Here is a 54,607-nt window from a genome sequence, read left to right on the forward strand (position 1 = left end):
CCGCATCGGGGTGGACGATCAGGATCCGGCCGTCAGCCTGTTCGCGACGGTGGACGCCTCGGCGGCCGTCGGGGTGACGACCTTCATCGTCCATGCGCGCAAGGCCTGGCTGAGCGGCCTGTCGCCCAAGGAGAACCGGGACGTGCCGCCCCTGGACTACGGGCTGGTTCGGCGGCTGAAGCGGGAGCGGCCCCATCTGATCATCTGCATCAACGGCGGCATCGGCTCGCTGGACGAGGTCGAGGCGCATCTGGATGGGAGCGACGGGGTCCAGCTGGACGGGGTCATGCTGGGACGGGCCGCCTATCACGAGCCGGCCCTGCTGGGTCAGGTGGATCGGCGGCTGTTCGGTGCGACGGGCACCGATGTCGACCCGTTCGAGGCCATCGAGCGGTACAAGCCCTATCTGGCCGCGCGGCTGACGGAGGGCTGGGGCCTGCATGCCATGACGCGGCATATGCTGGGTCTGATGCACGGGCGGCCGGGCGCGCGAGCCTTCCGCCGCATCCTGACGGTCGAGGCGATCCGGCCCGGCGCGGGTCTGGATGTGGTCGATCGCGCGGTCGAGGCGGTGCGCGAGGCAGAGGCGCGGCGCGACCGGGTCGGGGAAGCCGCCTGACACGGTCAACGGTTCGTTAAGCCTGGCCGCGACAAGGCTGCGGGATGACCCGCATCACCCTGATCGCCCTGTCCCTGCTGGCCGTTTCGGCGGGTACCGCCGAGGCGCAGAGCCGTCATCCGCGCTCGCCGATCACGGCCGCCCTCAACGCCGGGACGACCGGCGTCGGCGCCGAGGTGCAGCTGTCGCTCGGGCCGGTGTTCGTGCTGCGGGGCGGGATCGATACGCTGGGGTACGATTTCGACGAGACCTACAGCGACGTCGACTATGAGGGCCGGTTCGACTTCGACACGGTGTCGGGGTTCGTCGATTTGCATCCGTTCCTGAATGGCTTCCTCATCTCCGGCGGGGCCTATGTGGGAAACCGGACGATCAATCTCAACGGGCGGCCCACCGCGCCGGTGAACATCGGCGGGGCGACCTTCACGCCGGCCGAGGTCGGGACCCTGAGCGGACGGATCAAACTGTCGGAGACCGCGCCCTTCGTCGGCATCGGCTATGACGACAGCTTCTATCGCGAGGGGACCTGGGGCTTCCGCGGCATGGTCGGAGTGGCCTGGAGCCAGGAGCCGGAGGTGGGGCTGTCGTCCAGCGGCGGGACCCTGTCGAACGATCCGATCTTCCGCGCCCGGCTGGAACAGGAAGCGCGCGAGATCCAGGAGGACGCCAAGGACAAGGCCTTCTTCCCGATCGTCCAGCTGGGCGTTACGGCGCGCTTCTGAGGCGGACAGGCGCCGCGCCGCGCGCTAGACCGCCCGGGTGACCTCCCTTCCCCTGAATGAACTGGTTCTGCTGGCCGCTGCGGTGCTCGCGGCGGGGCTGGCGGGCGGACTGATCGCGGGCCTGTTCGGAGTCGGCGGCGGGACGGTGCTGGTTCCGGCGCTGTTCTACGCCTTTTCGGTGTTGGGGCTGGGCGGCGAGAGCAACCTGCATGTCGCCATCGGCACCTCCCTGCTGACCATCGTCGCGACGTCCTGGCGGTCGCTGGGGGCGCATCGGGCGCACGGGGCGGTGGACGAAGAGGTGCTGAAGACCTGGACGCCCTGGGTCGGGGCGGGGGCCCTGGTCGGTGCGGCCATCGCCGGCCTGACTTCGATGGAGGGGCTGGCGGTCGTCTACGGCGTCTGTCTGGCGGTCGTCGCGGCGCAGATGGGGCTGCTGCCCGAGACCGTACATGTCCGGAAGGACCTGCCGACGGGCTGGTGGCGGCGCGGGATCGGCGGGCTGATCGGCCTGCTGTCCGCGATGATGGGGGTCGGGGGCGGCAGTTTCGGCGGGATGCTGATGACCCTGTGCGGACGGCCGATCCATCAGGCGGTGGCGACGGCCTCGGGCTTCGGCATCGCCATCGGGGCGGCGGCGACCGTCGGCTTCATCGTGTTCGGATTTGGCGCAGATGGCAGGCCGCCGCTGAGCCTGGGCTATGTCAACGTCCCGGCGGCCGTGGCCATGGGGGTGCTGACGACCCTGGTCGCTCCTTATGGCGCAAAGCTGGCGCACAGGCTGGATCGCAAGGTGTTGAGGAAGGCCTTCGCCATCTACCTGTTGCTCACCGCGATCTCGGTGGTGGTGAAGGCGCTGTAGCGTCGAAATGCAGTCTTTGCGGCCGCCGGTGAGTTCGTGGCGATTTCGGCCAGTCAGATCCTGCAAAATCCGACGATTTCGGTCAGGGTGGTTACGGCAATTTCTGCAGAAAAACTGCAAAGACTGCCGTTTGCGCTATGGCCGCAGGGTCAGCCCGGTCGGGCGGGCCTCGAACGATGAGAGGCGGCCGAGGTAGCTCATGCCCAGCAGGGAGTGGGGCAGGCCGTCCTCGACGACGAGGGCGCGGACCTTGTCGACGCGGGCGCCGGCGACGGCGACGTGATCCAGTTCGACCGCTGCGGCCTTGGCCGGGCCGGAGGCGGTTTCGATCGTCTGTGTGAAGTCGGCGGGGGTCAGGCGCAGGCCGAGACGCAGGGCATCCTGACGGGTCAGGGCGACGACGCTGGCGCCGGTGTCGACGAGGACGCGGATGGCGCGGCCGTCGATGTCGGCCTCGGCCCAGTAGTGGCCGTCGGCGGAGCGGGCGATCTGGGCGGGTTGGCCGGCCGCAGCGCGGACCGTGGCGGTCGTCTCGGCGGGAACGACCATGACGGCGGCCTCGGCGGCGCGAGGCTCCTGGTGCGTCAGCCACCAGGCGACGCTCAGCGAGGAGACGGTCGCGATGGCCATGACGATCGCGGACTGGATATCAAGACGCAACGCGGGACACCTTCGCGACGAACCGCTTCTGCGGCTGACCACACTGTGCCTGCGCCGGGTTGGGATGGGGTGAAGCGACGTAGCTGACGAAGGGTTAAGGCTCAGAGCCCGAGTTTGGCGGGGTCGATCTTCGCTTCGCGGACCGGAAGTTCGGCCATGATTTCAGCCCTTTGCTCGTCGGTCAGTCGGGACCAGCCGCCGATCTCCTGTAGGGTCCGGTAGCAGCCCAGGCACAGGCCTGAAGGGCCATCGACGATACAGACCTGGATGCAGGGCGTGGCGATCGGGCGTGGCGGCGGCGTAGCGTTTGAAGACATGATTACGAAAATTGATCCGGTAGCGGACTAAAAACTTGCAATTCGACGCGTATCGGGCGATATCGATTTCGACGCGAAACGACTGAGAGGGTGAAAACCCCTGGGAGCACGACGCGTCTCTTTTCATCGTTCAGCGAAAGGAGACGCCAGGATGAACGACAAGGAGAAGAACCTCCAGCACGCCATGATGTCCTTCGCCCTGTGGGGCGGGATGCTGGTGAACTCTCGCCCACCTCGGGCCAACGAGAGGGTGGTCAGCCACCCGTCGAACTTCGTGCCCTTCCGGTACGGGAAGAAAGACTGAATACGAAAAAGCCCCGGCCGATGGCCGGGGCTTTTGTCTTTCTGGTCTCCTCCCTGTCGCGCAGCGATGGGGAGGTGGCTCGAAGCGCAGCGGAGAGACGGAGAGACGGAGGGGGCGAGGCGGCGTTGCAGGCCGGACTCCCTCGTGGTCGAAATCGTGTCGCCCCCTCCGTCAGCTCGCGAAGGGCTCGCTGCCACCTCCCCATTCGCCAAGTGGCGAACAGGGAGGAGACGGAAAGGTTCAGCTCGCCGCCCGGGCTTCGGGCGTCTGCATCGAGCGGGTGGCGGGCACGCCGACGGTGGGCGTCCGGGCGGCGCCGGCGGCCTGGCCGGGCTTCATGAACTTCACCAGCACGCGCTGACCGATGAGCAGGGGAGCGTCGCCGGCGGTCACGACCACCTCAACGACGCGCTCGTCGGACCGCTGCGAGGGGTCGTCGGAGGCCAGTTTGCGGGCGCCGAAGACGGCGGCGCGACGCAGGACCGTGCCGACATAGACCTTGGACGGATCACCCTCGGGCGTGATCTCGACGGCCTGACCGGTGGCGACGTTGGGGATGTCCGACTCGACGATCTCGGCGCGCGCGATGCGCGGGACGTTCGGCTCCAGATCGAACATGTTGGACACGTTCAGGGTCGAGGCGCCGGCCCCCGGGTTGGCGTAGCGGCGCACGATACGGCCGTCAGCCGGCGAGCGGATCACCGTCAGTTCGACATTGTAGGCGGCCTGGTCGCGGCGGGCGCGGGCGGTCTGGACCGCCGCCTGCTGCGAGCCGAGACGGGCCTGGGCCTGGGCGATCTGGTCGCGGGCCTGGTCGAGACGCTGGGCGGCGACGAAATTGGTGGCGACGAGCCGCTCCAGCCGGTCGAACTCGCGCTGGGCGGTGCGGATATCGACCTGGATCAGGTTGAGCTGGCTCTGGGCCGAGGCCAGATCGGCTTCGGAGGTCTGGAGCGCCAGACGGGCCTCATCGTCCTCCTGACGCGCCAGGATCTGGCCGGCGACGACGGTGTCGCCCTCCTGGACCAGGACTTCGCGGACGATGCCGCCGCGACGGGCCGCGATCTGGATGATGCCGCCCTCGATATCGACCTTGCCGTTGGCGATGGCCGCATAGGGGCTCTCGACCTTTTCGGCCTCGGCCTTCTCGGCCTCGGCCTGTTTGGCCTTGTTGCCGCTCTGCACCGTGGTGAAGCCCACCACGACGAGGATGATCAGCACGATGCCGATCCAGAGCCATTTGTTCTTCAGGAAGGCGGGCATGAGAGAGGTCCTCGGGACGAAGTCTTAGTGATGGGACGCCAGGGTGGCGTTCGGATTGGGCGTGCGGCGCTCGTCGGAGATGATGATGCCGTCCTCGATCTTGATAACGCGGTCGGCCCATTCCTCGAGTCGCGGGTCGTGGGTGACGCAGATGACGGCCGCGCCGTAATCGTCCGCTGCGCGACGCAGCAGCCGGATCACGATCTGGCCGTTCTCGCCGTCGAGGGCGGAGGTGGGTTCGTCGGCGAACAGGATCTTGGGATCCTTGGCCAGGGCGCGGGCGATGGCGACGCGCTGCTTCTCGCCGCCGGAAAGGGCGGATGGGCGCTGGTGCAGGCGCGGGCCCAGGCCCACCTCTTCCAGTGCCTGGGTGGCGCGCTTCTTCGCCTGGCCGGGCGTCAGACCCTGGAACTTCAACACCACCTCGACCTGCTGCAGGGCGGTCAGGGCCGGGAACAGGTTGAAGCCCTGGAAGATGAAGCCGCAGTGATCCAGGCGGAACTTGTCGATCTTGCCCGCCGACAGCTTCCACAGGTCATCGACGTCGAGCGCGTCGACGCGGCCTTCTTCAGGACGCAGGAGGCCGGACAGGGCGGCGATCAGGGTCGACTTGCCGGAGCCGGAGGGGCCCATGACCATGGTCAGGTCGCCGTGACGGGCGTCGAAGTCGACGCCTTTCAGGACTTCGACGAAGGCCTTGCCGGACTTGAACCGCTTGACCAGTCCCCTGGCCTCGATGGCGAAATCGCCATGCTTGCCGTGAACCTTGGTGTGCTGGACGAAGTCGGTCATCGCAGCAGGTCCGCCGGTTGGCTGTTCTTGAGGATGCCGAGGGACAGCAGGCCCGACAGCATGGCGATGACGATCAGGCCGCCGCCGACGACAATCAGCAAGACCGGCGGCAGGGCGATGATCACGGCGTTGGCCAGGGCGAAAGCCTGAATGCCCATCGTCAGCAGGATCGCGGCCAGAACCCCCACGCAGCCGACCCAGAAGCTGAGCTCCATGACGATCCGGTTCAGCGAGCCCATGCCGACGCCGAGCGCCCGCAGGGAGGCGAACTCCTTGATGTTGGCCATGATCGCGCCCCGCAGGGTCTGCCAGGTGATGGCGATGCCTATGACGGTGCCCAGGAAGACGCAGCCGCCGATGATGATGACGAGGATGCCCTCCTCGAACATGGCGCCGGCGTTGGCGTCGGCCAGTTCCTGACGCGTCCAGGCCTTCCACTGGCCATTGCCGGAGGCGTTGAGCTCGGCGGCGACGCGGATCGCCTGGGTCGGGTCGCGCAGCTTGACCATCAGGGGGCCGACGCGGGGCCCGGTGTCGGCCTGGCCCACCATGCGCAGGGTATCGCGCGACATGATGACGGTGGCCTGCATCATGTTGGGATAGCCGCGGGTGACCCCGACCACGGTGACCGTCTGGCCGTTGTAGAGGGCGCGGTCGCCCAGTTTTACGCCAAGCTTGCTGATGGCCGTCTCATCGATGGCGACCGTGTAGGGCTGGCGCAGGGCGTCGACCAGTTCCTGGGAGTAGTCGGTCGGAATGGTCACCGAGCCCGGCGTGGTGTCGATGATCGAGGCCTGGACGAACTCCTGGCGCGGCGCACCCTGTTTGGCCCGGTCGGCCTGGGACATGGTGGGATCAATGTCCTTGACCGACTGGAAGCTGCCGCCGGCACCGTCCAGGGGCTGGACCTCGACCACCTGCGGGTTGTTGTAGACGAGGGGAATGAAACGACGCGGCACGCCCGACGGGCCGCCGATCAGCGACGTGGCGCCCGGCTGCATGACGATGATGTCGGCGCTGGAGCGTTCGATGGTCGCGGTGAACCCCTTGCCGATGCCGATGAAGACACCGGTCATGGCGAGAACGAGCAGACCCGACAGGGCCAGGGCCATGACGGCGGCCATGTATCGGCGCCACTCGAAGAGCAGCGTGGAAAGCGCGAGCGACATTGTCTGTGAAACACCCCTGACTTGCGGTGTTATCTGACCTGCTGCCGGGTTCCCTCCAAGTTAAATCGGGTTAAGGGGAGCCGCCTTGATGTGGCCACGCTTGACGCGGTCCGGCGGAGGGCGTGGAGATGCCGCTCTTGCAGGGGCCGCAAGGCTCAAGCTAGTTATAAAGTAACATCGGCGCTCAGGCCGGGTACAGGAGAGAAAATTCATGTCGTCACGGTCCCTGATTGCCGCCGCCTCGGTGCTGGCCCTCGCCTGCGCGGCAATGCCGGCAACTCCCGCCAAGGCCGAAGAGGGGATGTGGACCTTCGATAACTTCCCGATCCAGACGGTGAACAGCCTGTATGGCACGCAGATCGACCAGGCCTGGCTGGACAAGGTCCGCGGCGCGGCGGTGCGGATCAACGGCTGCTCCGCCTCGCTGGTGTCGGGCCAGGGTCTGGTCCTGACCAACCACCACTGCGTCATCTCCTGCGTGCAGGACCTGTCGGATGCCCAGAACGACTATGTGAAGAACGGCTGGATGCCGGCGACCCGCGAGGAGGAGCGCCAGTGCCCCGGCCAGACCGCAGAGATCCTGACCGACATCACTGACGTGACCGAGCGGGTGCTGGGCGCCGGCGCAGGTCTGGAGGGGGCGGCCTTCGTGCAGGCGCGCGGCGCGGTGCAGCAAGCGATCCAGACCGAAGAGTGCAACAACGATCCGAAACTGACCTGCCAGGTCATCAGCTTCTATCGTGGCGGCCGCTATGCCCTCTACAAGTTCCGCAAATATGATGACGTGCGTCTGGCCTTCGCGCCGGAGTTCCAGGCGGCCTTCTTCGGCGGCGACCCGGATAACTTCAACTTCCCGCGCTATGCGCTCGATGCAGGCTTCCTGCGCCTGTACGAGAACGGCCAGCCGGTCGCGACGCCGAACCACCTGACCTGGAACGCCAGCGCTCCGACCGAGGGCGAACCGGTGTTCGTGGCGGGCAATCCGGGCTCGACCTCGCGCCTCCTGACCGTGTCGCAGCTGGAGCGGCTGCGCGACCAGACCCTGCCGATCAACCTGATCCAGTCGTCGGAGCTGCGCGGCCGCCTGCAGCAGTATTCGTTCACGGGCGAAGAAGCCGCGCGCGTCTCGGTCGACCCGATCTTCGGCCTGGAGAACAGCTTCAAGGCATCCTATGGCCAGGAGCAGACCCTGATCGACGCTGACTTCATGGCCGCCAAGCGCGAGCAGGAGGCCGAACTTCGTGCCCTCATCGCCGCCGATCCGGCCCTGGCCGAGCGCATCGGCGATCCTTGGGCTGACCTGACCCGGATCGAGACCCGGGCCGCCGATCTGTTCCTGCCCTACCGCCAGCTGGAGGCGAACGCGGGCCAGCGGTCGATGCTGTACGGCTTCGCCCGGGCGATCGTTCGGGCGTCCAAGGAGCGGGCCAGGCCGGTCGCCGAGCGTCGCGCTGGCTATTCGGACGCCGACCTGGCGAACCTTGGGCGTCGTCTGGCGACCGTGGCTCCGATCGAGGCGGATCTGGAAGAAATCTACCTGACCTTCTGGCTGTCCAAGACGCGCGAGTACCTGACGGTCGACAATGCCGACGTCCAGCGCCTGCTGGGCCGCGAGAGCCCCGAAGCCCTGGGCGCGCGTCTGGTCGAGGGCTCGCGCCTGGCCGATCCGGCCCGGCGTGCCGAACTGCTGGCCATGACGCCGGAGCAGCTGGCCGCCTCGGGCGATCCTCTGATCGAGTTCGTGTTGCGGAACGACGAAGCGGCCCAGGCCGTGCGCGCCCAGTGGGAATCGACCGTCTCGGGCCCGACCGCACGGGCGGCCGAGAAGGTGGCCCAGGCCCGGTTCGCGGCCTTTGGCGACAACCAGTATCCGGATGCGACCTTCTCGCTGCGTCTGTCCTACGGTCAGGTGAAGGGCTGGACCTATCGCGGGACGGAGGTTCCGGCCTTCACCTATATGGGCGGCCTCTATGAGCGGGCGACGGGCTCGCAGCCCTTCCTGCTGGCCGAACAGTTCGCGGCGCGCGAAGCCGATGTGAACAAGGCGACGGTGTATGACTTCGTCTCGACCAACGACATCATCGGCGGCAACTCGGGCTCGCCCGTGATCAATTCCCGCGGAGAGGTGATCGGTGCCGCCTTCGACGGCAACATCCACTCCCTTGGCGGGGCGTACTGGTACGATGGGGAGTTGAACCGGACGGTGACGGTCTCGACGGCGGCGATCACGGAAGCCCTGCGCAACGTGTACCGCCAGCCGCGCCTGCTGGAAGAACTGGGCGTGGAGTAACGCACCTGTCCCTCCCCCTCGGGGGAGGGGCGTCTTGCAGCGACGGGGTGGGGCGGCCGCGCGATCAGGCGACGGAACGGTGAGGCCTTGCCTTGTCGCCTCCATCCGGCTTCGCTGCGCCCAGCTATCCTTCCCCGTGGGGGAGGGCGACGTTTCCCGGAGTCTGTTCATGCGCCTGTTCCTCACCGCTTCCGTCCTCGCCCTCACCGTCGCCGCCACAGGTGCGCGGGCTGAGGAAGGGATGTGGACGTTCGACAACTTCCCCATCGCGCGGGCCAACGCGACGCTGGGTACCTCGATCGATCAGGCATGGCTGGATCGGGTCCGGCTGAACTCGGTGAAGTTCGGCGGCTGTTCGGCGGGGATCGTGTCAGGCGAAGGCCTGGTCATGACCAACAACCACTGTGTCGCGACCTGTGTGGCCAACCTGTCGACCCAGGCCGTCAACTACGCCGAGACCGGCTTCGCCCCGCGCACCCGCGAGGACGAGCTGACATGCCCGGGCGGCACGGCCGAGATCCTGACCGACATTTCGGACGTCACAGTGCGTGTGAAGGCGGCGGCTGAGGGGCTGACCGGCCAGGCGTTCAACCGTGCGCGCGACGCCGAGATCGGGCGGATCGAGACCGAGGCCTGTGGTGACGCGACCGACAGGCGCTGCCAGGTCGTGACCCTGTACCGGGGCGGCCAGTTCAAGCTCTACACCTACAAGAAATACACGGACGTCCGGCTGGCCTTCGCGCCGGAGGACCGGGCGGCGACCTTCGGCGGCGACCTGGACAATTTCTCGTTCCCGCGCTTCGCCATCGATGCGGCCTTCATCCGGCTCTACGAGAACGGTGCCCCGGCGGTGACCGCGACCCACTTCGTCTGGAACGCCGACAAGCCGGTGGAGGGCACGCCCGTGTTCGTGACCGGTAGTCCGGGCGCGACCCAGCGCCTGCTGACCCAGGACCAGCTGTTCACCGTGCGCGACGTCGTCCTGCCGCTGGACCAGCTGATCGCCTCGGAGCTGCGCGGGCGGCTGATCCGGTTCTCGGAGGAGTCGGAGGAGAACGCCTTCATCGCCATGGATCCGATCGTGGGGCTGGAGAACACCTACAAGCGCGGTCTCGGCCGGATGCGCGCCCTGACCGATCCGGCCTTCCTGGCCACACGGGCCGCAGGCGAAGTCGATTTCCGCAGTCGGGTCGCGGCCGACACCGCCCTGACCGAACGCGCCGCCGATCCGTGGGGCGCGCTGGCGACCGTTCAGCCCATCGCCCGCGAACTCTATCCGGCCTACGCGCTGCTGGAAGGTGGAACGGGGATCGGGACGACGCCGGTGGCCGGCGGATCGCAGCTGTTCCTGTGGGCGCGGACCCTTGTGCGCGGCGCCCAGGAGCGTGCCAAACCCTCGGCCGAGCGGCTGCCGGAGTTCGGCGATGCGCGCCTGTCGAGTGTGCAATCGGCCCTGTTCGCCGCGCGCCCGACCTATCCAGCGCTCGAACAGGTGCGGATGGAGTGGTGGCTCAGCAAGACCCGCGAATGGCTGACCGTCGACCATCCGGCGGTGCGGGGCCTGCTGGGACGGGAGTCTCCGGAAGATCTGTCGGCGCGTCTGGTCGAAGGCACGACCCTGGCCGATCCGGCGGTTCGGAGAGCCTTGTGGGAGGGCGGCCTGGCGGCGGTCGAGGCGTCAGACGATCCGATGATCAAATACCTGCTGTCGATCCAGGACGAGAGCCGCGCCGTGCGTGCCGACTGGGAAACGCGGGTTCAGGCCCCGACCGATCAGGCGGCCGAGCGGCTGGCCGCCGCAAGGTTCGCTGCCTACGGCGACACCGTCTATCCGGATGCGACGGGTACGCTTCGTCTGACCTACGGCAAGATCGAGGGTTCGGACGTTCCGGGCCAGCGCTGGGGTCCGTTCACGACCTTCGGCGGCCTGTGGGACCGGGCGACCGGTGCGGCCCCGTTCGACGTGGCGCCGAAGCTTCTGGCCGCGCGTGACCGGATCGACGCTGACACCGTGCTGAACATGACGCTGTCGTCGGACACGATCGGCGGCTCGTCGGGCTCACCCGTGGTCAATGCGGCAGGCGAGATGTTGGGGGCGAATTTCGACTCCACCGTCCTGACCCAGCGCAACGCCTACGGCTACGACCGAAACACCAATCGCAGCGTGATCGTCACGACGGGCGCGGTGACCGTGGCCCTGCGCGACGTCTATGACATGGGCCGGCTGGTGGAAGAGCTGGGGGTCCGCTGAGACCCCGTCAGTCCCGGCGGTCGTCGGGCGAAGGCAGGTCGAGCGAGTGATCGTCCCCTTCCGGGGCCGGGTCGGCATGGATCGTCCGCCCGACCACCGGCGTCGCGGCCCGGCTGACCGGCGCTTGTGACGTTTCCGGCCTGGCCAGCGAGCGACGGGCCGTGTCGAAATACTGCCAGCCCGTCCAGACGGTCGCGATGGCGGCGAACCAGATCAGGCTGTCGGCGAACAGCTGGAAATACGGCAGGTATTCGAAATCCAGCCCGAAGCCGTCCCAGTTGCGTGCGAACAGCTGGGCCCCCAGCGCGACCAGCTGAACCGTCGTCTTCCATTTGGCCAGGGTGGTGACCTCCAGGGTCACGCGCCCGGCAATGGTCTCGCGCAGGGCCGAGACGGCGAATTCGCGGAACAGGATCAGGCCGCAGGGAATGGCGATCTGGGGCACGCTTCCGCTCGTCAGAACGCCCAGAATGGCACCGGTGACCAGGATCTTGTCGGCGATGGGGTCCAGGATCGCACCCCAGCGGGTCGTCGCGTTCCAGCGCCGGGCCAGATAGCCGTCAACCCAGTCGGTCGAGGCCGCCACCACGAAGATGTAGAAGGCGGCGCGATAGAGGCCGAACTGGTCCTCCGGGCTGAGATAGGAGGACAGGACCGGCACCCCCCCGGTGGCCCCCGCCAGGATCAGGAACATCACGACGCCCGCGACCAGCCGCAGGCCGGTCAGGATGTTGGGGATCGGATTGACGTGATGCTTGGGGGACATGGGGCTCTCCGATAGCTCAAACGCGATCTGCCACGCTTCGGTCCCTGAAGCGAGACGTCTGGCCCGGCAGACCTAATCCATGGCCTTGAACCGACCCGGACCCTCAAGGGACCGCAGAACTCCGTCGGCGATCCCGAAATGAAGACCGCTGAGGGCCAGTGTCCCCGCTGCCTCACGTTCGGCGATCCAGGGAAAGGTGCGCAGATTCTGCAGCGACAGGCGGACCACGGCCTCTTCCGAAACCTGTTCCATGTCTTCGGGCAGGCAGTCCTCACAGACGCGACGAACGACCGGCGCACCCTGTTGCACCCAGGGCGCGACAAAGTCCTGGCAGTCGGCCGGGGCTCCGGTGCGCATGGCGGCGACGCCGCCACAGCGGGCGTGACCCATAACCATGATGCGTCGGACGTTCAGCACCTTCACGCCGAACTCCAGCGCCGCCGAGACGCCGTGCAGAAGGCCATCGGGCTCATAGGGGGGGACCAGGTTGGCGACGTTGCGGACGACGAACAACTGGCCGGGGGCGGTGTCGAAGATCAGGGCCGGGTCGGCGCGACTGTCGGAACAGGCGACGACGAGGGTGTGGGGCTTCTGGCCGTCAGCGGCGAGCGCCTCGTACTGGGCTTTCGCCTCGGGCCAGTGGCTGTCGCGAAAACGATGATAGCCGGAGACCAGGGCTGCGTGGGAATGTTGAGGCATGGTGTCAGTATAGGCAGTCTGCCCGCCTCGGGGGAGAGGGAGACGCTCCGCACGAGCGGATTGAATGGAGGGCCAGACCCCCGCGAATCGCCGGCGTTCGGCCCCGGACAGCCTGACCCTACATCCGGGCCAGTTCCTCGGCCATGATCGCCTGAACCAGGCGGATGCGAGGGCTGGATTGCAGTTCCTGATGGGTGACCAGCCAGATCGGCACCGGAATTGGCACCATGTCCGGCAAGAGATTGACCACGCCGGGCGTCCGCTCAGCCACTTCGCACATCATCACGGCCACACCCATCCCGCGTTTGACCATTTCCCAGATCGCAACCGACGACTCCGACACGATCCGGAGATCCTCGGTGGCGATCGGGATGCCGATCTCCTGCAGAAAACCAGAGAAGCGGGGGTCTTCGAAGCCCATCAGGCCCGCGCCGGCCAGATCGGCAGGACCCTTGGGCAGGTCATTGCGGGCAACCCAATCCTCGGATGCAAAGAAGCCGGCTTCGGTATCGCGGATATATTGGCCGACCAGACCGGGACGATCAGGACGGACATGGCGTATGGCAATGTCCGCTTCCCCCCGATGCAGATCGCTGATCTCGTTGGACGCAACGATCGCGACCGTGATCTGCGGAGCTTCTGATCTGATGCGCGCCACGATCTCGGGAAGGATATAGGCCGCGTAGGTATCTGTGGCAGAGATACAGACCCGCCCGCCAATATCCTGCGCTCGTCCACTGGCGGCGAGAATGAGCGCGTCCGCAGCATCTCCCATGATGCGAATGTGATCGAGCAGTTCCATTCCGGTCTGGGTCAACACCAGCTTGCGGCCCCGCCGTTCGAACAGGGTCACACCCAGATCGGCCTCAAGCGCCAGAACCTGCCTCGACAGTGTGGGTTGGGTCAGCCCGAGCCGGCGTGCCGCAGCCGAGAGCGACCCGGCGGCGGCGGTTGCGTGAAATGCGCGGATATGGTTCCAGTCCATCGGCTTCATGCGTTTACGTATACCACAGCTGCATATTTCGGCAATTTACCCCTTCTGTGCATATGCTATCTGCCGTTGCACAGGAGATCTCCACCATGAGTACAGCGAGTGACGCCCGTTTTTGGGACCGAATTTCACGCAAATATGCTGCGGACGCCATTGCCGATCAGGCCGGCTATGAGCGCACCCTGGACCGGACCCGGGCCCTGCTGAAGCCGGACGACCGGGTGCTGGAACTGGGCTGCGGGACCGGAAGCACGGCACTGCGACTGGCAGGCGATGTGCAGAGCTATCTGGCGACGGATATCTCCGCCGGAATGATCGCGATCGCCGAAGAGAAGCGTTCGGCCAGCCCGATCCCGGGGCTTTCTTTCGACATCGGAACGGCAGAGACGCCGATGCTTGAAGCAGGGCAGTTCAACGCCGTGCTTGGGTTCAACTATCTCCACATGGTCCGCGACGTGCCGGGCACGCTGCGTCGCATCCACACCCTGCTTGCCGCGGAGGGCCTGTTCATATCCAAGACGCCCTGCCTCGGGGATATGAACCCGCTTATCAGCCTTGTCCTGCTGCCGGGGATGCGCGCGATCGGCAAGGCTCCCTATGTCAGCGTCTTCCGGCAGGCCGGGTTTTGCCAGCTTGTAGGCGCCGCCGGCTTCGAGATCCTCGCCACAGAAAACCACGCGACCAAGGGAAACGACCACCGTCCCTTCGTCGTCGCGCGCAAGCAGTGACCTGCGCCGCCGGGAGCGTGCGGTCGGCATTCTCTGACAAATTCGTGGTTCGCCGGGCACCTCGGTTCAATGCGCCGTCAGCCAGGTCGAAAACTGGAGACTTCCCATGATCAAGACCTTCAGCGCGATCGCGCCTGTCCTCGCCGCGATCAGTCTGGCGGCCTGTCAAACGACGCCGGCACCGGACTCCGGATTCCTCCTGAGCTACGCCAGCATGGAGGTACCCGACGGGTTGGGGAGCGCATCCATCCGACAGCGCCGCGACGACGTCGCCTCGGACGCCGTCCGGAGCGTATTTCTCGAACCGGCGCTCTTCGCGCCCCGGGTCGGGGATGAGTTGAGCCCGGTGGAGCGCTCCATGGTGTTGCGCGAGGTAGACCGTCAGATCTGTTTCGAGGTCAGCGAGCGCTTCGCCCTTGCGCCCGCCCCAACGCCGGAGGCCGCCAGGGTGCGGACGGCTGTCGTGCGCCTGCACCCGACCGGTCGCGCGGGCTCCGCGTTCAGCGCCGCCGCAGGTTTTGTCGTGCCGGTCGTCAACCTTCGGGTCCCCGGTACGACCGGCGGGATCGCCGTCGAGTCCGAAATGCTCGAGGCCGGAACCGGCCGCCAGATCGCAGCCATCTCCTGGGCGCGCAATGCGCAGGTGGTTGGCATGGATACACCCTCGCTGTCCCGCGTCGGCGACGCGCTCCAGATGGCCGAACCGATGGGCGACGCGGTCGGCGACGCCTTCGCGACCAAGGCCCGCGAAGTGACCGAGGCCCCGGCGCCCGACCCCTGCGCCGTCTTCGGGCCGCGCCTGGACATCGGCCGTGCCGCGGCGGGCTTCGCAGTCAGCGCAGTGACCGGGCTCTATTCACCCGAAGTGTCGGGGACCGGCACCCGGGCACCCGTGCCCGGGGAGTGACGGATCAGTCGGCCGGCCCTCCCTCTCGCGTCTCAAGTCAGGATCTGCTGATGTCCTTCAATCTCCTGACGACGGCGCATGGGTCATCGTCTCGCCGGCGCACGCCCACGAGTGCCGAAACGCGGCGTGCCGGTCTCTATCGGAACCTGTTTCTCTGGGTGCTGCAGACCTGGCTCGCCCTGTTCTACATCGGCAGCGGCTATGCGAAGCTCAGCCAGTCCCAGGCCATGTTGGCCGTGCTCATGACCTGGCCGGCCCAGGTCGACGTCAGCCTGCTGCACGCGATCGGCTGGATGGAGATCGGCCTCGCCGCGAGTGTCGTCACGCCTCTGATCTCGTGGTGGGCCTTTCGCCCCGTCCTCCTGACCGGTGCCGTGGGTCTTCTGATCGACGCAGGCTTCATGGCGGGGTTCCACGCCCTTGAGCGCGACGGCTTCCTCGCGGTCGTCAACGCCCTGCTCGTGCTGATGGCGCTGACGGTGATCGTCGGCCGGTGGACATGGCGGACCCCAAACGACGGTGCTCCATCCCACGTCCGCTAGGGCCGCGATCATGCTCCAGTATTCAAGCGTGAATCATGCTCTAACGCTGCGCCGGATGGAAAAACCCGTGGATGCGCTCGGCCAGCGCGCGGTTGATACCCGCGACCTTTTCCAGATCGACGACGGCGGCGCGCCCCACGCCTTTTGCCGAGCCGAAGGCGTGCAGCAGGGCCTTCTTGCGGCCGGGGCCGACGCCCTCGATCTCGTCGAGCGGGTTCTTCTTGATGTCCATCGAGCGGCGTGTGCGGTGGGCCCCGTTGGCGAACCGGTGGGCCTCGTCGCGTAGCCGCTGGACGTAATAGAGGGCGGGCGATTTCAGCGGCAGCATGAAGGGCGGTTTGCCCGGGATGAAGAAATGCTCCTTGCCCGCGTCCCTGTCCGGCCCCTTGGCCACCCCGACGGCGAGGATATCATCCAGACCCAGGTCGGCCAGTACCGCCCGCACCTCGGCCAGCTGGCCGGCGCCGCCGTCGATCAGCAGCAGGTCGGGACGGACCACCTCCTCGGCCCCTTCCTCCTCATCCTTGACCAGACGGCTGAAGCGACGCCGCATGACCTCGCGCATCATGCCGTAGTCATCGCCGGGGGTCAGGTCCGTGCCGCGGATGTTGAACTTGCGATACTGCGACTTCTGGAAGCCTTCGGGTCCGGCGACGATCATGCCGCCCACCGCATTCGTCCCCTGAATATGAGCATTGTCGTAGACCTCGATCCGCTCGGGAGCGACGTCCAGACCGAAGGCCTCGCACACCTCGGCGAGGATCTTCCCTTGCGCCGACCCCTCGGCCATCTTGCGGCCAAGGGCCTCGCGGGCATTGGTGTGGGCGTGGTCGACCAGGGCATGCTTGTCGCCGCGCAGCGGCCGTTCGATCGAGACGACGCGGCGACCGTCCGTCTCCTTCGCCTTCATCGAGAAGGCCTCTTCCAGCAGTTCCTTCTCGAACGGGACGACGTTGGACAGGATCAGGCGCGCAACCGGCTTGTCCTCGTAGAACTGGCCGAGGAAGGCCGACAGGATCTCGGGGTCGGTGTCCGACTTGTCGACGCGCGGGAAATAGGCCCGGCCACCCCAGTTCTGGCCGCCGCGATAGAAGAAGACCTGGACGCAGGCCTGACCGCCTTCGGAGAACAGGGCGAAGACGTCGGCCTCGGCGACGCTGTCGGCGCTGACCGAGTTCTCCATCGTGATGGCCGACAGGGCGCGGATACGATCGCGGACGCGGGCGGCCTGTTCGAAGTCCAGGCCTTCCGCGGCCACAGTCATCTCCTGCGACAGGCGGCCGATCACGGCGCGCGACTTGCCGCGCAGGAACAGGGAGGCCTCCTCGACCAGGTCGCCGTAGTCCTCGAGCGAGATCAGGCCGGTGCAGGGGGCCGAACAGCGCTTGATCTGGTGCAGCATGCAGGGGCGGGTGCGGGTCTCGTAGACGCTGTCCGAGCAGGACCGCAGCAGGAAGGCCTTCTGCAGGGTGTTCAGCGTGCGGTTGACCGCCCAGGTCGAGGCGAACGGGCCGAAATACTCGCCGTCAGTGGTGTGGGCGCCGCGATGCTTGCGGACCTGGGGCGCGCGGTGGTCCTTGCGGATCATCAGTTCGGCGAAGGACTTGTCGTCGCGCAGGACGACGTTGAAACGGGGCTTCAGCTTCTTGATGAAACTTGATTCCAGTATCAGGGCCTCGGTCTCCGACGCCGTGACCACCAGCTCCATCGAGCGGGTCAGGGAGACCATCAGGCCGATGCGCTGGGTGTGGAACCGGCCCTGGGCATACTGGAGGATGCGCTTCTTGATGGAGCGCGCCTTGCCGACATAGAGGCAGGTCCCGTCCTCGCCATACATGCGATAGACGCCCGGCTTGTCGGGCGCGCGGCGCGCCTCGTCGCGGATCAGTTCGGCGGCGACGAGAGGCGTCGAATCAGGGGCGGGGGTCTCCACGGTCATCGGGGCGAATATAGGCGTTGCACCGGGATCTGTCAGAGCGGCTTGATCGGCTTCGGAGAATGGCGGAGGATTCCGGCGGCCGGCGGCATGTCTCCGGTTTCGTGGGCTCCATCATGCAACGCATCGCCATCTCGATCGTCCTTGCAGGCCTTCTGGCCGCGTGCGGACAACAGTCTCCAGCCTCCGGTGACGCCGGGGCCCCGGCCGCCGAACTCGATTTCATCGAGGCCGTGCCGATCGACAAGGATGAGGTCCCGCCTGTGGCCCGGTCCCAGCCCGCCGCCACGAAGGAGGCGCCGAAGACGGAGGCCGCCACGGAGGACAAGGCACCTGAAGCCGAGGCCCCTAGCGCGCTCGCGCCGTCGGCCGAACCGGAAAAGGCCGAGGATGCGGCGACCGCCACGCGGAGCGCCAACGAAACAACCGTGACGTCCGATGCCGGCGCGCCGACAGAGACGCCTTCCCGGCCGGACTAGGCGTTCAGCCGGCCCTTGATGTGGGAGGCGTCGAAGACGACGTCCTTGTCCACATGACCGATCTTTGCGCCCGGACGATCGAGGCGGTGCAGGATGTGCCGGATGATGTTCAGGCGGGCGGATTTCTTGTCGTCGGTCGCAACGATGGTCCAGGGCGCGTCGCGATGGTGGGTCTCGGCCAGCATGCGATCGCGGGCGGCGGTGTAGGCGTCCCAGCGGATCTGGGCCTCGGCGTCCAGGGACGAGACCTTGAATTTCTTCAGTGGGTCTTCCATCCGCTCGGCGAGGCGTTTCGCCTGCTCGTCCTTCGAGATATCGAGCCAGAGCTTGATCAGGATGACGCCTGACCCGGTCAGCAGCCGCTCGAACCGCGGCGCGTCGTCGAGGAAGGCCTCGTGTTGCTCCGGGGTGCAGAAGCCCATGACCGGCTCGACGCCGCCCCGATTGTACCAGGACCGGTTCAGGAGGACGAGTTCAGCCGCCGACGGCAGATGCGGCACATACCGCTGGAAATACCACTGGCCGGTCTCGCGCTCCGTCGGCTTGGGCAGGGCGACGACCCGGGTCTGGCGCGGGGAGGCGTACTCGGTGATCCGCTTGATGGCCCCGTCCTTGCCGGCTGTGTCGCGACCCTCGAACACGACCAGCACCTTCAGGCCCTGTTCGATCGCCCAGTGCTGCGTCTCGACCAGCTCGATCTGAAGCGCCTCCAGCGTCTTGTCGTAGTCCTTGGTCCTGGCCATGAATCCCGTCTCCGTTTGCCTCTTACGTTGCGATTAATTCACTGGCGCGTCGAGGGACCCGAACTAGTCTTCGGCGAATGAAGATGACCCGCAGACAGATGATGGCTGCCGTGACAGCCGCCGGTTTGACCACAGCTTCTGGCGCGAGGGCCGGCGACGCGGCCGGTTTCGACGCCGCCCTTCAGGCCGTGTTCGACGGTGCCGGGCCCCCTGCTCTCGGCGGCATGGTGGTGGGAGCGGACGGTACGATCTGGTCCGGCGCGCGCGGGATGAGGCACGCGGGCGGCGCGGCTGTGACGGCGGACGACCTGTGGCACCTGGGGTCGAACACCAAGGCGATGACGGCCGCTGTGTTCGGGCGACTGGTCGATCAGGGCCGGGCGTCGTGGACCGACACCCTGACGACCCTTCTGCCCGATGTGACGATGGCCGAGGCCTGGCGCGACGTGCCCCTGACCCGGATCATGGCTCACCGCGCGGGTCTGACGGACGCGGCGGCCCTGGGGCGGGAATGGCTCATGACCGCGCGAGCCGATCCGCGTTCCCTGCCGGACCAGAGGCGGGCGCTGGCGGCGACCATGCTCGGCGCGCAGCCGGACGGAACCCCGGGAACCTTCGCCTACGCCAACAGCAACTATATCCTGATCGGTGCCATCATCGAGCGGATCATGGGGGCGTCCTGGGAGGACGCGATGCGGGCAGAGCTGTTCGGGCCGTTGGGCATCACGACCGGCGGCTTCGGCGCGCCCGGGGGCGACCAGCCCTGGGGCCACAGCGGCGGTCAGGGCATCGATCCGTCGGGCCCGGTGACCGACAATCCGGCGGCTATGGGCCCTGCAGGCACCGTCCACATGAGCCTGCAGGACTATGGACGCTTCCTTCGGGTGTTCCTGAACGGCGGCGCCGGATGGCTGACGCCGGAAACGCTGGCGGTGCTGATGCAGCCGGTCGGTGAGGGTCAGCCGCCCTATGCCGGAGGCTGGATCGTCCCGCCGGGACAGCCTTGGGCCCAGGGCTTTTGTCTGACCCACGATGGGTCCAACACGATGTGGTACGCCTCGACCTGGGTCGCTCCCGGCATCGGCAAGGCCTTCGTGACCGTCTCGAACGATGGGCAACAGGGCAGGGCGGCCTGCCAGGCCCTGATCCCGGGCCTGATCCAGGCCATCTGACGCAAGCGGTCTGGTGGATCGACTTCGGCCCCCTCATGTTGATGGGGCATGAAGCGCGATTTCGCCGATTTCTGGAACCTGATGTGGGAGCTGGCGCTGGGCGTCTGCGCGGCCTTCGCCCTGATGAACGCCTTCGCCCCGCCGCAGGACCTGCCGTGGAAGCCGCTGGATCTGGACCAGCCCCTGGGTCAGGCGACGGAGGCCAAGGTCGCCGATTTCCAGGTCTCTTTCTTCGCGCCGCCGGAAGAGGTGGAGGGAGCGACCGACGCCTGTATCCAGACCCTGAGAGACGCCGGGGTCGAGGTCCGGCGAGCCGAAGACCGGGATGACGGCGGATTCTGCCAGGTGCGGGGCGCGGTGACGATCACGGGCGGGGCGGTGACGCCGCTGAAGCCCGGCGGCCTGACCATGCAGTGCCCGCTGGCGGTCCGCTACGTCATCTGGGACCGGCAGGTTCTGCAACCTGCGGCGGAGGCGATCTACGGCTCCAGAGCGGTCGCGGTGAACAACTACGGGACCTATGCCTGTCGCCGGATCTATGGCTCTACGGATGCCTCGGATCGGCCCAGCGAGCATGCGCGCGCCAACGCCCTGGACGTCGCCTCGGTGACCCTGGCGGACGGTCGCACGGTGTCGGTCGAGGCCGACTGGGATGGACAGGGCCCCAACGGAACAGAGGGTTCCGCCCTGTTGCGACGCTTGCGCGACGGGGCCTGCCGGGTGTTTTCGACGGTCCTGACCCCCGACTACAATGATGCGCACAAGGATCACCTTCACCTCGACGGCGCGCCTCGCGGGCTGTGCGCCTAGTTTTGTTCCCCGGACGCTCGCCTGACGCACGAATCGTTTCCAGTTGACCGGGCTTGGCTGCTGAGGGAAAACGCCTGTGCAATCCGGATTTCGCGTGGGGTCCAAACCTGCGTTTCGCTCCTTCGCCTGAACGAGCTGTCCAGATGGATTGTCGGACCCCCTCGACAGGGCGTCCGCCTGGAAAAGCGCGTTTATGGAGACGCAACAATGGCGACCGGTACGGTCAAGTGGTTCAACCCCACGAAGGGCTTCGGCTTCATCCAGCCTGAAAGCGGCGGCGCCGATGTGTTCGTTCACATCACCGCCGTGCAAAAGGCTGGCCTGACGGGCCTCGATGAGAACGCCAAGGTGTCCTACGAGCTGGAATCCCAGCGCGGCAAGACCTCGGCCGTGGACCTGAAGCTCCTCTGATCCAAACGGGTCGAGGTCGCTGAAGCGATACTCAGGCGGGCGCGGTTCCTTCGGGAGCCGCGCCCGTTTTGCTTCTGGCCCTGGTCGACCACTGGGCCAGGACGGTGGCGGCCAGCACCAGGGCGCCGCCCAGGGCCTGAACGGGCGTGAGGGTTTCCCTGAAGATGACCCAGCCGAGGGCCGCCGCGACGATGGGCTGGATCAGAATGGTCACGGCGGTAACGGAGACCGGCAACCGGCCCAGCGCCCACACGACCCCGGCCTGTCCCGCCACATGCATGACACCCATGACGACGCAGGCGGCCCAGCCGGCGGCCGTGGCGGGGATCATGTCCTCTCCCAGCAAAAGCGCCGCCCCGCCCATCACCGGCATGCTGGCGAGCGTGGCCCAGAAGGTGATCCGCAGCGGCCCGGCCGTGTTCCGCGCGGCCTTCACCGCCAGGAAATAGCCGGAGTACCAGAGCGCCACGGACAGGGAGACGATGTCGCCCAGAACCGGGTTGGTCCCCTGACCCGGCTGAGCCCCCCCCGCCATGGCGAAGGCCCCGCCCATGGCCAGGCCGAGCGCCAGGATGAACAGCCGCGTCGGCCGCTCCTTGAAGAAGAACCAGCCGAAAAGGGTGACCACGACCGGCGTCAGGTTGCACAGCACCGTCGCATTGGCGACCGAGGTCATGACGATGCCGTAGTGCCAGAAGCTGAGGTCGAAGGCGAAGAACAGGCCCGCCAGCAGCATCCATTTCGACGGCCGTCCGAAGCCTTCTCCGCCGGGACGACCGACGAGGATGAGCAGCAACGGCAGGGCGAACAGCAGCCGCCAGAACCCGGCCGCCGCCGGACCCGTCTCGCTCAGCCGCACCAGGATCGGCGCCAGGCCCAGAACGCTGGCCGAGGCCAGCACGACCAGCAGGGGGATCAGGCGGGAGGGGGAGGCCATCAGGGTCGCTTAGCGCCTTCCCTCTCCCGGTGGGAGAGGGTTCGGGGTCCGCAGTTCTGCCAAAGATCGCCGGCGACCCATTGCGGCCTATGGCGCGTGATGTGAGGTTGGCCATGTGGCCCCGGGGACAGGATTGTCCATGAAACCTGCGATCTTGATGGTGGATGTCGATGGCGTCGTTGTTCGCCCCGCCAATCCTCTGGGTTGGTCAGCCGATATAGAACGGGATCTCGGGATCCCTGCCGCCACGCTTCAGTCCCGCTTCTTCCAGGTCCACTGGGCGGATGTCGTCCATGGCCGCGCCGGACTTCGCGAGAGGTTGGCCTTGGTCCTGGCAGAGATCGCGCCGCAAGTCAGTTGCGAGACGTTTATCCGCTACTGGTTCCAGGGCGACGCCGAACTTGACGCGAGCTTGCTGACGCAGCTGGCGGCGGTACGCACGACGGGCGTCGCGTTGCACCTGGCGACGGTGCAGGAGCACGAACGTGCGGCGTACCTCTGGAATGATCTCGGCCTCCGAGATCATTTCGACGACATGCACTACGCCGCGAACCTGGGCGCATCGAAACCGTCTCAAGCGTTCTATGCAGCCGTCGAAAAGAGGGTCGGACTGCGCGGTTCGACTATTGCCTTCGTCGATGACAGCGAACGGAATGTACAGGCCGCGCGTGAAAGAGGCTGGCAAGCCGCGCTCTGGACGTCCGGGGCCTCGCTTCAGACGCTTCTTCCCGCCCTGACATGCTCCGATAGCGCGGTCCGCTGACCGCCTGTGCTGGACATTGAGCCGGGTCGTCTTTCAGACACGGGCGCGCACTCGAGGGGCCCGGGCAATCCTCAGAAGCCCACTTCCGCCCTTAGCTCGCCAGCCGTCACCCCCGTTTCTCGCAAGGCCTTCAGCGTCACCGCCCCGTCGCGCTTGGCATAGCGTTTGCCGTCCGGTCCCAGCAGCAGCCGGTGGTGCCGATAGACCGGCGTGGGCAGGTCCAGCAGGGCCTGCAGCACCCGTTGGATAGACGTGGTGTCGATCAGGTCCTCGCCCCGGATGACATGGGTCACGCCCTGCAGCGCATCGTCGATGACCGAGGCGATGACATAGCCGGCGCCGATGTCCTTGCGGCCAAGGACCATGTCGCCGAGCGCCTCGGGCATGGCGGTCCTGATGCCCGGTTCGGCGGTCTGTTCGACCCAGGTCAGCCGATGGAAGTCGCCGAGACGGTCGCGCGCCGCTGAGAGCGACAGCCGCCAGGCGAAGGGTTGGCCGGAGGCGAGCTTTTCGGCTTCTTCGTCGACGGACAGGGGGCCGCCTGCGAAGGCCCGGGCGTCGGTCGGGTCGTCGCCATGAGGCGCCATTCCGGCGAGGGCCATCAGCGCCTTGCGCGTCCGGAAGCAGCGATAGAGGACGCCCATGGCTCGCAAGGTGTCGAGGGCGGCGTCATAGTCGGGCCGGTGTTCGGACTGGCGGCGGACCGGGCTCTCCCAGTCGAGACCCAACCAGGTCAGGTCGTCGAGGATCGCCTCCTCATGCTCCGGGCGGCAACGGGTGAAGTCGGTGTCCTCGATCCGCAGCAGGAAACGCCCGCCCGTCTCCCGCGTCGCCGTCCAGGCCGTCAGGGCGGAGAAGGCGTGGCCGCGATGGAGCAGGCCTGTCGGCGACGGCGCAAAACGAGTGACGAAGGTCATCCGCTCAGAGACGTTTGATCGACCCGGTCGCCTCGGCCAGGGCGACGGCCTCACGGAGGTCCGCCTGTGGCACGAAGTCGAACTGGGCGATCATGTCCTCGAGCAGGAACTGATCCTGTGAGAGCGCCCAGCTCATGGCCACAGCGGCGGGCCCCTGGAACCGGGGACCCATCAGTCCTGTCGGCCGGAACGCGGTCAGCATCTTGCGCTCAGGCAGGGCGTAGGTCGCGGGGCGCGGAGTCAGGCGCGCCTGGGCCATGGCGATCTCGTCCCTGAAGAAGGGCGACAGGGCGATGTCGGTCAGCCGTTTCATCAGATGCGTAAGCTGGCCGGACAGGGCCGCGCCGCCATCGGCGCCGGCGGGTGGCAACCAGGCCCGGAAAGCCGGATCCTGCATCGCCGCCTGCTCCAGAAGCGAGAACAGTATCCGGCCGTAGAGAGGCGTGACCGACAGGGTCAGGTGAAGCGACGCGCCTTCGGTGGCCAAGGCGTCGTGGTACCAGCCGCGCGGCAGATAGAGGACGTCGCCCGGCCGCATCCTGACCTCCTGCATCAGGGGACCGCGTGTTGCCTCGAAGAAGGCGCGCGGATCGGCGTGAGGCGGGGCCTCGACCGGATCGTCAGCGCGATTGGCATAAAGACGCCAGACCTTTTCGCCCTCGGTCTGGATCGCGAAGACGTCGTGCAGGTCGTAATGGGTGCGGAAGGCCTGGACGCCGCCGAAGGAACAGTAGGCGTTTGCCGCGACCAGGCCGGCGAAAGTCTGGCCGAGCGCATCGCACAGCCCGGCGATCGCCGGGGTCAGGCGCTGCACGTCGTTGGCGATCAGACTGGCACCGCCGGCCAGCTCAACCTCGACCTTGGCGGGGGAGGGCCGCATCACCTTTCCGGCCTGGGTGTCGGCCTGACTGCAGTAATGCTCGGCAGGAACGGTCTCGCCGTCACGCACCAGGCGCAGCGTCGCGGCCGTCCAGATCGAGGTTTGGGACAACAGGCCGTTGAAGGTCGCCCAGTCAAGGATCGATCGCTTGCCCGCGTCGTCGCCCGCGGGAATGTGCATGGGACGAGTGCGCGCGCCCTCGAAGAAGGCGTCGACGGGGACGGGGCTGAGAAGCTGTTCGAAATCGCGCATCACGGGTTCGCCAGGGAGTATGGCGCGGACGCTAGGGTCCGAGCCGTCGTTTGTCGATTGGACCCGAGTGTCGGGCGGCGATGGCCGGCTCAGATCCGGACCAGGGCGCCCGTCCTGACAGCCGCGTCGATCATGGCGCGGAGGTCCGCCTCGGGCACGAAGTCGAACTGGGCGATCAGATCCTCCAGCGCCAGACGCGGCTGGTCCATGGCCCAGTCGAGAGCCACCGCCACCGGGCCCGTGACGACGGGCACCGGTCCATGGCCGCGCTGATAGTGCGTCAGGGACGGAGGGTTCGGCAGGGCGTATCCGGGCTCGCGCGGGACCAGTCGTTCCTGGGCCATGGCGATCTCGTCGGCGAAGAGGTCGCTGGCAGCAAGGGTGGACAGGCGACGGCCCATGTCAGCGAGCTGGGCTTTCAGGATGGGGCCGCCGGCGGGCCGCAGGAAGTGACGGAATGTGGCGTCATCCTCCGTCAGCCGCTTCAGGACCTGGAACACCGTCCGGCCGTCGGCGGGAGTGATCGAAAACGTGACATGGAGTGACGCGCCCTCGGTCGCGAGCGCGTCGTGATACCAGCCGCGCGGCAGATACAGGACGTCGCCGGGCCGCATCCGCACCTGGGTCATGACCGGTCCCCGATTCGCCGCCAGGGCCGCGCGCGTCTCCTCCGAGTCGATCGGGAAGGTGGTCGGGGCGTCGGCGCGGTTGGCGTAGAGGGTCCAGACCTTCTCGCCCTCGCACTGGACGGCGAAGACGTGGTGCAGGTCGAAATGGGTGCCGAAGGCCTGCACCCCGCCGAACGAGCAATAGAGGTTGGCGCTGACCTGGCCGGCGAAGGCCCGACCCAGCTCCGGGGTCAGGACGCGAATCGACGGGACCAGGTCCTGCACCTCGTCCAGCACGAGACTGGCACCCTGGGCCAGCAGGACCTTCACCTTGGCGGGGGAGGGTCGGCTCGCCACGCCCGAGCCGGTCGCGGCGTCGTGACAATACCGGGGCGGCGGGACTCGCTGGCCGTTGTAGAGGATCTTCAGGCTGTGGGCCGTCCAGATCGAGGTCTGGTCCAGCAGGGCGTTGAAGCGTTCCCAATCCAGCAGGGCCTGTTTCGGCGTTCCCGGCGCGGCCGGAATGTGCAGCGGTTTCCGGTCGTCATAGTCCGCGTGGAACACCTCGGGGGTGATCGGGGCCAGGAGATCGTCCAGACTGAGCATGGTCGGACGCTAGGGTTCGGGCCGCCGTTTGTCGACTGGACCGGAATGCCTCTGACACCCGAACAACTGGCCGTCGCGCGCGAAGAACTGGTCCGTATCGACCCGGCTCTGGCCCGGGCCCATGCCCAGACGCCGGCGTTCGACTGGCGGGTCGGGGACCGGGGGTTTCCCGGCCTGTTCCGGATGATCGTGGATCAGCAGGTGTCGCTTGCCTCGGCGGCCTCGGTCTGGGCGCGGCTTCAGGCGGGGCTGGGGGAGATCACGCCGGAGACCCTGCTGGCTCAGGACCTCGACAGCCTGCGCGGCATGGGCCTGTCGCGTCAGAAGGCGACCTATGGCCAGGGCATCGCGCGGGCCCAGCTGGATGGGACGGTCGATCTGGAACACATGTCGACGCTCGACGACGAGGCGGCGATCGCGGCCCTGGTGGCGCTGAAGGGCGTCGGGCCGTGGACCGCTGAGGCCTATCTGCTGATCTGCGACGGGCGGCTGGATGTCTTCCCGGGCGGCGACATCGCGCTGCAGGAGGCGATCAAGTGGGCCGACCGGCTTGAGCAACGGCCCGATACGAAGGCCGCCTATGCCCGGGCCGAGATGTGGCGGCCGCACCGGGGCCTGGCCTCCCATCTGCTCTGGGCCTGGTACGGCGGGGTGAAGACGGGGCAGATCGTGCTAGATTAGCCCCCCAAGCAGGCGAGCGCCGCGCGCGAGACGGTAGGGAAACAAAGAAGTCCGTGAGTGCCCTGGTCGATCCCGCCCTTCTGAGCCCCGCGCTCGCCCACCCGGAGACGGTGCTGGGCGCGCTCGACTTCGCGGGCGTTGCGGTGTTCGCCGCGACCGGAGCGCTGGCGGCGGCGCGGGAGAAGCACGACCTCGTCACCTTCGCCTTCTTCGGCGCCATCACCGGCGTGGGCGGCGGGACCCTGCGGGACCTGCTGATCGATGCGCCGGTGTTCTGGGTGCAGGACTGGCGCTACATCGCCGTCTGCCTCGCTGCGGCCCTGGCGGTGTGGCTGGTCGGGGCAGGGGCCTGGCGCTTCCGGGCACTGTTGTGGCTCGATGCGATCGGGCTCGGAGCCTACGGCGTGCTCGGTGCGGCCAAGGCCGAGGCGTTCGGCGTGCCGCCTCTGATCTGCATCGTCATGGGCGCGCTGACGGCCTGTTTCGGCGGCATCGTGCGCGACATTCTGGCAGGCCAGCCGTCGATCCTGCTGCGGCGTGAAATCACCATCTCGGCGGCCCTGCTCGCGGCGACCCTCTATGTCGTGGCGCGGGAGTTGGGGGTGGGCCAATGGCCCGCCGCCCTGATCGCGGCACCGGCGGGTTTCGCGTTGAGAGCCGGCGCCCTGGCCTGGGGCTGGAGCCTGCCGGCCTTCCCCGGGGGGTTGATCCGGAAAGGCTAGGCCTTGATCGGCTGAGGAGAGATCGCTCTGCGATCTCGCTGATGCCGTGAATCAAGGCCCCGCTTGATATTGAGGCCTGATCCGACCGGAAAACCGCGTCACACTCTTCCGGATCAGGCCTTAGTCATGAAACCGCTGCAAGCCCGTCATGGCGGTGCGCACGAATCGCGGATAGGCTGACCCCACTAGAGAGAAGGAGAGACGTCTTCAGTCCGATTTCCTCGATTTCCGGCGTGAGCGGGAGGGTCTGATGCAGGTCCTTCACAAGCCGCCTTCCGGCTTTCCGGCCCTTGTGCTGAACGCCGATTTCCGCCCGTTGTCCTATTACCCGCTGTCGCTCTGGCCGTGGGAAGAGGCGGTGAAGGCGGTCTATCAGGATCGCGTGGACGTCGTGTCCGTCTACGACAGGGTCGTGCGCAGTCCGTCGATGGAGATGCAGATCCCCAGCGTGATCGCGCTGAAGAGCTATGTCGACCAGAACCGCAGCCCGGCCTTCACCCGTTTCAACGTCTTCCTGCGCGACGGCTTCACCTGCCAGTATTGCGGAGACACGGCCGAACTGACCTTCGACCATGTCATTCCGCGTAGCCGGGGCGGGCGCACGACGTGGGAAAACATCGTCGCTGCCTGTTCGCCCTGTAACCTGAAGAAGGGCGGGCGGACGCCGCAGCAGGCCCACATGCCGATCCGGCGCGCGCCCAACCGGCCCAACGCCTTCCAGCTCCAGGACGCGGGCCGACGGTTCCCGCCCCACTACCTGCACCAGAGCTGGCTCGACTACCTCTACTGGGACATCGAACTGGAACCGTAGCGCCTGCCACTATCCTGCGCTGCCTGACCTGCTAGAGGACCTGTCCCGATCCGGAACGGCCGCCCATGCGCGGCGTTGACGGCTCGCCCCTCACACCAGGCCGTCCATGAAAATCCGCGTCCGCGCCGAGCTCGTCTATCGCTTCGATCCCCCGACCGACGCGATCTACAAGATTCAGGTCGCGCACTGGCCGGGTCAGGACATCCTGGAAGAGCGGCTGACGGTTACCCCGCCGCAGGATCTGCACGAGGACGAGGACGCCGAGTTCGGCGCCCGGACGCTGCGCGCGCGCCTGGGCGGGGAAGTCGCCCTGACCTATGAGGCGGTGGTCGACAACGGTTCGCTGCTGGGCCTGCCGCCGGGGGTGACCCAGCACGACTGGAACGACCTGCCGGCCGAGGTGCTGACCTATCTGTGGCCCAGCCGCTATTGCCCTTCGGATCAGTTCGGCCGGTTCGTGGAGCGGCAGTTCGGCGAGACGACCGGCGGCGAGCGGGTGCTGGCGATCCTCAACTGGATCACCGCAAACATCGACTATGAGCGGGGCGTGTCGGACTCCGAGACGACGGCGGCCCGGACCTTCATTGACCGGGCGGGCGTCTGCCGCGACTTCACCCACATGGGCATCACCCTGTGCAGGGCCTCGGGCATTCCGGCGCGGGCGGTCAGCGCCTATGCGCATCAGCTGAGCCCGCCGGACTTCCACGCCATCTTCGAGATCTGGCTGTCGAACGGCTGGTGGCTGGTCGATCCGACCGGACTGGCACCGATCGAGGGGCTGGTGCGGATCGCCTGTGGCCGCGATGCTGCCGACATCGCCTTCCTGTCGACCCAGGGGACCTGTCGGATGGTGCGCCAGTCAATCACAGCCGAGGCTGTCGGGGCCTACTCCGTCGAGGCGCGATCAGACCTTCTGCGCGCCTGATAGGCCTCGACGAAGTCGAGCCGGCGCAGGACCTTGTTGTGCGGATCGATCACGATGTGAGCCCCGGCCGGGACGCGGACCGAGCCCCGGCCGCTGGTCATGGCCACGGTCTGGACCTGGCCGTCCACCGACACCTCCACCGGCATCGGGAAGGCCGCGCCGTCGCCGGTCGTCCATGACAGGTTGAGGGTCTCGCCCTCGCGCGCCTCGTTCAGGACCGGCAACGACGCCTGATAGAGATAGCCCCGGAAGAACCAGTTGTAGTCCTTGCCGGTGATGTCGTTGACGACGCGCAGGAAGTCCGGCGTGGAGCGGTAGATGGGCTCGAAATTGCCGGGGCGCGGATCGGGGCGGCCGTAGACCAGGGTGGTGACGGCGCGGAAGAAGGCCTCGTCGCCGATCAGCATCCGCAGCGAATGGGCGATCAGCGAGCCCTTGGAATAGATGTCGTTGCCCGGACCGACGGCGCCATCATAGACTTCACCCTCGGTCTTCAGTTCGCCCGAGACCACCGGGAAGCGGTTGATCAGGCCCTGGCGCTGCTCGGCCAATTCGGTCTGCATATAGCGATCGCCGTGCAGCCACGCGCCGTAAAGGGGCTGCATGTAGGAGCCCAGCCCTTCGTGCAGCCACATGTCGTCGGCATTCGAATTGGTCAACTGGTTGCCGAACCACTCGTGGGCCAGCTCGTGCTGCAGCAGCCAGTCGTAACCTTTGCCGTCCAGCCGATAGCTGTTGCCGTAGGCGTTGATGGTCTGATGCTCCATGCCCAGGTGCGGGGTCTCGACGACGCCCATCTTCTCATCGCCGAAGGGGAAGGGGCCGACGGTTGCTTCGTAGAAGTCCATCTGTTGCGGGAACTCGGCGAACAGGGCGGCGGCCCGGGCCGGGTCGTCGGAGTTCAGATGCCAGAAGGACATCGGGAAGCTGTTGCCGAACCGGCTTTGGTAGTCGGTCTTCAGCTCGGTATAGGGGCCGATGTTCAGGGCGATCGCGTAGGTATTAGGTTGGGCCGCCGACCAGTTCCAGGTGGTCCAGCCGTCGCCGTGATCCTGCGTTCCCAGGAAACGACCGTTCGACGGCGCCGACAGGCCGGTGGGCACGGTGATGTGCAGGTCGACCCGGCCGGGCTCGGCCAGGGGGCTGTCGATACAGGGCCAGAACAGGTCGCAGCCCTCGCCCTGGACCGCCGTGGCGATCCACGGCTCGCCGCCGGGTGCTGCGGACCAGACGAACCCGCCGGACCAGGGTGCGCGGGGTGCCACCCGGGGATGGCCAGAATAGGCTATGCGCAGTGTCGCGGACTGGCCCGCCGCCAACGGCCGGGCCAGGGGAACGGTCATCCGTCCTTCGGGATTGGACCAGCCGCTCACGGCCTGTCCGTCCACGGTCACGGCCGAGACCTCAAACACGGTATCCAGTTCGATCACCAACCGGGCGGCCGGCGCCGTGGCGGTGAGGGTCAGGGTCGCCGTCGCGTCGATCGCCTTGTCGTCCGGGATGACCTTGATCGCCAGATCGACGAGATCGATGCGCACGGCCTCCTGCTCCGGCGTGCGCGGCTGATCCGTCATCAGGGTGAAGGCGGTGGACTGTCGCGGCGCCGCGTCCTGGGCGAGGGCGGGACTCGCCAGCAGGGATGCCGCGGCGGCGGCGGCTGTCAGGGCAGTGCGCATGTGGGCCTCAGCTGGCGGAGCGGGCGAGGCGTTCGGCGGCGGCCCGCTCGCGTTCGATGCGGTTGTAGGCCTGCCAGTCGTCGACCACGTCGAGCTGGCGCAGCAGCCTGTTCTGCGGATCGATCAGCACGGTCGCGCCGACCGGGACGGTGATGGTCGTGCTGCCGTCAGGAATGGCCACCGTCTGCGACCGGCCGTCGATCTCGATCTCCACCGGCATGGGGAAGTCTCCGCCGCCGTCGGTGGTCCAGGTCAGGGTCAGCTGATCGCCTTCGCGGGCCTGCGACAGCACAGGCAGGCCTGCCTCATACAGATAGGTCTGGAAGAACCAGTCGTAGTTCCGGCCCGTCACCTGGTTGACGATGGCGTTCATCTCGCGCGTCGAACTGATCTGCGGAACGAAGTTGCCCGGGCGCGGATCGGGGCGGCCGTACACCAGCCGGCGGATCACCTCGTAGAAGTCGTCGTCGCCGATCGTCATCCGCAGGGTGTGGGCGATCAGCGAGCCCTTGGAATAGATGTCGCCGCCAGGGCCCTCAGAGCCGCCGTAGACCTGGTTGACCGTGCGGTTGGTCTGGGAGACGACCGGGAAGGCGTTGACCAGACCCTCGCGCTGGCGCTGCAGCTCGGACTGCATGAATCGGTCGCCGTGCAGATATCGGGCGTAGAGGGGCTGCATATAGCTGCCCAGTCCTTCGTGCAGCCACATGTCGTCGGCGTTGCGGTTGGTCAGCTGGTTGGCGAACCACTCGTGCGAAAACTCGTGCTGCAGAAGGGTGTCATAGCCGCGCGTCTCGATCTTGTAGCCGTTGCCATAGGCGTTGATCGTCTGGTGCTCCATGCCGAGGTACGGGGTCTCGACCACCCCCATCTTGGAGTCGGCGAACGGGTATGGGCCGATCGTCGATTCGAAGAAGTCGAGCATGGGCGCGAACTCGGCGAACAGCCGCTGGACCTTGGCCGGGTCGTCGGACCGCAGATGCCAGTAGTGCATCGGGATCGTGTTGCCGAACCGGCTGGCGTAGTTCGCCGTCACCTCTTCATAGGGGCCGACGTTGATCATCCCCGCGTAGATGTTGGGGTGGACGATGCTCCAGCTCCAGGTCTTCGTGCCGTCGGCATTCTCGGTCATGCCCTTGAACACGCCCGGTCCCGGGGCCGAGACATTGCCCGGGGTCGTGACGTGCATATCCAGCTGGCCCGGCTCGGCGTTGGAATTGTCGATGCACGGCCAGACCAGGTCACAGCCGTTCAACTGGACCGCCGACCCCACCCAGGCCTCGCCGGTCGGCGCGGTGGCCCAGACCCAGCCGCCGTTCCAGGGCGCGCGCGGCGCGACGCGCGGCTGGCCGGCGTAAGCGATGGTCAGGGTCGGGGTGGCGCCTTCGGCCAGACCCGCCGGGACCTCGACGGTGAGGCGGCCTTCGGGGTTGGACCAGCGACCGGCGGGCACGACCGCGCCGTCCAGCCGGACCTCCGAGATCGTGAACAGGGTGTCCAGTTCGACGGCCAGACGCCGGATTGGGGCCATGACGGTGAAGTCCAGTACGGCGACGCCTTCGATCGCCCTGTCTGCGGGCAGCACCTTGATCGACAGGTCGGCCTTGTCGAAGCGGACGGCCTCCTGCTCCGGTGTGCGCGGATTGTCGGTTTCCAGGGTGAAGGCCGTGGGTTGGCGAGCCGGGGCGTCCTGGGCCATGGCCGGCGGGGCCGCGAGGAGGACGAGCACGGATGTGGCGCAGGCGAACTTGATCATGAAAGGCCCCGGTGAGTTCGGAGGGCAGCCTACCGAACGGGTGACACGGGGCAACAGGCAAAGAAAAAGGCCGGCGTTTCCACCGGCCTCGTTCAGAGTTCGTGGTCCGTCAGGACTCAGGCCGCGGCTTGTTCAGCCAGCTTGGCCTTGATCTGACGCTTGATGCGCTGGGCCGTAACCGACAGCTGTTCATCCTTGGCCTTGACGATGAAGGGGTCCAGGCCGCCCTTGAAGTCGAGGGTGCGCAGTGCGGCGTTCGAGATACGCAGCGAGTAGGACTGGCCCAGGGCTTCCGAAGCCAGCTTGACCTTCTTCAGCGACGGCAGGAAGCGGCGCTTGGTCTTGATGTTCGAGTGGCTGACCGAGTGGCCGACCATCGGCCCGACGCCGGTGAGTTCGCAACGACGCGACATCGTTTGATCCTTGAGGGGGCGCCGTTCCGAACCGTGGAAGACGCATGAAACAAATGCGCGCGAGGATGGACCCCCGCGCGAGAGGGGGCCGTATAGAGGAACCGATCCCGCGCCGTCAAGGCTTTGACGGCCAGATTGGACTCCGCAGCCGAGTCCTGGTCTTCGGGCGTTCATCCGTCGTTCAATCGCCGCGTTTCAATGCTTGAGCTAACCGGACTGTCCCGAGGATGAGATCCACGATGACCCTGCCTTCCTTCCTGATGCGCACCGTCGCCGTTGCTGCGCCTGCTTTGGCCGGGGCGGTCCTGCTGGCCGCGCCTTCGTCCGCGCTGCATGCCCAGGCGGCAGCGACCGAGGTCCTGCCCGGGTACTGGGAGTACACCACCAGCGCCGTGGGTATCCGCTCGACCGAGACGAAATGCGTTCGCCCGTCGGAGATCAACCGCTTCTTCGGAGGCCTGTCGACGCGCCGCTGGCAGTGCGTCTATCCGACCCGCGTCGTCGGCGGTGGCACGGCGCGGTTCGAAGGGACCTGCACCGATCCTCGCGGCCGTCGCGTGAACGTGCGTCTGGGCGGATCCTATCAGCAGGAGAGCTTCCGCTTTACCGGCGGCGCCCAGCTGGCGCGCGGCACGCCCTATCTGCCGGCCTCGATCACCGCCCGCCGGGTGGCGGCCGTCTGTCCGGCGGGGGCTGAATACTTCTGACCAGGAAAAAAGGCCCGGTGTTTCCACCGGGCCTTTTGAATTCGTCGATCCGCGAAGGATTACGCGGCTTCAGCCTCGTCCTCGGCCTCGGCGGCTTCGGCGGCGGCGATGACGGCCTTCTTGGCACTCAGCGACTTCGACAGCAGCTGGACGGCGGCGTCCTTGTCGATGCGGTTGGCGGCGGCGACTTCGCGGGCCATCCGGTCGAGCGCCGATTCATAGAGCTGACGCTCCGAATAGGACTGTTCAGGCTGCGAGTCGGCGCGGTGCAGGTCGCGGACCACTTCGGCAATCGAGACCAGGTCGCCGGAGTTGATCTTCGCTTCGTACTCCTGGGCGCGGCGGCTCCACATGGTGCGCTTGATGCGGGCGCGGCCCTTCAGCGTCGTCAGGGCCTTGGTGACCACGTCATCGGAAGCCAGCGACCGCAGACCGGCCGTCTTGGCCTTCTTGGTCGGGACGCGCAGGGTCATCTTCTCGTGATCGAAGGTCACGACATAGACCTCCAGCGACATGCCCGCGACTTCCTGGGTCTCGACCGCCGCGACCTTGCCGACGCCATGCGCCGGATAGACGACTGCATCGCCAACCTTGAATTCCAGAACGCTCTTGATGGTCATGTCATTCCTTTCCCGGACGCAGGGACAGGGTATCGAAGGCGCGACGGACAATTGCTCCCGGACCGACGACGGGGGTCGCCGATCGGAATGATGCAGTCGTCAATCGTGGAAACGGATCACCCAACCTCTGGCCGACCCCGTCTTCATGGACGAGGTTCTGTCGCAAACGCGGGCGGCGCGCATGAAACGCATACCGCCCGACCCAATGTGAAGGAACATATCACAAAACGAGGCAATTTCAAAACGTCGCGTGCGTCGGCTGGCAAACCGTCGCTATTCCTGACCCGAAGCGCGGCTGGAAGTCAGGAGCCCTTGCCCGGGTTCGGAGAAAAATACTTCTCGAACTTGCCGGTCTCCCGTTCGTACTGCTCCTTGTCCGCAGGCGGCGTGCCCTTGACCGTGATGTTGGGCCAGGCCTTGGCGAATTCGGCGTTGATCTGAAGCCATTTGCCGTCCGGCTCGTCCTCGGTGTCCGGCTTGATGGCGTCGACGGGACATTCGGGCTCACAGACGCCGCAGTCGATGCATTCGTCCGGCGCGATGACGAGGAAGTTCTCGCCCTCGTAGAAGCAGTCCACAGGGCAGACCTCGATGCAGTCCATGAACTTACATTTCACGCAGGCGTCGGTGACGATGTAGGTCATGGGCGGGCGATAATCGGCATCTGCGAAGGGCGGGGAAGGCCCGGGAAATGGCCCTGCGAGGGTCCGCTGTCAACAGACCGCCGCTAATCCGGGCTTGCAGGAGAACTCTCGTCTTCGGCCAGATCGACATAGAGGGCGCGGGCCTCCGCCGGAGGCCCGCGTCGTTCGCCCAGCGCCTCGATCCGCACGGCCGTGACGCGACCCTCTAGGGCGAAGGTCAGGGTGTCGCCGGGGTGGACGAAGCGGCCGGGCTTGTCGAGCCGGACCTGTTTTCCGTTGTGGGTCAGCCGAACAGCGCCCCGCTCGACCAGATCGGCGGCCAGACCGCGCGACTTCACGAACCGCGCGCGCCACAGCCAGATGTCCACGCGGACTCTGTCGTCGCTCATGGGCGGCGAACGGCAGTCAATGCAGGGCCTGAAAAATCAGGGCCAAGGCTCTCATTGCAGGAACGGCCGACCGCCAAATTCAAGCGACTTCGACCGCAGACGCCGCCAACGCCCTCGCCGATACTGCCAGGGCGGCAATCGCGACGGGCTCGAGCCAGGCTCACGACGCCGCCTTTTTTCTCCGGGGCCGTTTGCGACGGGCGGGTTGGGGTGGTGCCGTCAGTTCGGCCAGTTTGGCGAAGGGCGAGTCCTTGATCACGGCGACGGGCTCGCCCTCACGGTCGGGCATCAGGGCCCGGACGGTCTTGAGGGCGGTCCAGATCGCCCTGGCGTCGCCGGCGGTCCAGCCGAGGGATTTAAGGGCCTCGTCGGAAAGGGTGCCCTTGTTCTCCCGGCGCAGGTCGGCGGCGCGTTCGAGATCCTCGACCGGCACAGCCCAGCGTCCCGCGGCGCGGACGCCGAAGGCCGAGAGGGCGCGGGGCGACGGCGCGGGGAGGGGCAGGAGGGTCAGGCCCCCGGCCCCGGCGTGGAAGGGTTCGGCGGCGGCGAAGGCCTGGGACAGGAGGCGGCCACGCGGCTTGAGCGCGCCGGGCAGCCAGACGGAATGGGTCCCGACGCGGATGGCGAAGGTCTTGATCGTGCGGCGCTCGACCTGGCTAAGGGCGGCGAGGTCGCGCTCGACGTCACGGCGGTCGATGACGCCCCCGGCCTCCAGCAGGCGGAAGGCGATGCCGCGCGGGAGGCCCTTCAGCGCGCCCGACTCGACCGCCTGTTTCAGGCGCCGGAGATCGCGCAGCGCTCGGCCGGCTTCGGACGCCAGCCAGGCCTCGATGCGGCGCTGGGCGCGGTCGCGGGCCGCGTGCGGGCCGAGTTCACCGATCAGGCGGACCCTGGGGCTGAAGGGATCGGTGCTGACGATCTTCGCCGCAAGGGCTTCCGACCACAGGACCTCGCCCTCAGGCGTGATCGAGAAGGCGTCGTCGCCGTCGCTCGCCAGCTTGCCGAGGCGTCGCGCGATCTCTGGTCCGACGGCGCGCAGGGCGGCGGTCTTCAGCGTGCGATCCGCCAGCGCCGATCCGCCTGAGGCGACCGCGAAACGGACGCCTTCCAGATGACCCACGGCCTCTCCATCGACGGTGACCACGCCGTCGTCGGCAACCTCGGCCATCGTACCCTCGCGGTCGTGCAGGGAGCGCATCAGGGCGGTGGTCTTGCGATCCACGAAGCGGGCGGTCAGGCGTTCGTGCAGAACGTCGGAGAGCCGGTCCTCAAGCACGCGCGTGCGGTCACGCCAGCCCTTGTTCCCGTCAAGCCAGTCCGGCCGGTTGGCGATATAGGACAGGGTGCGGACCCCCGCGAGACGGGCCGACAGCTGGTCGATCTGGCCGTCGTCGCGGTCGACCTCTGCGAAGCGGGGGGCGAACCAGTCGTCGGTCAGCCGGCCGCGCTTGCCGGTCAGGGCGTGGAAGACGTCGCGCGACAGGCGGGCGTGTTCGTCAAGCGTCGTCTTCTGGAAGTCGGGGAGTTGGCAGGCTTCCCACAGCCGCATGATGGCGCCCCGCGAGCGGCCGATCTTCTTGATCTCGTCGTCTTGGACGGCGCGGCGCAGCAGGGTCTCGTCCAGCGCCTGGCCGGTCAGTTTCAGGCCGTGGACGTTTGGCGTCTGGACCAGCGAACGCAGCAGGTCGGGCAGGGTGTCGAAGTCGAGCCGGGCGTTGCGCCACTCGATGGCCTGGATCGGGTCGAAGCGGTGCTCGACCACCTGCTCGACCAGATCTTCGTCCAGCTCCTCGGCCTCGCCCGTCACCCCGAAGGTGCCGTCGCGGATGTGGCGACCGGCGCGGCCGGCGATCTGGGCGATCTCGTGGGCATGCAGCCAGCGGGTGCGACGGCCGTCGAACTTGCGCATCCCGGCGAAGGCGACATGGTCGACGTCCATGTTCAGCCCCATGCCGATGGCATCGGTGGCGACCAGGAAATCGACCTCGCCCGACTGGAACAGACCGACCTGGGCATTGCGGGTGCGGGGCGACAGCGAGCCCATGACCACGGCCGCGCCGCCGCGCTGGCGTCGGATCAGTTCGGCGATGGCATAGACCTGCTCGGTCGAGAAGGCGACGATGGCGCTGCGGCGGGGCAGGCGGGTCAGCTTCTTCGAACCCGCATACGTCAGGTTCGACAGCCGCTCGCGGGTGACGATCTCCAGATCCGGGATCAGCCGGCGCATCAGGGGGGCCATGGTGGCGGCGCCGAGGAACATGGTCTCGAACCGGCCGCGCGCGTGCAGCAGCCGCTGGGTGAAGACGTGGCCGCGCTCGGGGTCGGCCGCCAGCTGGATCTCGTCGATGGCCAGGAATTCGACCTCGCGCTCCAGAGGCATGGCCTCGACCGTGCAGACCCAGAAATGCGGTCGGGGCGGGATGATCTTCTCTTCGCCGGTGATCAGGGCGACGGCATTGGCTCCGCGCAGCTTGACGATCCGCTCGTAGATCTCGCGCGCCAGCAGCCGCAGCGGCAGGCCGATCATGCCTGAGGCGTGGCCCAGCATCCGCTCGACCGCCAGATGGGTCTTGCCGGTGTTGGTCGGCCCCAGGACCGCGACGACGCGGGCCGGGGCGAGGCCGGTGGGGCGGTCGCTCATGGTCCGGATAAGGTGGCGATTCGGTGGGGGTTCCTCAAGTCGTTCTTCCCTCTCCCCTTGCGGGAGAGGGAGGCGGCGCACGAGAGCGCAGCGATCGTCCTTGCGCCGGCGGGTGAGGGGTGACTCCCGTCTCGACGGTGGGCGGCTGTTCGACTCACTCCCAACGCCGGGAGTCACCCCTCACCCGATCGCGCCAGGACGCCGGCTATCGCCGCCGTGCGCGAGCTCCCTCTCCCGCAAGGGGAGAGGGCTAGGAAAGCAACGCCTCGATCTGACCCAGACGTTCCTTGCCGAAGAACATCTCGTCGCCGATGAAGAAGGTGGGGGCTCCGAAGGCGCCGCGGTCGACGGCGGCTGCGGTGTTTTCGGCGAGCTTCGCCTTCACCGCATCGGTCTGGGCCAGGGCGATCAGGCGTTCGGCGTCGAGGCCGGCCTCGGTCAGGACCGAGGCGAGCACGGCCGGGTCGCCCATCGGCAGGCTGCGCTCCCAGAAGCCCGCCAGGACGGCGTCGAGATAGCGGTCGAACTCCTCGCCGGGTTCGCAGGCGCAAAGACCGCGCATGGCCAGCAGGCTGTTGACCGGGAAGTGGGGATTCATCTGGAAATCGGTGATGCCGTGGGTCGCGATGAAGCGGCGGATCTCGAGCATCTCGTAGTCGAGCTTGCCCTTCACCCCACCGAAAGCTGTGAACGGTGCCTGGTTGTTCGTCGCCTTGAAGATGCCGCCCAGCAGGCAGGGGATGACGTTGACCCTCGCGCCCGTGCGTCCGACCAGCGCCGGCAGCGCGCGCTCGGCCAGATAGGCGTTCAGGCTGGCGAAATCGAAGATGAAGTCGATGGTTGTGGTCACCAGGTTTCCTTCCATGGGCGCAGGTCCAGTTCGAACGTCCAGGCGCTGCGTTGCTGATTGTGCAGCCAGACATAGTTCCTGGCGATTTCGTCGGGTTTCAGGATCGCGTCCTCGTCCAGCAGGTTCTGGATGTCGGGGGCGATGGAGCGGGCGAAGGTCCCGTCGATCATGCCGTCGACGACGATGTGGGCGACGTGAATACCTTGCGGCCCCATCTCGCGGGCGAGGCTCTGGGCCAGCTGGCGCAGGGCGGCCTTGGCACCGGCGAAGGCGGAGAAGCCCGCGCCGCCGCGGGTGGAGGCCGTTGCACCGGTGAACAGGATGGTGCCCTTGCCGCGGGGCCCCATGACGCGCGCTGCCTCCCGCCCGGTGAAGAAGCCGGCCAGGGCCGCCATCTCCCAGACCTTGGAATAGACCTGGGCCGTGGTGTCGATGACCGGGAAGCGGACGTTCGCGCCGATGTTGAAGATCACGACCTGCAGCGGTCCGACCTCGGCCTCGATCCGGTCGACCAGGGCGACCATTTCGGCCTCGTTCCGGGCGTCGACGCCGAAGGCGTGGGCCTGACCGCCCTCGGCGCGGATCGAGGCGGCGAGCGTTTCCAGTTGTTCCAGATGGCGTGGGCGGCGGGTGACGCAGACCGCGAGGCCTTCCCGGGCAAAGGCGCGCGCGATGGCCGATCCGACGCCGTCGCCGGCGCCAATAATCAGACAGGACGGCGTGGACGGCATGGCGATCTCCGACTGGAGTGAGACCGTTTCATATCGAAACTAAGTCGTCAACGCGCGATGGTCGCCACAGGCAGGCTGGCGCTTAACGGCAGACGACAACGGGGTGGAACAGGCGCGAAACGAATCATGACCGAATCAGCGACACGGCCAGATTCGGGATTTGTTCACCCCAAGATATTGTATCCCAGGACCGATTAACCACAAACAGTTTTCGCCAGAACACGGCGGCTGGCGCTCCACGGGTTTACGGAGCGTGGGGCAACCCGCTAGGGACAGCCCGCGTGGCCCCGTAGCTCAGCCGGATAGAGCAAGGCTTTCCTAAAGCAGAGGTCGGGGGTTCGAGTCCCTCCGGGGTCGCCAGCGCCATAGAAAAGTGTTTTATAAACAAATCTCTATAGGGTGGCTGCCTGGCGGTGGGTCTGACGCCTTCGGCAAAGTCTTTATCACGGCCGCCCAGAGTACGGTCCGCCAGGGGGGCCGATCAGACGTGACTGATAGCGTCGACCCCCACGAAACAGGTTCCGCGAGCGGACGCATCGGTTATGACGCGATCGCAGCATTGGCGTGGGGGCGGTCGTGAAAATTCTGGGACTGATCTCAGCGGGGCTGATCCTCGGCATGAACGGCGCCGGCGTTGGTGCCGCCCGGGCGACCGAGTTGAGCCCGCTGTGCCAGACTTCCGGTCAGGCAATCCACGAGGCCGGGTTCGTCACGATTGGCGGCATCCAGCAGTGGGTCGTCGTCGATGGGGCCGACTGCGCCAATCCGGTCGTGCTGATCGTGCACGGCGGTCCGGGCAATCCCAACACCCCCTTCGCGCATAATATTTTCGGCGACTGGGAGCGCGATTTCACCCTCGTTCACTGGGATCAGAGGGGATCGGGCATGACCTTCGGCGCGAACAGACCCACCGAGGACGAGCCCCTGACTCTGGCCGCACTGACGGCCGACGGTGTCGATGTAGCGCGCTATGCGGCCCATCGGTTCGGCAAGCGGAAGGTCATCCTGATGGGCGGTTCATGGGGCTCGGCCCTGGCGACGTACATGGCCATGGCAGCGCCCGACCTGTTCCACGCCTACGTCGGAACGGGTCAGCTGGTGAACTATCAGGACGAGCTGAAGTTGGGTTATGCGCGCGTTCTTGCCCGCGCGACCGACGAGGCAGACACCGACGCCTTGACCCGTCTGGAGGCGCTTGGTCCTCCACCCTGGACCGATCCGCGCGCGTTCGGAATTCTGCGCCGGATTTCACGCCGCTATGAGGCGGCGGTCAGCGATGCGCCGCCTGCCGACTGGTTCGTCTTCGGACCGGGCTACGATACACCCGCCTACGAGGCCGACTATGCGGCGGGCGAAGACTATTCCTTCTTTGCCTTTGTCGGCCCGGCCAACGACGGGATGGGCCCGGGAATAGACTTGCGGGCGCTCGGCATGACGTTCGCCATGCCCGTCTATCTGCTGCAGGGCGACGAGGATCTGGTCACGCTGCCCGAAATTTCGCGCGCCTATTTTGATGAGCTTTCGGCACCGGCCAAGACCTACATTCCCCTGTCGCGCACAGGACATGATCCCAACCGGACCATGATCGAGGCGCAACGCCTGGCGCTGATGCAGGTGCGCGCCCAGGCGGCGGCGGATGACCGCTGAGACATAGCTTGCCCGGGTTCTGCCCGGGTCGGCATCGGTCGCTATCCCTTCAGCCCGCTATCGCCACTTCGACCCCTCGCCGTGGCCGCCGATGCTTTCCCATTCGGGCGGGGCGGCCTTGTGGACGTATTGCTCTGAGACCATCCAGCCCTTGAACGGCCGCAGGACCAGCAGGCAGGCCGTCGCGATCAGGGGGAAGGTGAAGGCGAAATGGACCCAGATCGGCGGGTGGACGGTGAACTCGAAGGCCATGAAGGCCATCATCCCGATCACGCCGATCGCCGACATGGCGAAGAAGGCCGGGCCGTCGGCCGGGTCGGCGAAGCCATAGTCCAGGCCGCAGGCGGGGCATGACGGCCGGATGGTCAGATAGCCCTTGAGCAGCGGACCCTGCCCACAGCGCGGGCAACGGCAACGCAGACCGGTCGAAAGGGTCGACAGGCGGGGATAGGCGGGGGTTTCGGGGGTGGACATGGTCGCTCCTTATGCCGCTGCGGTCGGCGCTTTGACACAACGCCGCAAGGGGGCCTTCGGTCACACCCCGTTAACCGCGCCTAAAGGGCGATCGCGCGAAAAAGGCCGGATATGGCCGGCGCGCGCTCCAGGACCGCGATAGGACGAACCACGGCGGCGCTCGGCGCCGCGGGGACGATCGCGCTCGCCCCGATCGTGGCGGTCGGCGTCCCGGCCCTTGCCCAGGAGGCCAGCGCGGCCCTGGACCCCATCACAATCCGCGTCGGGGCCAATGACGGCTTCACCCGGGTCGAGTTCGCCGGAATTGTCGGCTCGCGGTCTCGCGTGCGTCGGGACGGTCAGGTCGTCGTCGTCCGCATCGGCTCGACCGCCGCGCCCGACGTCAGCCGGCTGAAGGTCGATCCGCCCCCGGGCGTTGAGAAGGTCGAGACCCGCGCCGCGCTGGACGCCACCGAACTGGTCATCACCCTGGCCGAGGGGGCGGACGCCCGCACCGGCAGCGCCGACGGCGCGGTGTGGCTGAACCTCTATGCCGCCGGAGCGGCACCGGCCGCGCCCGCCGGTGCCGCCGTGCCCGCGAACGGCGCGGTGCCCGTCGTGGCGACGAAGACCGCCGAACAGGTCAGCCTGTCGTTCGCCTGGGGTGCGCCGGTGGGGGCGGCCGTCTTCCGGCGTGGTGACGCCGTCTGGGTGGTGTTCGACACCGCCGCCCGCATGGATATGTCGAAGGCGCGCGACCTCGGTCCCGCGGCCGAGGCGCGCTGGGCCATGGGGCCCGAATATACCGCCGTGCGGATCTCGGCCCCGGAGGGGCTGCCCGTGTCCGCCAAAGGGGAAGGCGCGACCTGGACGGTCACGATCGGCGGCCCGACGACGGCCACGAGCGGCGTCGAGGTCGATCGCGACGATACGGCCGAGTCGACCCTTGTTGCGCGCATGGCCGGAGCCACCCGGACCGTCTGGCTGACCGATCCGATGGTCGGGGACCGGTTCGCCGCCGTCACGGCCCTGGCCCCCGGCAAGGGATTCGCCGACACGCGCCGCACCGTCGACCTGACCCTGTTGCCGACCGCGCAGGGTCTGGCGGTCGAGACGCCGACCGACGACCTGTCGGTGAAGGCCGAGGGCGATCTGGTCACCCTGTCGCGCCCGGGCGGCCTGACGATGTCGCCGCCGTCGATGGCCCTGGAAGCGGCCCAGCCGGCGGAGGCGCATGCGCCGAGGAAGGCGGAGTTCCCTGCCCTGATCCTGAGCGAATGGGGCGAGGCCGGCGAGGAGGGTTTCTCGACCCGCTATCGCAAGCTGCAGGATGCGGCGGCGCTGGAGTCCATCGCCGAGTCCGACAATCCACGCGCGCCGATCGAGGCTCGGCTGGCGCTGGTCCGGTTCCTGGTCGGATCCGGCCTGGGATTCGAGGCCATCGGCGTGGTCAACGCCATGTTCGCCGCGACGCCGTCCCTGCAGGGCGAGCCGGAACTGCGCGGCCTTCGGGGTGCCGCGCGCGCGTCGATCGGCCGCCTGGAAGAGGCGACACTCGACTTCTCGTCCGGCGCTCTTGCCGGGGATCCCTCGACCAAGGTCTGGCAGGGCTGGCTGGCTGCGGAGCAGGGCCAGTGGGAAGAGGCGCGGCAAGCTTTTGCGGGCGGGGCGGCAGCCATCGACGACTTCCCGCCGGTGTGGCGCGCCCGGTTCGGCGCGGCCCACGCCATGGCGGCGCTGGAGACCGGCGACCTGAATGCGTCGAAAGCCCTGCTGGCCTACAGCTTCTCGCAGGAAGCGCCCGCCGCCGACCAGCTGACCGCGCGGCTGGTGCAGGCCCGGCTGTTCGAGCTGGAAGGCGCCACCGACCGCGCCCTGGCGGTCTACAAGGCCATAGGTCGCGCGCCGCTCGACGGGATCGCGACCCCGGCCAAGCTGGGTGTGATCCGCATCGAACTGGCCAAGGGCACGATGACGTCGACGGCTGCCGCCGCGCTGCTGGAGCAGTTGAAGTGGCGCTGGCGCGGCGACGCGACCGAACTGTCGGTGATCCGCACCCTGGGCGGCCTCTATCTCTCACAGGGCCGATATCGGGAGGCGCTGGATACGTTGCGCGGTGCCGGCCAGCGGCTGGGCGACCTGCCGGGGGCGGTCGAGCTGCAGACCGATCTGTTGAACGCCTTCCGCGCCCTGTTTCTCGACGGTGCCGCCGACGGCCTGCAGCCCGTTCAGGCCCTGGCCCTGTTCTATGATTTCCGTGATCTCACGCCCGTCGGCGCCGACGGGGACGAAATGGTACGCCGCCTGGCCCGACGTTTGGTCGATGTCGATCTGCTCGACCAGGCTGCGGAGCTGCTGAAATACCAGGTCGACAACCGGCTGGAGGGCGTGGCCAAGGCCCAGGTGGCGACGACGCTGGCCACGGTCCTGCTGATGGACCGCCAGCCGGAGCCTGCGCTGCAGGCCATCTGGTCGTCGCGCTCGACCCTGTTGCCGACCGCCCTGAACACCGAGCGACGGGCGCTGGAGGCCCGGGCCCTGATGGATCTGGGCCGTTACGACCACGCCCTGGAAACGCTCGACACTGACCGCAGCCCCGAGGCGCAACAGGTTCGGGCTGACATCTTCTGGAAGCAGGAGAACTGGGCCGGGGCGGCGGCCCTGTACGAGGCGCGGCTGGGCGATCGCTACAAGGATACGGCCACGGCCCTGACGCCGGATGAGGAGAGCCGGGTGATCCGGGCGGGGGTCGGCTATTCGCTGGCGCGCGACGCGGACGCCCTCGGGCGGCTGTCGCGGAATTTCGAGCCGTTCAAGGAACGGGCCCGGTCGGGGGCGGCCTTGCGCATCGCCCTGGACGGTCTGGACGGAATGGAAGGGGCGGCGAACGCCCAGGACTTCACCGGCCTGACCGCCGGCGCCGACACCTTCACCGGCTGGGTCAACCAGATGAAGACCCAGCTCAGAGAAAGAACGGGCGGGAATCGCGCTGCCGCGACGCCCGCCCGTCCGATTACTCCAGCCGCCGCGGCTCCCGCAGCGGGCTAAAGCCCTGCAGTCCTAGCTGTTGACCGCATCCTTGAGCGGCTTCGACACGCGGAATCGCACGGCCTTGGAGGCGGCGATCTTGATGGTCGCGCCCGTCGCCGGATTGCGGCCTTCGCGGGCGGCGCGGGCGGCGGTGTCGAAAACGCCCAGGTTGGAGATGCGGACATCGCCGCCGCCGGTCAGCGACGAATGGATGTTCTTGACGATGGCTTCCAGCACGCGACCGGCGTCGGCCTGCGAGACACCAGCGTCCTTGGCGACGGCGGCGATGAGTTCAGCTTGAGTGGTCATTGTGGGTCGTTTCCCGAAAAGCTCGCCCCGATTCCCGGGGCGACGACGAGGGATCAACACGCCTTTTGGGCGACTTGGCAAGCACCAATGGCTCGCAAAGCCTTTGAGGGTGGGGATTCAGCCCGATCCGGACGCCTGTCGGAAGCTCTCGACCAGGCTTCCCGCGACCAGTCGCCAGCCGTCAACGAGCACGAAGAAGATCAGTTTGAACGGGAGTGAAATCACCACCGGCGGCAACATCATCATACCCATCGACATGAGCACGCTGGCGACCACCAGATCGATCACAAGAAACGGAACGAAAAGGAGAAATCCGATTTCGAAGGCCTTCTTCAACTCCGAGATCATGAAGCTTGGCACGATGACCCGGAGCGGCAGTTCGGCGGCGGTAACAGGGGCCTCGAGACGGCTCAGTCGGGTGAACAGGGCGAGGTCCCCCTGGTCCACCTGGGCGAGCATGAAAGTCTTCACAGGTTCCGACGCCAGATCGAAGGCCTGAGGCAGCTCCATCTGCTGATCCATCAGGGGGCGGATGCCCGAATCATAGGCGTCCTGCCATGTCGGAGCCATGACGATGGCGCTCAGGAACAGGGCGAGGGACACCAGGACCGCGTTCGGCGGCGACTGCTGCAGGCCCAGCGCCGTGCGCAACAGCGACAGCACCACGATGATGCGCACGAAGCTGGTGGTCATGATCACGATCGACGGTGCCAGCGACAGGACGGTCATGAGACCGACCAGCTGGACGACCCGTTCGGTCAGGCCGGCGCCGGTGCCGAGATCGACATTGATCGCTGAGCCCGCGCCGCCGGCCGCCGCCACGTCCTGGGCGAAGGCGGCGAGCGGCCACATCAGACAGAGCAGGGTGGTGATCGCGGACAGTCTGAGGGCGTTCAGGAACTCTGCGCGTGTCGGGACAGCGAACCACTTCTCCCTTGCCCGCCGGGGCCGGGCTGTGACGGTGCGGCTCATTTCCCGACGCCTCGCGGTTCGATCAACTCGCGGCCTTCGCCGAGCAGCAGCAGTCGTTCCTCATCGTCGATCCGGACCAGGACCAGGCGGCGGGCGGGGTCGAGGACGAGGGTCTCAACGACCTTCAGCCGGCGCTCGCCGCGCTCGGCGTTGAGCCTCGCCATCAACTGGGGCGCGTAGCGACGCGCGGCCCAGGCGGCAAGGCCGATCAGGCCCAGGGTGAACGCGAGGCCGAAGATGGCGCGGGCGAGATCGAGGAAGTTCATTCTGAAGGGCCCCGGAGAACCCCGTGAACTTTAACCAACGTGGTTAACGCCGCGTTTAGATAAGCCCTCGTTAACCATACAGGCGGCATTTTCTGCCCATCGCGAATGAGGACGATCCCGATGGGCGTCGCAGACATCCCCCTTCTGAGCCAGATCAAGGGCCGCATGACCTGGCTCGACGAGCGCCAGCGCCTGATCGCCCAGAACGTCGCCAACTCCGATACACCAGGCTACGTCGGTCGCGATCTGAAGGCGCCGACGGACTTCGCCGCCACAATGCGTGACGGGGGCGGGCTCCGCATGGTCCAGACCTCGTCCGGCCACATGCCGGTCGGCGGGCCTAACGGCGCGCCCGTGGCCCGCTTCACCTCCGAGGCCTCGCCCGATTCCGAGACCACGCTCGATGGCAATGCGGTGGTGGTCGAGGAACAGATGCTGAAGATGGCCGAGAGCCGCATGGCCTATGACGCGGCGATCGGCCTCTACACCAAGTCGATGGCCATGATCGGCCTCGCGGCCAAGGTTCCGGGCCGATGAGCCGTAAAGGAAACGCCCGATGAGCGATCCGATCAACGGCCGCAACGGCGCGCCGCGCAACAGCGCCATGGCCGTCGCCGCCTCCGCCCTGACCGCGCAGCAGTCCCGCATGCGCATCATCGCCGAAAACATCGCCAACGCGGATTCGACGGCCGCGACAGCCGGGGGCAACCCCTATCGCCGCCAGATCCCAGTCTTCGAGGCGCGCCAGGTCGACGGCGCGACGGGGGTTTCGCTCGCCGAAGTGCGGCCGGACGAGAGTGATTTCCGCCGCGAATACGACCCGACACACCCCGCTGCCGACGGCGACGGCTATGTCCTGCGGCCCAACGTGGACACCCTGATCGAGGCCATGGACATGCGCGAGGCGCAGCGGGCCTACGAAGCCAATCTGAACGTCATCGAGACGGCGCGGTCTATGGAAAGCCGCACTCTCGATATCCTCAAGCGCTGACCATGATCCCGAAAAGTGTGAGCGGTTTTCGGACCAGATCATGGTCCACCAGAAAAGAGCCCTGACCGATGTCGATCAACCCGTTGATGGCGGCCCGCGCCTACGCCCAGGCGCAGGGAACCGGCGGAGCGACGGCCGGCGCGGCTGCGGCCGGCGGCGGTCCGGAGTTCTCGCAACTGCTGTCCAACGTCATGGGGGACATGACCCAGCAGACGCGGGCGGCCGAGACCAACATGACCCAGGCGGTTCAGGGACAGGGCTCGATGATCGACGTGGTCACCTCGATTTCCAGCGCCGAGGCCTCGCTGCAGACCGTCATCGCGGTCCGCGACCAGGTGATCTCGGCCTATCAGGAAATCATGAGGATGCCGATCTAGGCACCCTCGTCAGCTGTCCCGGCGCGCCCGCACGGACCGGGCCCCGCCGACGCTGAGCAGATAGCTGCTGATCGCGCCCTGACGCACCCGGACGTCCTGTCCGACGCGCGGACGGGGCGACAGTCTCTCGCTGTCGATCTGACGCCAGACCGAACCGTCGGCCAGGGTAAAGATCCATTTGCCGTTCTGATCCTGCCGCGCCGCAGACAGGGTCGATTCGATCGCCTCGATCGGCGCATCCAGCCTCAGTCCGCCGAACAGGTTGGCGGTCCCCAGGTTGAGGCCGAACAGCCGTGTCCGCGTCTCCTGGGCCTGGGCGCGATCGACGACCGTGACCTCGCCCTGCTGTTCCGCGGTCTCGAAGGCGGCCGAGGCGCGGTCGAAACAGGCCAGGCGCGCATCGGACGCGGCGATCTCGCGACACGCCATCAGCGATTCCAGCAGCGCGGGCCGCGCCTGCGGAACCGGCGTCTGTGCCGCGGCGGTGGTCACGAACCCGCCGCCCAGCCATACGGCCGCGCCAAGCCCCCAAATCAGTCCGGCGGCGTATCTCGACATGCGCATTTCCTCCCTTGGAAGCCCCAGTATAGCCGCAAGGGACAATGCGACGGAAACGCAAACCCCGCGTGGCTCGAATGTGACATCGTTCCCTGAAAGCGTCGCCTTTCGGCCATTATCGTTGACCCGAGAAGTTAAGATTGTAACGGTCGAGTTCAACGTCGTGGCCGTGAACGGTTGCGAGCGTGCGGGTCAGCAAGTCCCGCTTCATTGCTCATGGAGATGCACCTTTGACCGACACCCTTTACCGTCGCCGGCTTCTCGGCACCTCGATGATCGCCGGCCTCGTCGCCGCCTCGGCCCTGATGGCCGCCCCCGCGATGGCACAGACGGCTCCTCAGGACGAAGAGACCGAACTGGACGTCATCGTCGTCACCGGTTCGCGCATTCAGGCGCCGGGCCTGGTGTCGGCCAGCCCGATCCAGACCCTGGGTGCCGAGGAGCTCGGTCTGAGGCAGACCGCCGAGGTCGAGCAGATCATCCGTAGCCTGCCCATCGCCCAGCCCGGCGACGGCGACGCGGTCAACAACGGCACCGCCGGTGTGTCCACGGTCAACCTGCGGGGCCTGGGTGCCAGCCGCAACCTGATCCTGATCGACGGCAAGCGCGTCACCCCCTACAACATCGACGGTATCGTCGACGTCTCGGGCATCCCGACCGCCTTCCTGGAGCGGATCGACATCATCACCGGTGGTGCCTCGGCCGTTTACGGCTCGGACGCCATCTCGGGCGCGATTAACTTCATCCTCAAGAACGACTTCGAGGGCGTCGAGCTCAGCACCGGCTACTCCATGACCGGCGAGGAGGACGGCCAGACCTACAGCGCCAACCTGTCGATCGGTGCCAACTCGGACGACGGCCGCGGCAACGTCGCCCTGAACCTGAACTACAACAAGCGTGAAGGCGTCCAGCTGGGCGCGCGTCCGCTGGGCAACCTCGGTATCGTGACCGCCGACGGCGGCAACTACTTCAACTTCCTCGAGGGCCGACTGCCCACCGCTCCGGCCGATCCGCTGTGCGGCGGTCCAGGCTCGGTCGCCGCAGGCGGTTCGACCACCACCGTCCCGACCCGTACGGCGATCACGGGCGTGGGTGCGGCTGCGTTCCAGTTCCGCAGCGATGGCACCCTCGGCGCCAACTGCAGCGTCTTCAACTTCAACCCGTTCAACTACTACCAGACCCCGCTGGAGCGTTTCGGCGGTCTGGCCATCGGCAGCTACGAGATCAACGACAGCATGGAGGCCTACGCCCGGGTGTCGTTCACCTCGACCGCCGTGCGCCAGCAGATCGCCCCGTCGGGTATCTTCGGCAACTCCTTCTTCGTCCCGCTGGCCAACCCCTATCTGTCGGCTCAGGCCCGCACGACCCTGATCACCGCCGCCAACACGGCGCGGCTCGCTGGAACCCTGGCCGCCGCTAACTGGCGCGACCTGAACACCAACGGCGTGATCGACGTCGCGGACGACCTGAACCTGGTCATCCGCCGCCGTACCGGCGAACTGGGCGAGCGCTCGACCACCTACAACAACGACTATTTCCAGATGGTTCTGGGCCTGCGCGGCGAGATCTGGGGCGGCTGGAACTACGACGTCTCGTATCAGCGTGGCGAGTCCGACCGCAGCAACATCAGCGCCGGCTATACCAACGTCACCAACTTCGGTAACGCCCTCAACGCCGTCTCCACGACCACCTGCCGGACCGGGGGAGCGTCCTGCGTGCCGGTCAACGTCTTCGGCGGTTTCGGGACCATCACGCCCCAGATGGCCGCCTACGTCGGCGCGACCGCAATCGAGCGTCAGTCCTACGTTCAGCAACTGGCCACCGCCACGCTCGGTGGCGTCCTGGAAGGCTTCAAGAGCCCCTGGGCTGCGGAATCGATCGCCATCAACGTCGGCACCGAGTATCGCGAAGAGTTCGCCGACACGACTCCGGACGAGTGCCTGAAGCTGGCGCCGGCGTCCTGCCTCGGCGGCGCGGGCGGCAACACCCTGCCGGTCGCCGGCGGGTTCAGCGTCTACGAGGTCTTCGGCGAGGCCTTTGTGCCGCTGGCGTCCGACATGCCGGGCATCCACTCCCTCGATCTGGAACTGGGTTACCGCTACTCCGACTTCGATCCGTCCGGCCCGGCCCGCACCTACAAGGTCGGTCTGAGCTACGCCCCGGTCGAGGATCTGCGCTTCCGCGTCATGCAACAGCGTGCCGCACGCGCTCCGAACGTCGGCGAACTGGCTGCGCCGAAGGTCACCGGTCTGCGCAACGCCACCTTCGATCCCTGCTCGATCTTCAACGCCGCCCGGATCGACGCAACGTTGCGCGCCCGTTGTATCTCGACCGGCATGACCAATGCTCAGGTCGGCACCGTTCAGGACATCGTCTCGGGCCAGATCGCGACCTTCGAAGGCACGGATCTGAACAACCTGCCCAAGATCGAGCAGGCCGACTCCTTGACGGTCGGCTTCATCTGGACGCCGTCGTTCCTGCCGGAGTTCTGGACCAACCCCGTTCTGTCGGTCGACTACTATGACATCGAGGTCGAGGATTACATCGATGCCTTCAGCTCGCAGGAAGTGTTGGACCAGTGCTACGTCGGCGGAGTCGCAAGCGCCTGCGCCAAGATCATCCGCGTCAACGGCGACCTGGCGTCTCCGGCGGCTGGTGTCCAGCGGTTCACGACCAACCTGGCCTACCGGAAGGCCGAGGGCCTTGAGTTCGGCGTAACGACCGGTCTGGAACTGGGCACACTCGGCACCCTGCCGACCAGCATGGACTTCGCCCTCAACGCCAACTACTACCTGACCAATGAAAGGCTCTCCGGCGTCGGGAACCCGGTGATCGACTGCCTCGGTCACTACGGCATCGACTGCGAGGATCCGACCCCCGAGATCCGCTTCGTGCAGCGCACGAGCTGGAACCTGGGCCCCCTCAGCCTGTCCTACCTGTGGCGTTACCTCGATGAAGTTTCCATCGAGCCGGATCAGGTGGCTGCTACGTTCGCAGCCTTCCGCACCATCCCGGCCTATAGCTACTTCGACCTGGTCGCCACCTACGACGTCAACGACACCGCCCAGCTGACGTTCGGTGTGGAAAACGTCACGGACGAGGATCCCCCTGTCCTGGGCAACGAGGCGGCCAGCACCTCGTCCAACAACGGCAACACCCTGCCCTCGACCTACGACACCCTGGGCCGGGTCTATTCGGTCAGCCTGAACCTGCGCTTCTAGGCAGCGACGGCCCCGACGCTTCGGCGTCGGCGAACATCGAGCGGCGGGCCTTCGCGGGCCCGCCGTTTTTTGTTTGAGTCCAGACGCAAACGGGTTGCGGAGGAACGGACAAGGTCCAATGATCTTCGCTCGTCGAACGGGCTGCCGTTCCAGCCGATGACGCGAGACCCATCGATGAACTCCGACCTCGAAACCCTGGTTCTGCGCGCCCGCGCCACGGCCGGTGCCGGCCGTATGGGCGAGGCCGAGGCCCTGTGGCGCGAGGTTCATCGCCGCGATCCCGGCCATGCCGGCGCCCTCTACAGCCTGGGCGTCCACGCCTTGCAGCGACGCGACCTGCAGACCGCGCTGTCGTTCCTGACCGCCTCCATCGCGGCCAACCCGGGCGATGCGATGGCGCGGATGACCCAGGCCGTGGTGCTGCGCGACCTTGGGGACGACGCCGGCGAGGCGGCCGCCATCCAGGGCGCGCTGGAGGTCGATCCCTATTTCCTGCCGGCCCTGCTGGCACGCGGGGCCGCGCTTGAACGCGCCGGCCGGCCCAGGGACGCCGCCGTCGTCTATCGCAATGTGCTGTCCATCGCGCCCGACGACCGATACTGGCCCGGCTATCTGCGGGACCAGATGAGCCATGCCCGTGCCATCGTGCAGAAGAGCGCCGACACGCTCGCGGCCCACATCAACGCCGAGGTCGCGGGCCTGTCGGCCGGAATGACGGCATCGGAGGGCGAGCGATGGCGCGAGGCGACCTCCATCCTCTCAGGGCAGTCCCGGCCCTATCCGTCGCAGAGCAACCAGCTGCATGTCCCACGGCTGCCGGCCCTGCCGTTCCATGACCGTAGCCAGTTCGCCTGGGTCGAGGCCCTGGAGGCGAAAACGAGCCAGATCGCCGCGGAGATGGAGCAGGTGCTGGCCGAGAATGCGGCCGCCTTCACCCCCTATATCGCCTATCGCCCGGGTGATCCCGTCAACCAGTGGGCCGAGCTGAACCACTCCACCCGCTGGAGCACCTTCTCTCTCTGGCGGGGTGGCGAACCGGTCGCGGAGAACCTGGCGCGTTGCCCGGTGACCGCAGAGGCGCTTTCGGCTGTCGGCATGGCGGACATCGGGGGGCTGTGCCCCAATGCCATGTTCTCGGTCCTGGCGCCGCGCACCCGCATCCCCCCGCACACGGGCGAGACCAATGCCAGGCTGGTGGTCCACCTGCCGCTGGTGGTGCCGGAGGGCTGTCGCTACCGCGTCGGCTACGACCATCGCCAGTGGCATGTCGGCGAGACCCTGATCTTCGACGACACCATCGAGCACGAGGCGATCAACGACAGCGACGAGGTTCGGGTGGTGCTGATCTTCGACGTCTGGAACCCGCTGTTGTCGCCGGCCGAGGTGGCGATGGCCCGCGCCATGACCGCCGCCACGCGCGGCTTCTACGGCTTCGCCCAGACCTGAGACCGGAAGGTCCCGACGATCGCCGCAGGGGTCAATCCGTCGGTGCCAGGATCGCCAGCAGGGCAAAACTGGCCAGCCAGTGCTCGCCCATATAGTCGCCGGTGACATGGGGCAGGGCGGCGTCGAGGTGGTCTTCGGCCGCCTTCAGAGCGACGGCGCGGCGCGGGTCGTCCACCGCCAGGGCCATGGCGATCCCCCGCCAGCACCAGGCCCGGCTGAGGTTCAGTCCGTCCAGATGGGCGATCTTGCCGTCCGACCGGTCGCTGACCGTGGCGGGGGCGAACAGGGTCGCGGGCTCGCGTTGTTCGAGGCGCGGAAGATAGAGATCGAACCAGGATTCGAAGCCTTGATCGTGGCCCACGCGACGCATCATTTCTGACACCATCAGGGTCGGCGACAGGAACTCGTCCTGTGACGGCTCCCAGGCCTGACAGTCGCGGTCGGCGGAATGCCAGCGCAGGGCGGCGGCTCGGCACAGCTCGGCCAGCTCCGTGTCGCCGGCGCACTCAGCGTAGTCGAGCGTCAGCCGCAGGGCGAAGGCGGTATTGAAGTGGGTCCCGGTCCGCACCGGATAGGTGGCGATGGGCAGGAAGGCCCTGAACCGGTCGGCGAAAGCGAGGGCCAGGGGACGAAGGGTTTCGGCCCATAACCGGCCGCGCGGATCGGCATGCCGTTCCAGCTCCGCCTGCAGCATCAACAGCCAGGCCCAGCCATAGGGGCGTTCGAATCCCCGGCTTTCGGGGCGCGCCAGATAGGCGACCTCGACGGCGACATTCTCTGGCGAGAACAGGCTGTCGGCCAGTTCGGAGATGGCGGCGGCCTCGGCCATACCGGGATTCAGGCGGCGCAGGGTGAAAAGGGTCCACCAGCCGTGGACACAGGAGTGCCAGTCGAAACTGCCGAAGAAGATCGGGTGCAGGGCCCGGGGCCCCAGCGCGTCCTCCGGGCCGTCCAGCACATGGTCCAGCTTGTTCGGATATTCCTTCGTCACATGACCGAGGGCGGCCCGGGCGAAGCGGGCGGCGGTGGCGGCGTCGAGGGCGTGAGGCATGTCAGAACCGGAAGGCGAGGAAATACATCAGGGCGATGTTGACCCCGAGAAGGATCAGGGCGGTCGGGGCCTGGGCGCGGATGACACCGTTGAGGGCGGCATTGCGGTCGGGCAATTCCAGAAGGTTCGCCGGCACCACATTGAAGTTGGCGGCCATGGGCGTCAGCAGGGTTCCGCAGAAGCCGGCCAGCATGCCGATGGCGCAGACGATCGCCGGGTCTCCGCCGAACTGGCCCACCACGAAGGGCAGGCCGATGGCCGCCGTCATCACGGGGAAGGCGGCGAAGGCATTGCCCATGATGACGGTGAACAGCGCCATACCGA

General features: G+C 67.3%; 55 protein-coding genes, 1 tRNA gene and 1 pseudogene (2 of these 57 cut by a window edge). 27 read left to right on the plus strand and 30 right to left on the minus strand.

All coding sequences use genetic code 11. The features are described 5' to 3' along the window. The 3 genes in view from dusA to ACW18A_RS01965 are tightly spaced (at most 44 nt apart) and all read left to right on the plus strand, a layout consistent with a single transcriptional unit that may run on beyond the window. On the plus strand, positions 1–619 hold the 3' portion of the coding sequence (gene dusA / locus ACW18A_RS01955) for a tRNA dihydrouridine(20/20a) synthase DusA (protein ID WP_492023143.1). It extends 404 nt beyond the left edge of the window; only the last 619 of its 1,023 coding nucleotides appear in the window; its start codon lies off the left edge, out of view; it ends in the stop codon at positions 617–619. 44 nt (positions 620–663) lie between these two features. Beyond that, positions 664–1,341, plus strand: coding sequence for a hypothetical protein (locus ACW18A_RS01960; RefSeq protein WP_492023144.1), 678 nt, complete (start codon positions 664–666; stop codon positions 1,339–1,341). Positions 1,342–1,378: 37 nt separating this feature from the next. Beyond that, positions 1,379–2,203, plus strand: coding sequence for a sulfite exporter TauE/SafE family protein (locus tag ACW18A_RS01965; RefSeq protein ID WP_492023145.1), 825 nt, complete (start codon positions 1,379–1,381; stop codon positions 2,201–2,203). 135 nt (positions 2,204–2,338) lie between these two features. Here ACW18A_RS01965 and ACW18A_RS01970 read toward each other — a convergent pair whose 3' ends face one another. Further along, positions 2,339–2,863 carry a TIGR02281 family clan AA aspartic protease gene (locus ACW18A_RS01970; RefSeq protein ID WP_492023146.1) on the minus strand — a complete coding sequence of 175 codons (525 nt, stop codon included), beginning with the start codon at positions 2,861–2,863 and terminating at the stop codon, positions 2,339–2,341. A gap of 101 nt (positions 2,864–2,964) precedes the next feature. Further along, positions 2,965–3,180: a DUF1289 domain-containing protein gene (locus ACW18A_RS01975; RefSeq protein ID WP_492023147.1), complete on the minus strand. Its 216-nt coding sequence runs from the start codon at positions 3,178–3,180 to the stop codon at positions 2,965–2,967. Between the two features lie 151 nt (positions 3,181–3,331). Here ACW18A_RS01975 and ACW18A_RS01980 point away from each other — a divergent pair, with 151 nt between their 5' ends. Next, the gene (locus ACW18A_RS01980) at positions 3,332–3,484 is read left to right on the plus strand and encodes a hypothetical protein (protein WP_492023148.1); all 153 of its coding nucleotides are present in this window, start codon (positions 3,332–3,334) and stop codon (positions 3,482–3,484) included. Positions 3,485–3,724: 240 nt separating this feature from the next. Here ACW18A_RS01980 and ACW18A_RS01985 read toward each other — a convergent pair whose 3' ends face one another. Genes ACW18A_RS01985 through ACW18A_RS01995 form a run of 3 tightly spaced genes read right to left on the minus strand, consistent with a single transcriptional unit; the run spans position 3,725 to position 6,708 of the window. Next, a complete protein-coding gene (locus tag ACW18A_RS01985) occupies positions 3,725–4,747 on the minus strand; it encodes an HlyD family secretion protein (protein WP_492023149.1) in 1,023 nt (340 codons plus the stop codon). Positions 4,748–4,771: 24 nt separating this feature from the next. Then, positions 4,772–5,539, minus strand: coding sequence for an ABC transporter ATP-binding protein (locus ACW18A_RS01990; protein ID WP_492023150.1), 768 nt, complete (start codon positions 5,537–5,539; stop codon positions 4,772–4,774). Beyond that, the gene (locus ACW18A_RS01995; protein ID WP_492023151.1) at positions 5,536–6,708 is read right to left on the minus strand and encodes an ABC transporter permease; all 1,173 of its coding nucleotides are present in this window, start codon (positions 6,706–6,708) and stop codon (positions 5,536–5,538) included. Before ACW18A_RS01995 ends, ACW18A_RS01990 begins: the two co-directional genes overlap by 4 nt. 211 nt (positions 6,709–6,919) lie before the next feature. Here ACW18A_RS01995 and ACW18A_RS02000 point away from each other — a divergent pair, with 211 nt between their 5' ends. Further along, a complete protein-coding gene (locus ACW18A_RS02000; RefSeq protein WP_492023152.1) occupies positions 6,920–8,998 on the plus strand; it encodes a S46 family peptidase in 2,079 nt (692 codons plus the stop codon). Positions 8,999–9,167: 169 nt separating this feature from the next. Further along, on the plus strand, positions 9,168–11,249 hold the full coding sequence (locus tag ACW18A_RS02005) for a S46 family peptidase (RefSeq protein WP_492023153.1): 2,082 nt from the start codon (positions 9,168–9,170) through the stop codon (positions 11,247–11,249). 145 nt (positions 11,250–11,394) lie between these two features. Here ACW18A_RS02005 and pgsA read toward each other — a convergent pair. From pgsA to ACW18A_RS02020, 3 genes and pseudogenes are all read right to left on the minus strand, one after another. After that, positions 11,395–12,015 (minus strand): annotated as a pseudogene (gene pgsA / locus ACW18A_RS02010) (CDP-diacylglycerol--glycerol-3-phosphate 3-phosphatidyltransferase); the annotation flags it as partial. 72 nt (positions 12,016–12,087) lie between these two features. Further along, entirely contained in the window at positions 12,088–12,714 is a 627-nt protein-coding gene (locus ACW18A_RS02015; RefSeq protein WP_492023154.1) for a carbonic anhydrase, read from the minus strand. 118 nt (positions 12,715–12,832) lie between these two features. Then, positions 12,833–13,708, minus strand: a complete 876-nt coding sequence (locus ACW18A_RS02020; RefSeq protein ID WP_492023155.1) for a LysR family transcriptional regulator — start codon at positions 13,706–13,708, stop codon at positions 12,833–12,835. Between the two features lie 86 nt (positions 13,709–13,794). On the opposite strand from ACW18A_RS02020, the gene ACW18A_RS02025 reads away from it, so the two are divergent. From ACW18A_RS02025 to ACW18A_RS02035, 3 genes are all read left to right on the plus strand, one after another. Beyond that, on the plus strand, positions 13,795–14,433 hold the full coding sequence (locus ACW18A_RS02025; RefSeq protein WP_492023156.1) for a class I SAM-dependent methyltransferase: 639 nt from the start codon (positions 13,795–13,797) through the stop codon (positions 14,431–14,433). 106 nt (positions 14,434–14,539) lie between these two features. Continuing rightward, on the plus strand, positions 14,540–15,340 hold the full coding sequence (locus ACW18A_RS02030; protein ID WP_492023157.1) for a DUF3313 family protein: 801 nt from the start codon (positions 14,540–14,542) through the stop codon (positions 15,338–15,340). 50 nt (positions 15,341–15,390) lie between these two features. Further along, complete coding sequence (locus ACW18A_RS02035; RefSeq protein ID WP_492023158.1) at positions 15,391–15,882, plus strand: DoxX family protein; 492 nt, start codon at positions 15,391–15,393, stop codon at positions 15,880–15,882. A 40-nt stretch (positions 15,883–15,922) separates the two neighbouring features. On the opposite strand, the gene uvrC is transcribed toward ACW18A_RS02035, so the two are convergent. Then, on the minus strand, positions 15,923–17,821 hold the full coding sequence (gene uvrC / locus ACW18A_RS02040) for an excinuclease ABC subunit UvrC (protein ID WP_492023159.1): 1,899 nt from the start codon (positions 17,819–17,821) through the stop codon (positions 15,923–15,925). A 59-nt stretch (positions 17,822–17,880) separates the two neighbouring features. Between uvrC and ACW18A_RS02045 the strand changes: the two genes are divergently transcribed. Next, a complete protein-coding gene (locus ACW18A_RS02045; RefSeq protein ID WP_492023160.1) occupies positions 17,881–18,297 on the plus strand; it encodes a hypothetical protein in 417 nt (138 codons plus the stop codon). Here the strand turns inward: ACW18A_RS02045 and ppk2 are convergent. Next, positions 18,294–19,040, minus strand: a complete 747-nt coding sequence (ppk2, locus tag ACW18A_RS02050) for a polyphosphate kinase 2 (RefSeq protein ID WP_492023161.1) — start codon at positions 19,038–19,040, stop codon at positions 18,294–18,296. The genes ACW18A_RS02045 and ppk2 overlap by 4 nt on opposite strands. Positions 19,041–19,123: 83 nt before the next feature. Here ppk2 and ACW18A_RS02055 point away from each other — a divergent pair, with 83 nt between their 5' ends. From ACW18A_RS02055 to ACW18A_RS02065, 3 genes are all read left to right on the plus strand, one after another. Further along, positions 19,124–20,212: a serine hydrolase domain-containing protein gene (locus tag ACW18A_RS02055; protein WP_492023162.1), complete on the plus strand. Its 1,089-nt coding sequence runs from the start codon at positions 19,124–19,126 to the stop codon at positions 20,210–20,212. Positions 20,213–20,260: 48 nt separating this feature from the next. Then, positions 20,261–21,022: an extensin-like domain-containing protein gene (locus tag ACW18A_RS02060; RefSeq protein ID WP_492023163.1), complete on the plus strand. Its 762-nt coding sequence runs from the start codon at positions 20,261–20,263 to the stop codon at positions 21,020–21,022. Between the two features lie 207 nt (positions 21,023–21,229). After that, entirely contained in the window at positions 21,230–21,433 is a 204-nt protein-coding gene (locus tag ACW18A_RS02065) for a cold-shock protein (protein WP_077356590.1), read from the plus strand. 31 nt (positions 21,434–21,464) lie between these two features. On the opposite strand, the gene ACW18A_RS02070 is transcribed toward ACW18A_RS02065, so the two are convergent. Continuing rightward, positions 21,465–22,370: a DMT family transporter gene (locus ACW18A_RS02070; RefSeq protein ID WP_492023164.1), complete on the minus strand. Its 906-nt coding sequence runs from the start codon at positions 22,368–22,370 to the stop codon at positions 21,465–21,467. Between the two features lie 139 nt (positions 22,371–22,509). On the opposite strand from ACW18A_RS02070, the gene ACW18A_RS02075 reads away from it, so the two are divergent. Further along, a complete protein-coding gene (locus tag ACW18A_RS02075; RefSeq protein ID WP_492023165.1) occupies positions 22,510–23,133 on the plus strand; it encodes an HAD family hydrolase in 624 nt (207 codons plus the stop codon). A 71-nt stretch (positions 23,134–23,204) separates the two neighbouring features. Here ACW18A_RS02075 and gluQRS read toward each other — a convergent pair whose 3' ends face one another. From gluQRS to ACW18A_RS02090, 3 genes are all read right to left on the minus strand, one after another. Continuing rightward, positions 23,205–24,050: a tRNA glutamyl-Q(34) synthetase GluQRS gene (gene gluQRS, locus ACW18A_RS02080; protein ID WP_492023166.1), complete on the minus strand. Its 846-nt coding sequence runs from the start codon at positions 24,048–24,050 to the stop codon at positions 23,205–23,207. A 4-nt stretch (positions 24,051–24,054) separates the two neighbouring features. Beyond that, positions 24,055–25,182, minus strand: coding sequence for a JmjC domain-containing protein (locus ACW18A_RS02085; RefSeq protein ID WP_492023167.1), 1,128 nt, complete (start codon positions 25,180–25,182; stop codon positions 24,055–24,057). An 89-nt stretch (positions 25,183–25,271) separates the two neighbouring features. Further along, positions 25,272–26,396: a JmjC domain-containing protein gene (locus ACW18A_RS02090; RefSeq protein ID WP_492023168.1), complete on the minus strand. Its 1,125-nt coding sequence runs from the start codon at positions 26,394–26,396 to the stop codon at positions 25,272–25,274. 45 nt (positions 26,397–26,441) lie between these two features. On the opposite strand from ACW18A_RS02090, the gene ACW18A_RS02095 reads away from it, so the two are divergent. The 4 genes from ACW18A_RS02095 (at position 26,442) to ACW18A_RS02110 (ending at position 29,535) form a co-directional block, all read left to right on the plus strand. Beyond that, the gene (locus ACW18A_RS02095) at positions 26,442–27,077 is read left to right on the plus strand and encodes a DNA-3-methyladenine glycosylase family protein (RefSeq protein WP_492023169.1); all 636 of its coding nucleotides are present in this window, start codon (positions 26,442–26,444) and stop codon (positions 27,075–27,077) included. A gap of 53 nt (positions 27,078–27,130) precedes the next feature. Then, positions 27,131–27,799, plus strand: coding sequence for a trimeric intracellular cation channel family protein (locus ACW18A_RS02100; RefSeq protein ID WP_492023170.1), 669 nt, complete (start codon positions 27,131–27,133; stop codon positions 27,797–27,799). Between the two features lie 250 nt (positions 27,800–28,049). Beyond that, on the plus strand, positions 28,050–28,610 hold the full coding sequence (locus tag ACW18A_RS02105) for an HNH endonuclease (protein ID WP_492023171.1): 561 nt from the start codon (positions 28,050–28,052) through the stop codon (positions 28,608–28,610). A 106-nt stretch (positions 28,611–28,716) separates the two neighbouring features. After that, the gene (locus tag ACW18A_RS02110; protein WP_492023172.1) at positions 28,717–29,535 is read left to right on the plus strand and encodes a transglutaminase-like domain-containing protein; all 819 of its coding nucleotides are present in this window, start codon (positions 28,717–28,719) and stop codon (positions 29,533–29,535) included. Here the strand turns inward: ACW18A_RS02110 and ACW18A_RS02115 are convergent. The 3 genes from ACW18A_RS02115 to rpmB form a co-directional block, all read right to left on the minus strand. Further along, positions 29,496–31,211 carry a M1 family metallopeptidase gene (locus tag ACW18A_RS02115; protein WP_492023173.1) on the minus strand — a complete coding sequence of 572 codons (1,716 nt, stop codon included), beginning with the start codon at positions 31,209–31,211 and terminating at the stop codon, positions 29,496–29,498. The two genes, ACW18A_RS02110 and ACW18A_RS02115, sit on opposite strands and share 40 nt — an antisense overlap. 7 nt (positions 31,212–31,218) lie before the next feature. Further along, complete coding sequence (locus ACW18A_RS02120) at positions 31,219–32,967, minus strand: M1 family metallopeptidase (protein WP_492023174.1); 1,749 nt, start codon at positions 32,965–32,967, stop codon at positions 31,219–31,221. Between the two features lie 116 nt (positions 32,968–33,083). Continuing rightward, the gene (rpmB, locus tag ACW18A_RS02125; protein ID WP_298162364.1) at positions 33,084–33,380 is read right to left on the minus strand and encodes a 50S ribosomal protein L28; all 297 of its coding nucleotides are present in this window, start codon (positions 33,378–33,380) and stop codon (positions 33,084–33,086) included. 239 nt (positions 33,381–33,619) lie between these two features. Here rpmB and ACW18A_RS02130 point away from each other — a divergent pair, with 239 nt between their 5' ends. Beyond that, positions 33,620–34,087 carry a DUF3617 domain-containing protein gene (locus ACW18A_RS02130; protein WP_492023175.1) on the plus strand — a complete coding sequence of 156 codons (468 nt, stop codon included), beginning with the start codon at positions 33,620–33,622 and terminating at the stop codon, positions 34,085–34,087. A gap of 59 nt (positions 34,088–34,146) precedes the next feature. Here the strand turns inward: ACW18A_RS02130 and ACW18A_RS02135 are convergent, their stop codons facing one another. The 6 genes from ACW18A_RS02135 to ACW18A_RS02160 form a co-directional block, all read right to left on the minus strand. After that, the gene (locus ACW18A_RS02135) at positions 34,147–34,707 is read right to left on the minus strand and encodes a CarD family transcriptional regulator (RefSeq protein WP_492023176.1); all 561 of its coding nucleotides are present in this window, start codon (positions 34,705–34,707) and stop codon (positions 34,147–34,149) included. Between the two features lie 302 nt (positions 34,708–35,009). Continuing rightward, positions 35,010–35,351, minus strand: a complete 342-nt coding sequence (gene fdxA, locus ACW18A_RS02140) for a ferredoxin FdxA (RefSeq protein ID WP_492023177.1) — start codon at positions 35,349–35,351, stop codon at positions 35,010–35,012. An 83-nt stretch (positions 35,352–35,434) separates the two neighbouring features. After that, complete coding sequence (locus tag ACW18A_RS02145) at positions 35,435–35,740, minus strand: RNA-binding S4 domain-containing protein (RefSeq protein WP_492023178.1); 306 nt, start codon at positions 35,738–35,740, stop codon at positions 35,435–35,437. A gap of 160 nt (positions 35,741–35,900) precedes the next feature. Further along, entirely contained in the window at positions 35,901–38,381 is a 2,481-nt protein-coding gene (locus ACW18A_RS02150) for a helicase-related protein (RefSeq protein ID WP_492023179.1), read from the minus strand. Between the two features lie 250 nt (positions 38,382–38,631). Next, positions 38,632–39,231 carry a 2-hydroxychromene-2-carboxylate isomerase gene (locus ACW18A_RS02155; protein WP_492023180.1) on the minus strand — a complete coding sequence of 200 codons (600 nt, stop codon included), beginning with the start codon at positions 39,229–39,231 and terminating at the stop codon, positions 38,632–38,634. Continuing rightward, positions 39,228–39,962: an SDR family NAD(P)-dependent oxidoreductase gene (locus tag ACW18A_RS02160; protein WP_492023181.1), complete on the minus strand. Its 735-nt coding sequence runs from the start codon at positions 39,960–39,962 to the stop codon at positions 39,228–39,230. Before ACW18A_RS02160 ends, ACW18A_RS02155 begins: the two co-directional genes overlap by 4 nt. Positions 39,963–40,245: 283 nt before the next feature. On the opposite strand from ACW18A_RS02160, the gene ACW18A_RS02165 reads away from it, so the two are divergent. Both ACW18A_RS02165 and ACW18A_RS02170 read left to right on the plus strand, forming a co-directional pair. Beyond that, positions 40,246–40,322: transfer RNA gene (locus tag ACW18A_RS02165), tRNA-Arg, on the plus strand. Between the two features lie 216 nt (positions 40,323–40,538). After that, positions 40,539–41,609, plus strand: a complete 1,071-nt coding sequence (locus ACW18A_RS02170) for an alpha/beta fold hydrolase (RefSeq protein WP_492023182.1) — start codon at positions 40,539–40,541, stop codon at positions 41,607–41,609. A 57-nt stretch (positions 41,610–41,666) separates the two neighbouring features. Here the strand turns inward: ACW18A_RS02170 and ACW18A_RS02175 are convergent, their stop codons facing one another. Then, a complete protein-coding gene (locus tag ACW18A_RS02175; RefSeq protein ID WP_492023183.1) occupies positions 41,667–42,083 on the minus strand; it encodes a DUF983 domain-containing protein in 417 nt (138 codons plus the stop codon). A 111-nt stretch (positions 42,084–42,194) separates the two neighbouring features. Here ACW18A_RS02175 and ACW18A_RS02180 point away from each other — a divergent pair, with 111 nt between their 5' ends. Beyond that, positions 42,195–45,110 (plus strand): tetratricopeptide repeat protein, encoded by a 2,916-nt coding sequence (locus ACW18A_RS02180; protein WP_492023184.1) that lies wholly within the window; start codon positions 42,195–42,197, stop codon positions 45,108–45,110. A gap of 12 nt (positions 45,111–45,122) precedes the next feature. On the opposite strand, the gene ACW18A_RS02185 is transcribed toward ACW18A_RS02180, so the two are convergent. From ACW18A_RS02185 to ACW18A_RS02195, 3 genes are all read right to left on the minus strand, one after another. Next, entirely contained in the window at positions 45,123–45,401 is a 279-nt protein-coding gene (locus ACW18A_RS02185) for an HU family DNA-binding protein (protein WP_303695120.1), read from the minus strand. A gap of 117 nt (positions 45,402–45,518) precedes the next feature. Continuing rightward, positions 45,519–46,373 carry a flagellar type III secretion system pore protein FliP gene (gene fliP / locus ACW18A_RS02190; protein WP_492023185.1) on the minus strand — a complete coding sequence of 285 codons (855 nt, stop codon included), beginning with the start codon at positions 46,371–46,373 and terminating at the stop codon, positions 45,519–45,521. After that, positions 46,370–46,639, minus strand: a complete 270-nt coding sequence (locus ACW18A_RS02195) for a flagellar biosynthetic protein FliO (RefSeq protein WP_492023186.1) — start codon at positions 46,637–46,639, stop codon at positions 46,370–46,372. The genes fliP and ACW18A_RS02195 overlap by 4 nt, the downstream gene beginning before the upstream one ends. A 120-nt stretch (positions 46,640–46,759) precedes the next feature. Between ACW18A_RS02195 and ACW18A_RS02200 the strand changes: the two genes are divergently transcribed. The 3 genes from ACW18A_RS02200 to fliE all read left to right on the plus strand — a co-directional run bounded on the left by ACW18A_RS02200 (position 46,760) and on the right by fliE (position 48,007). Beyond that, positions 46,760–47,176 carry a flagellar basal body rod protein FlgB gene (locus ACW18A_RS02200; protein WP_492023187.1) on the plus strand — a complete coding sequence of 139 codons (417 nt, stop codon included), beginning with the start codon at positions 46,760–46,762 and terminating at the stop codon, positions 47,174–47,176. Positions 47,177–47,195: 19 nt separating this feature from the next. After that, entirely contained in the window at positions 47,196–47,630 is a 435-nt protein-coding gene (gene flgC, locus ACW18A_RS02205; RefSeq protein WP_492023188.1) for a flagellar basal body rod protein FlgC, read from the plus strand. Positions 47,631–47,704: 74 nt separating this feature from the next. After that, a complete protein-coding gene (gene fliE / locus ACW18A_RS02210) occupies positions 47,705–48,007 on the plus strand; it encodes a flagellar hook-basal body complex protein FliE (protein ID WP_428152682.1) in 303 nt (100 codons plus the stop codon). A 9-nt stretch (positions 48,008–48,016) separates the two neighbouring features. Here fliE and ACW18A_RS02215 read toward each other — a convergent pair whose 3' ends face one another. Continuing rightward, positions 48,017–48,565 carry a hypothetical protein gene (locus ACW18A_RS02215; RefSeq protein ID WP_492023189.1) on the minus strand — a complete coding sequence of 183 codons (549 nt, stop codon included), beginning with the start codon at positions 48,563–48,565 and terminating at the stop codon, positions 48,017–48,019. A 230-nt stretch (positions 48,566–48,795) separates the two neighbouring features. On the opposite strand from ACW18A_RS02215, the gene ACW18A_RS02220 reads away from it, so the two are divergent. Together ACW18A_RS02220 and ACW18A_RS02225 are read left to right on the plus strand one after the other, a co-directional pair. Next, positions 48,796–51,786 (plus strand): TonB-dependent receptor domain-containing protein, encoded by a 2,991-nt coding sequence (locus ACW18A_RS02220; protein ID WP_492023190.1) that lies wholly within the window; start codon positions 48,796–48,798, stop codon positions 51,784–51,786. Between the two features lie 174 nt (positions 51,787–51,960). Beyond that, positions 51,961–53,232: an aspartyl/asparaginyl beta-hydroxylase domain-containing protein gene (locus ACW18A_RS02225; RefSeq protein ID WP_492023191.1), complete on the plus strand. Its 1,272-nt coding sequence runs from the start codon at positions 51,961–51,963 to the stop codon at positions 53,230–53,232. 31 nt (positions 53,233–53,263) lie between these two features. Here ACW18A_RS02225 and ACW18A_RS02230 read toward each other — a convergent pair whose 3' ends face one another. Beyond that, positions 53,264–54,283 carry a DUF2891 domain-containing protein gene (locus tag ACW18A_RS02230; protein ID WP_492023192.1) on the minus strand — a complete coding sequence of 340 codons (1,020 nt, stop codon included), beginning with the start codon at positions 54,281–54,283 and terminating at the stop codon, positions 53,264–53,266. Between the two features lies 1 nt (position 54,284). Continuing rightward, positions 54,285–54,607, minus strand: partial view of a DUF979 domain-containing protein gene (locus ACW18A_RS02235; protein ID WP_492023193.1) — the final stretch only. 643 nt of this gene lie beyond the right edge of the window; only the last 323 of its 966 coding nucleotides appear in the window; the start codon falls outside the window, past its right edge — the gene reads right to left on this strand; its stop codon occupies positions 54,285–54,287.

Source organism: Brevundimonas sp. AVps5 (genome assembly GCF_058681515.1).

What these genes read in the sequence shown, in the direction of transcription:
- ACW18A_RS02175 (WP_492023183.1), bottom strand. Translation starts at nt 42,083, where the DNA reads ATGTCCACCCCCGAAACCCCCGCCTATCCCCGCCTGTCGACCCTTTCG.
- ACW18A_RS02085 (WP_492023167.1), bottom strand. Translation starts at nt 25,182, where the DNA reads ATGCGCGATTTCGAACAGCTTCTCAGCCCCGTCCCCGTCGACGCCTTC.
- ACW18A_RS02000 (WP_492023152.1), top strand. Translation starts at nt 6,920, where the DNA reads ATGTCGTCACGGTCCCTGATTGCCGCCGCCTCGGTGCTGGCCCTCGCC.
- ACW18A_RS01980 (WP_492023148.1), top strand. Translation starts at nt 3,332, where the DNA reads ATGAACGACAAGGAGAAGAACCTCCAGCACGCCATGATGTCCTTCGCC.
- ACW18A_RS02095 (WP_492023169.1), top strand. Translation starts at nt 26,442, where the DNA reads ATGCCTCTGACACCCGAACAACTGGCCGTCGCGCGCGAAGAACTGGTC.
- ACW18A_RS02060 (WP_492023163.1), top strand. Translation starts at nt 20,261, where the DNA reads ATGAAGCGCGATTTCGCCGATTTCTGGAACCTGATGTGGGAGCTGGCG.
- ACW18A_RS02065 (WP_077356590.1), top strand. Translation starts at nt 21,230, where the DNA reads ATGGCGACCGGTACGGTCAAGTGGTTCAACCCCACGAAGGGCTTCGGC.
- rpmB (WP_298162364.1), bottom strand. Translation starts at nt 33,380, where the DNA reads ATGTCGCGTCGTTGCGAACTCACCGGCGTCGGGCCGATGGTCGGCCAC.
- ACW18A_RS02015 (WP_492023154.1), bottom strand. Translation starts at nt 12,714, where the DNA reads ATGCCTCAACATTCCCACGCAGCCCTGGTCTCCGGCTATCATCGTTTT.
- ACW18A_RS01960 (WP_492023144.1), top strand. Translation starts at nt 664, where the DNA reads ATGACCCGCATCACCCTGATCGCCCTGTCCCTGCTGGCCGTTTCGGCG.
- ACW18A_RS02200 (WP_492023187.1), top strand. Translation starts at nt 46,760, where the DNA reads ATGGGCGTCGCAGACATCCCCCTTCTGAGCCAGATCAAGGGCCGCATG.
- ACW18A_RS02110 (WP_492023172.1), top strand. Translation starts at nt 28,717, where the DNA reads ATGAAAATCCGCGTCCGCGCCGAGCTCGTCTATCGCTTCGATCCCCCG.
- ACW18A_RS02055 (WP_492023162.1), top strand. Translation starts at nt 19,124, where the DNA reads ATGACCCGCAGACAGATGATGGCTGCCGTGACAGCCGCCGGTTTGACC.
- ACW18A_RS02115 (WP_492023173.1), bottom strand. Translation starts at nt 31,211, where the DNA reads ATGCGCACTGCCCTGACAGCCGCCGCCGCCGCGGCATCCCTGCTGGCG.
- ACW18A_RS02070 (WP_492023164.1), bottom strand. Translation starts at nt 22,370, where the DNA reads ATGGCCTCCCCCTCCCGCCTGATCCCCCTGCTGGTCGTGCTGGCCTCG.
- fliP (WP_492023185.1), bottom strand. Translation starts at nt 46,373, where the DNA reads ATGAGCCGCACCGTCACAGCCCGGCCCCGGCGGGCAAGGGAGAAGTGG.
- ACW18A_RS02215 (WP_492023189.1), bottom strand. Translation starts at nt 48,565, where the DNA reads ATGTCGAGATACGCCGCCGGACTGATTTGGGGGCTTGGCGCGGCCGTA.
- fdxA (WP_492023177.1), bottom strand. Translation starts at nt 35,351, where the DNA reads ATGACCTACATCGTCACCGACGCCTGCGTGAAATGTAAGTTCATGGAC.
- ACW18A_RS02045 (WP_492023160.1), top strand. Translation starts at nt 17,881, where the DNA reads ATGGCGGAGGATTCCGGCGGCCGGCGGCATGTCTCCGGTTTCGTGGGC.
- ACW18A_RS02075 (WP_492023165.1), top strand. Translation starts at nt 22,510, where the DNA reads ATGAAACCTGCGATCTTGATGGTGGATGTCGATGGCGTCGTTGTTCGC.
- ACW18A_RS02145 (WP_492023178.1), bottom strand. Translation starts at nt 35,740, where the DNA reads ATGAGCGACGACAGAGTCCGCGTGGACATCTGGCTGTGGCGCGCGCGG.
- ACW18A_RS02005 (WP_492023153.1), top strand. Translation starts at nt 9,168, where the DNA reads ATGCGCCTGTTCCTCACCGCTTCCGTCCTCGCCCTCACCGTCGCCGCC.
- ACW18A_RS02160 (WP_492023181.1), bottom strand. Translation starts at nt 39,962, where the DNA reads ATGCCGTCCACGCCGTCCTGTCTGATTATTGGCGCCGGCGACGGCGTC.
- ACW18A_RS02025 (WP_492023156.1), top strand. Translation starts at nt 13,795, where the DNA reads ATGAGTACAGCGAGTGACGCCCGTTTTTGGGACCGAATTTCACGCAAA.
- ACW18A_RS02195 (WP_492023186.1), bottom strand. Translation starts at nt 46,639, where the DNA reads ATGAACTTCCTCGATCTCGCCCGCGCCATCTTCGGCCTCGCGTTCACC.
- ACW18A_RS01985 (WP_492023149.1), bottom strand. Translation starts at nt 4,747, where the DNA reads ATGCCCGCCTTCCTGAAGAACAAATGGCTCTGGATCGGCATCGTGCTG.
- ACW18A_RS02150 (WP_492023179.1), bottom strand. Translation starts at nt 38,381, where the DNA reads ATGAGCGACCGCCCCACCGGCCTCGCCCCGGCCCGCGTCGTCGCGGTC.
- ACW18A_RS02185 (WP_303695120.1), bottom strand. Translation starts at nt 45,401, where the DNA reads ATGACCACTCAAGCTGAACTCATCGCCGCCGTCGCCAAGGACGCTGGT.
- ACW18A_RS02130 (WP_492023175.1), top strand. Translation starts at nt 33,620, where the DNA reads ATGACCCTGCCTTCCTTCCTGATGCGCACCGTCGCCGTTGCTGCGCCT.
- gluQRS (WP_492023166.1), bottom strand. Translation starts at nt 24,050, where the DNA reads ATGACCTTCGTCACTCGTTTTGCGCCGTCGCCGACAGGCCTGCTCCAT.
- ACW18A_RS01995 (WP_492023151.1), bottom strand. Translation starts at nt 6,708, where the DNA reads ATGTCGCTCGCGCTTTCCACGCTGCTCTTCGAGTGGCGCCGATACATG.
- ACW18A_RS02225 (WP_492023191.1), top strand. Translation starts at nt 51,961, where the DNA reads ATGAACTCCGACCTCGAAACCCTGGTTCTGCGCGCCCGCGCCACGGCC.
- ACW18A_RS02030 (WP_492023157.1), top strand. Translation starts at nt 14,540, where the DNA reads ATGATCAAGACCTTCAGCGCGATCGCGCCTGTCCTCGCCGCGATCAGT.
- flgC (WP_492023188.1), top strand. Translation starts at nt 47,196, where the DNA reads ATGAGCGATCCGATCAACGGCCGCAACGGCGCGCCGCGCAACAGCGCC.
- ACW18A_RS02180 (WP_492023184.1), top strand. Translation starts at nt 42,195, where the DNA reads ATGGCCGGCGCGCGCTCCAGGACCGCGATAGGACGAACCACGGCGGCG.
- ACW18A_RS01975 (WP_492023147.1), bottom strand. Translation starts at nt 3,180, where the DNA reads ATGTCTTCAAACGCTACGCCGCCGCCACGCCCGATCGCCACGCCCTGC.
- uvrC (WP_492023159.1), bottom strand. Translation starts at nt 17,821, where the DNA reads ATGACCGTGGAGACCCCCGCCCCTGATTCGACGCCTCTCGTCGCCGCC.
- ACW18A_RS02035 (WP_492023158.1), top strand. Translation starts at nt 15,391, where the DNA reads ATGTCCTTCAATCTCCTGACGACGGCGCATGGGTCATCGTCTCGCCGG.
- ACW18A_RS02230 (WP_492023192.1), bottom strand. Translation starts at nt 54,283, where the DNA reads ATGCCTCACGCCCTCGACGCCGCCACCGCCGCCCGCTTCGCCCGGGCC.
- ACW18A_RS02105 (WP_492023171.1), top strand. Translation starts at nt 28,050, where the DNA reads ATGCAGGTCCTTCACAAGCCGCCTTCCGGCTTTCCGGCCCTTGTGCTG.
- ACW18A_RS01990 (WP_492023150.1), bottom strand. Translation starts at nt 5,539, where the DNA reads ATGACCGACTTCGTCCAGCACACCAAGGTTCACGGCAAGCATGGCGAT.
- ACW18A_RS02120 (WP_492023174.1), bottom strand. Translation starts at nt 32,967, where the DNA reads ATGATCAAGTTCGCCTGCGCCACATCCGTGCTCGTCCTCCTCGCGGCC.
- ppk2 (WP_492023161.1), bottom strand. Translation starts at nt 19,040, where the DNA reads ATGGCCAGGACCAAGGACTACGACAAGACGCTGGAGGCGCTTCAGATC.
- ACW18A_RS02135 (WP_492023176.1), bottom strand. Translation starts at nt 34,707, where the DNA reads ATGACCATCAAGAGCGTTCTGGAATTCAAGGTTGGCGATGCAGTCGTC.
- ACW18A_RS02020 (WP_492023155.1), bottom strand. Translation starts at nt 13,708, where the DNA reads ATGAAGCCGATGGACTGGAACCATATCCGCGCATTTCACGCAACCGCC.
- ACW18A_RS02090 (WP_492023168.1), bottom strand. Translation starts at nt 26,396, where the DNA reads ATGCTCAGTCTGGACGATCTCCTGGCCCCGATCACCCCCGAGGTGTTC.